Source organism: Pseudoalteromonas sp. SG43-5 (assembly GCF_014164345.1).
In the GTDB taxonomy this organism is placed as follows: domain Bacteria; phylum Pseudomonadota; class Gammaproteobacteria; order Enterobacterales; family Alteromonadaceae; genus Pseudoalteromonas; species Pseudoalteromonas distincta.
Window position 1 is genome coordinate 57,672 of record NZ_JACJFA010000016.1, and the last position, 41,673, is coordinate 99,344.

37 protein-coding genes, 2 pseudogenes and 1 riboswitch (1 of these 40 cut by a window edge) are annotated in these 41,673 nt (G+C 39.2%); of the genes and pseudogenes, 22 read left to right on the top strand and 17 right to left on the bottom strand.

Going from position 1 to position 41,673, the window contains the following annotated elements:
• Positions 1-93: riboswitch (Lysine riboswitch) on the top strand (it extends 80 nt beyond the left edge of the window).
• Between the two features lie 75 nt (positions 94-168).
• Positions 169-1,560, top strand: a complete 1,392-nt coding sequence (gene lysC / locus H5161_RS15425) for a lysine-sensitive aspartokinase 3 (protein WP_182693750.1) — start codon at positions 169-171, stop codon at positions 1,558-1,560.
• 37 nt (positions 1,561-1,597) lie between these two features.
• Here the strand turns inward: lysC and H5161_RS15430 are convergent, their stop codons facing one another.
• Positions 1,598-2,365 carry a 4'-phosphopantetheinyl transferase superfamily protein gene (locus H5161_RS15430; protein WP_182769614.1) on the bottom strand — a complete coding sequence of 256 codons (768 nt, stop codon included), beginning with the start codon at positions 2,363-2,365 and terminating at the stop codon, positions 1,598-1,600.
• Positions 2,366-2,506: 141 nt separating this feature from the next.
• On the opposite strand from H5161_RS15430, the gene H5161_RS15435 reads away from it, so the two are divergent.
• Positions 2,507-3,829, top strand: coding sequence for a sodium-dependent transporter (locus H5161_RS15435; protein WP_007375800.1), 1,323 nt, complete (start codon positions 2,507-2,509; stop codon positions 3,827-3,829).
• A gap of 87 nt (positions 3,830-3,916) precedes the next feature.
• Here the strand turns inward: H5161_RS15435 and H5161_RS15440 are convergent, their stop codons facing one another.
• Positions 3,917-4,897: a 2-hydroxyacid dehydrogenase gene (locus tag H5161_RS15440; protein ID WP_182769615.1), complete on the bottom strand. Its 981-nt coding sequence runs from the start codon at positions 4,895-4,897 to the stop codon at positions 3,917-3,919.
• Positions 4,898-4,985: 88 nt separating this feature from the next.
• A complete protein-coding gene (locus H5161_RS15445) occupies positions 4,986-5,546 on the bottom strand; it encodes a glutathione peroxidase (protein ID WP_024595202.1) in 561 nt (186 codons plus the stop codon).
• Between the two features lie 121 nt (positions 5,547-5,667).
• On the opposite strand from H5161_RS15445, the gene H5161_RS15450 reads away from it, so the two are divergent.
• Positions 5,668-6,549: an NAD(P)-dependent oxidoreductase gene (locus tag H5161_RS15450; RefSeq protein WP_182769616.1), complete on the top strand. Its 882-nt coding sequence runs from the start codon at positions 5,668-5,670 to the stop codon at positions 6,547-6,549.
• A 706-nt stretch (positions 6,550-7,255) separates the two neighbouring features.
• Here the strand turns inward: H5161_RS15450 and sbcB are convergent.
• Positions 7,256-8,701 (bottom strand): exodeoxyribonuclease I, encoded by a 1,446-nt coding sequence (gene sbcB, locus H5161_RS15455; protein ID WP_182769617.1) that lies wholly within the window; start codon positions 8,699-8,701, stop codon positions 7,256-7,258.
• A 297-nt stretch (positions 8,702-8,998) separates the two neighbouring features.
• On the opposite strand from sbcB, the gene H5161_RS15460 reads away from it, so the two are divergent.
• The 3 genes from H5161_RS15460 to H5161_RS15470 all read left to right on the top strand — a co-directional run bounded on the left by H5161_RS15460 (position 8,999) and on the right by H5161_RS15470 (position 11,938).
• Complete coding sequence (locus tag H5161_RS15460) at positions 8,999-9,811, top strand: alpha/beta fold hydrolase (protein WP_182769618.1); 813 nt, start codon at positions 8,999-9,001, stop codon at positions 9,809-9,811.
• Between the two features lie 188 nt (positions 9,812-9,999).
• Positions 10,000-10,419, top strand: coding sequence for a hypothetical protein (locus tag H5161_RS15465; protein ID WP_170070705.1), 420 nt, complete (start codon positions 10,000-10,002; stop codon positions 10,417-10,419).
• Positions 10,420-10,687: 268 nt separating this feature from the next.
• Positions 10,688-11,938: a sodium:proton antiporter gene (locus H5161_RS15470; protein ID WP_182769619.1), complete on the top strand. Its 1,251-nt coding sequence runs from the start codon at positions 10,688-10,690 to the stop codon at positions 11,936-11,938.
• 76 nt (positions 11,939-12,014) lie between these two features.
• On the opposite strand, the gene H5161_RS15475 is transcribed toward H5161_RS15470, so the two are convergent.
• Entirely contained in the window at positions 12,015-12,563 is a 549-nt protein-coding gene (locus H5161_RS15475) for a hypothetical protein (protein WP_039488156.1), read from the bottom strand.
• 378 nt (positions 12,564-12,941) lie between these two features.
• Here H5161_RS15475 and H5161_RS15480 point away from each other — a divergent pair, with 378 nt between their 5' ends.
• The 7 genes from H5161_RS15480 to H5161_RS15510 all read left to right on the top strand — a co-directional run bounded on the left by H5161_RS15480 (position 12,942) and on the right by H5161_RS15510 (position 19,234).
• On the top strand, positions 12,942-13,349 hold the full coding sequence (locus H5161_RS15480) for a hypothetical protein (protein ID WP_002963253.1): 408 nt from the start codon (positions 12,942-12,944) through the stop codon (positions 13,347-13,349).
• A gap of 513 nt (positions 13,350-13,862) precedes the next feature.
• The gene (locus tag H5161_RS15485; protein ID WP_004336087.1) at positions 13,863-14,273 is read left to right on the top strand and encodes a hypothetical protein; all 411 of its coding nucleotides are present in this window, start codon (positions 13,863-13,865) and stop codon (positions 14,271-14,273) included.
• A 543-nt stretch (positions 14,274-14,816) separates the two neighbouring features.
• Positions 14,817-16,304 (top strand): hypothetical protein, encoded by a 1,488-nt coding sequence (locus H5161_RS15490; protein ID WP_182769620.1) that lies wholly within the window; start codon positions 14,817-14,819, stop codon positions 16,302-16,304.
• Between the two features lie 234 nt (positions 16,305-16,538).
• Positions 16,539-16,877, top strand: a complete 339-nt coding sequence (locus H5161_RS15495) for a hypothetical protein (RefSeq protein ID WP_024595217.1) — start codon at positions 16,539-16,541, stop codon at positions 16,875-16,877.
• Complete coding sequence (locus tag H5161_RS15500; RefSeq protein ID WP_002961828.1) at positions 16,870-18,210, top strand: SPFH domain-containing protein; 1,341 nt, start codon at positions 16,870-16,872, stop codon at positions 18,208-18,210. Before H5161_RS15495 ends, H5161_RS15500 begins: the two co-directional genes overlap by 8 nt.
• A gap of 152 nt (positions 18,211-18,362) precedes the next feature.
• Entirely contained in the window at positions 18,363-18,629 is a 267-nt protein-coding gene (locus H5161_RS15505) for a YrhK family protein (RefSeq protein ID WP_002961829.1), read from the top strand.
• 89 nt (positions 18,630-18,718) lie between these two features.
• Positions 18,719-19,234: a M23 family metallopeptidase gene (locus tag H5161_RS15510; RefSeq protein ID WP_182769621.1), complete on the top strand. Its 516-nt coding sequence runs from the start codon at positions 18,719-18,721 to the stop codon at positions 19,232-19,234.
• 74 nt (positions 19,235-19,308) lie between these two features.
• On the opposite strand, the gene H5161_RS15515 is transcribed toward H5161_RS15510, so the two are convergent.
• The gene (locus tag H5161_RS15515) at positions 19,309-20,478 is read right to left on the bottom strand and encodes an MFS transporter (protein WP_182769622.1); all 1,170 of its coding nucleotides are present in this window, start codon (positions 20,476-20,478) and stop codon (positions 19,309-19,311) included.
• Between the two features lie 242 nt (positions 20,479-20,720).
• On the opposite strand from H5161_RS15515, the pseudogene H5161_RS20170 reads away from it, so the two are divergent.
• Positions 20,721-20,855: pseudogene (locus H5161_RS20170) on the top strand (LysR family transcriptional regulator); the annotation flags it as partial.
• 19 nt (positions 20,856-20,874) lie between these two features.
• Here the strand turns inward: H5161_RS20170 and H5161_RS15520 are convergent.
• The 3 genes from H5161_RS15520 to H5161_RS15530 form a co-directional block, all read right to left on the bottom strand.
• Positions 20,875-21,876, bottom strand: a complete 1,002-nt coding sequence (locus H5161_RS15520; RefSeq protein ID WP_002961833.1) for a LacI family DNA-binding transcriptional regulator — start codon at positions 21,874-21,876, stop codon at positions 20,875-20,877.
• A 76-nt stretch (positions 21,877-21,952) separates the two neighbouring features.
• Positions 21,953-23,479 (bottom strand): MFS transporter, encoded by a 1,527-nt coding sequence (locus H5161_RS15525; RefSeq protein ID WP_149604933.1) that lies wholly within the window; start codon positions 23,477-23,479, stop codon positions 21,953-21,955.
• Between the two features lie 32 nt (positions 23,480-23,511).
• Positions 23,512-24,840 carry a GH1 family beta-glucosidase gene (locus tag H5161_RS15530; RefSeq protein ID WP_182753985.1) on the bottom strand — a complete coding sequence of 443 codons (1,329 nt, stop codon included), beginning with the start codon at positions 24,838-24,840 and terminating at the stop codon, positions 23,512-23,514.
• 239 nt (positions 24,841-25,079) lie between these two features.
• Here H5161_RS15530 and H5161_RS15535 point away from each other — a divergent pair, with 239 nt between their 5' ends.
• Complete coding sequence (locus H5161_RS15535) at positions 25,080-27,656, top strand: exo 1,3/1,4-beta-D-glucan glucohydrolase (RefSeq protein WP_182769623.1); 2,577 nt, start codon at positions 25,080-25,082, stop codon at positions 27,654-27,656.
• A gap of 51 nt (positions 27,657-27,707) precedes the next feature.
• On the opposite strand, the gene H5161_RS15540 is transcribed toward H5161_RS15535, so the two are convergent.
• From H5161_RS15540 to H5161_RS15550, 3 genes are all read right to left on the bottom strand, one after another.
• Positions 27,708-29,195 (bottom strand): tryptophan halogenase family protein, encoded by a 1,488-nt coding sequence (locus H5161_RS15540; RefSeq protein ID WP_182769624.1) that lies wholly within the window; start codon positions 29,193-29,195, stop codon positions 27,708-27,710.
• Positions 29,188-30,738, bottom strand: coding sequence for a tryptophan halogenase family protein (locus H5161_RS15545; protein WP_182769625.1), 1,551 nt, complete (start codon positions 30,736-30,738; stop codon positions 29,188-29,190). Before H5161_RS15545 ends, H5161_RS15540 begins: the two co-directional genes overlap by 8 nt.
• Positions 30,739-30,840: 102 nt before the next feature.
• The gene (locus H5161_RS15550; protein WP_182673474.1) at positions 30,841-33,807 is read right to left on the bottom strand and encodes a TonB-dependent receptor; all 2,967 of its coding nucleotides are present in this window, start codon (positions 33,805-33,807) and stop codon (positions 30,841-30,843) included.
• A gap of 676 nt (positions 33,808-34,483) precedes the next feature.
• Here H5161_RS15550 and H5161_RS15555 point away from each other — a divergent pair.
• The 7 genes from H5161_RS15555 to H5161_RS15585 all read left to right on the top strand — a co-directional run bounded on the left by H5161_RS15555 (position 34,484) and on the right by H5161_RS15585 (position 38,911).
• Positions 34,484-35,155: a hypothetical protein gene (locus H5161_RS15555; RefSeq protein ID WP_182769626.1), complete on the top strand. Its 672-nt coding sequence runs from the start codon at positions 34,484-34,486 to the stop codon at positions 35,153-35,155.
• Positions 35,156-35,158: 3 nt separating this feature from the next.
• The gene (locus H5161_RS15560; RefSeq protein ID WP_182769627.1) at positions 35,159-35,833 is read left to right on the top strand and encodes a Crp/Fnr family transcriptional regulator; all 675 of its coding nucleotides are present in this window, start codon (positions 35,159-35,161) and stop codon (positions 35,831-35,833) included.
• 71 nt (positions 35,834-35,904) lie between these two features.
• Positions 35,905-36,312, top strand: a complete 408-nt coding sequence (locus H5161_RS15565; protein WP_182769628.1) for a hypothetical protein — start codon at positions 35,905-35,907, stop codon at positions 36,310-36,312.
• Between the two features lie 84 nt (positions 36,313-36,396).
• Positions 36,397-36,900 carry a DUF962 domain-containing protein gene (locus tag H5161_RS15570; RefSeq protein ID WP_182769629.1) on the top strand — a complete coding sequence of 168 codons (504 nt, stop codon included), beginning with the start codon at positions 36,397-36,399 and terminating at the stop codon, positions 36,898-36,900.
• Positions 36,901-36,960: 60 nt separating this feature from the next.
• Positions 36,961-37,752 (top strand): SDR family oxidoreductase, encoded by a 792-nt coding sequence (locus H5161_RS15575; RefSeq protein ID WP_182769630.1) that lies wholly within the window; start codon positions 36,961-36,963, stop codon positions 37,750-37,752.
• Positions 37,753-37,813: 61 nt separating this feature from the next.
• Positions 37,814-38,407, top strand: a complete 594-nt coding sequence (locus H5161_RS15580; RefSeq protein WP_007583339.1) for a DUF2238 domain-containing protein — start codon at positions 37,814-37,816, stop codon at positions 38,405-38,407.
• A 60-nt stretch (positions 38,408-38,467) separates the two neighbouring features.
• The gene (locus H5161_RS15585) at positions 38,468-38,911 is read left to right on the top strand and encodes a GNAT family N-acetyltransferase (RefSeq protein ID WP_182769631.1); all 444 of its coding nucleotides are present in this window, start codon (positions 38,468-38,470) and stop codon (positions 38,909-38,911) included.
• Between the two features lie 108 nt (positions 38,912-39,019).
• Here H5161_RS15585 and H5161_RS15590 read toward each other — a convergent pair whose 3' ends face one another.
• From H5161_RS15590 to H5161_RS15610, 5 genes and pseudogenes are all read right to left on the bottom strand, one after another.
• Positions 39,020-39,358: a hypothetical protein gene (locus H5161_RS15590; protein ID WP_024597909.1), complete on the bottom strand. Its 339-nt coding sequence runs from the start codon at positions 39,356-39,358 to the stop codon at positions 39,020-39,022.
• A gap of 43 nt (positions 39,359-39,401) precedes the next feature.
• Complete coding sequence (locus H5161_RS20175; protein ID WP_232007048.1) at positions 39,402-39,545, bottom strand: DUF3465 domain-containing protein; 144 nt, start codon at positions 39,543-39,545, stop codon at positions 39,402-39,404.
• A 126-nt stretch (positions 39,546-39,671) separates the two neighbouring features.
• Positions 39,672-39,815: pseudogene (locus H5161_RS15600) on the bottom strand (transposase); the annotation flags it as partial.
• 72 nt (positions 39,816-39,887) lie between these two features.
• Entirely contained in the window at positions 39,888-40,697 is an 810-nt protein-coding gene (locus tag H5161_RS15605; protein ID WP_182696445.1) for a hypothetical protein, read from the bottom strand.
• Positions 40,698-40,831: 134 nt separating this feature from the next.
• The gene (locus H5161_RS15610; RefSeq protein WP_182711615.1) at positions 40,832-41,443 is read right to left on the bottom strand and encodes a HEAT repeat domain-containing protein; all 612 of its coding nucleotides are present in this window, start codon (positions 41,441-41,443) and stop codon (positions 40,832-40,834) included.
• Positions 41,444-41,673: the final 230 nt, after the last annotated feature.

The following is a 41,673-nucleotide window of genomic DNA, read 5'->3' on the forward strand; positions in this document are numbered from 1 at the left end:
CGAGGAAAATAATGGTACGTCGTCATTGTTTTTCGGTTTATGGGGCTGAATCCCCAAAACTGTCACCAATATAGGTGGAGAGCTTCTGGCAGTGGACTTATCTTCAAGCATTCCTTTGCCAAGTTCTTCTTGTTTTATTGCGGTTTGGATACCGCGAAAGGAGACTAAATGACTACCCAATCAGTGCCACAAACAGTATCAGGCGCAAAATCAGATTACATCGTTGCCAAATTTGGCGGAACCAGTGTTGCAAATTTTGAAGCGATGAGTCGCTGTAGCGAAATTATTGTTGCAGATAAAAGCGTACGTATTGTTGCCGTGAGCGCCAGTGCCGGCGTAACTAATCACTTAGTTGCACTGTGTAAATCAAGCATTACTCCTAGTGAGCGCCAAGAACACATAAACGGCGTGCTTGCTATTCAACAAACTATTTTAGATGAATTATCGCTAGATGCCGATTTAGCGGTTGGCTTTAACGAAACCCTAAAAGCATTTCAAACATTGGCTCAAGAACCACTAACAACCGATCAGCAACACGACGAGCTACTTAGCTTTGGTGAGCGTTTATCGTCGTATTTGTTTGCTCAAGTGCTGCGTTTACAAGGTTTAAATGCCGATCGCTTTGATGTGCGCAAGGTACTTAAAACCGACAGCCAATTTGGTAAAGCAACGCCCAATGTTGCAGCCACAGCGCAAGCTGCTAAAGAGCATTTAATTCCGTTATTAGACGCTCAAGTAATTGTAACTCAGGGATTTATTGGTAGTGACGAATACGGTCACACCACAACGCTAGGACGTGGTGGTTCAGACTACAGCGCTGCATTACTAGCTGAAGCGATTAACGCTAAAAGTGTGCATATTTGGACCGACGTAGTGGGCATTTTTAGCACCGACCCGCGTTTGTGCGCAAAAGCGACGCCTATTGCACGCTTAAGTTTTGACGAAGCCGCTGAAATGGCAACCTTTGGCGCAAAAGTATTACACCCAGCAACTATTTTACCAGCGAGCCGTAGCCACATTAACGTGTTTGTAGGTTCTAGCCGCGAGCCAGAGCGTGGCGGTACGTGGATTGAGCGCGAAAAATCGCAGCAACCAGGTATACGCGCAGTAACGCAACGTAAAAACCAAATATTGCTTACGCTTAAAAGCCCAGAAATGCTACTAGCAAGCGGCTTTTTAGCACGCGTATTTACACTATTAAGTGAATACAATATATCGGTAGATTTGGTAACTACATCAGAAATCAGTGTGGCTATAACGCTTGATAACGCGCAAAACGCCTCGCGCCCAGAGCTTGATCAAGAATGCCTAGATAAGCTTGCAGAGTTTTGCCATGTTTCGGTAGAAAACAACCTAACATTGGTGGCACTTATTGGCTCTGAGATTCAATTACGCCAACACGAAATGAACTTAATGAGTGTGCTAAAAGATTTTAACATTCGATTAATTTGTCACGGTGCAAGTAAGCACAACCTGTGCTTTTTAGTAGAGCAAACTGAGTCAGATAACGTAGTACAGTCTATTCATAGTCGTTTATTAGAAAATGATTTTGCCGCGTAAATAACGGTTATTCAGGAAAATTAACTAGTAAAATCACTTAACAAAACTGATTAATAAAGTCATTTAATAAAAAGCATCGCCAGTCGGTGCTTTTTTTATGCACCACACTCACATCAAAACAAACATTGCTGTCACTGCTATCAGCTACAGTAACGCGATTACTGCAAGCACTCAGCTTTGTACTATGTAATTCGTCAAACACATTAGGGCTAAGTAACTTTGCAATAGGGCGGCTGGTGGCTTTAGCAAGTGACTCTTTTAATGTCCAAATTCTAAAAAATGTATCTGCTTGGGCTTGGGTATTAGTGGGCTTGGTGATAAGTGTAATTTCATCATTATGATAAAAATGCTTAGCGAGCTTTTCAAACGGGCGCTTTAGGCTTACTTTTTCAATATCAAAACCAAACTCACTTCTATCAAAATTTAGCGCGGCCCCAACCAAACCATGCGAGTGTGAAATACAGGTATTTATAACATCACCACTCACATGTATTTGCAGCTTTGAGCTTGCTTCGTCAAATTCGGTACTCATTTTATTAAGGGGTACATGCGTATGTTGCGGCTGCGTTACTTTAATAAGGTGTTTTAACAATAACCGCGTAGCTAAATACTCTTGCTTAGCTTGTGGGCTTTTACGGCGGTTTATAATAGTTAATTCAAACGGGCTTAAGCAATCGGGCAAATTAAAGTCTCTAAGCTCAAGTGTTTTAGCATTAAATAATAAAATACTGTTACTCGCTAAAGACAAATTTGCCAATTGAGTTGAAGTAATACTCAAGGCGTTTTTAAAATAGTGTTCAGTCATAAAAGCCCTAAAGCAAAAGAAGTCGCTGATATTGTGAGCGGTTAGTGCCACTAATAAAGGCTGGGTACAATTTTATTACTCAGCTGGCATGAAATATGGTTTAATTCACAATAATCAAAATAATAACAGATTTGTAGATGTATGGCACAAGTGCGTGATGGGTTTCAAAGCCGACTTGGTTTTGTTTTAGCCGCTGCTGGCGCAGCAGTGGGTTTGGGTAATATTTGGGGTTTTCCTACGCAAGCGGCCAACCATGGCGGCGGTGCTTTTTTACTGGTTTATTTTATTGTTATATTTTTACTTGCGCTTCCTGCGCTTTATACCGAACTTTATTTAGGTCACAAAGCACAAGCTAACCCGGTAAAAGCATTGGGCGATGCATGGCAAAACACTAGCCGTAAAGTAGGTGCAGCAGCCGGTTACATAGGCCTTGCAGGCGCAGTTGTTATGCTAAGTTTTTATTCAATAGTGGCAGGGTGGATGCTTTCGTACGCTATTGAACCCATAACAACCTTTTTAGGTTTCACAGGCGCAAGCGAATTTTTACATAGCGACTCAGTGCTGCGTAATTTTGTATTTACGCCACTTATGCTTATTTTAACTGCCAGTATTATTTTAAAAGGGGTTAAATCGGGAATCGAAACCTGGTCGCGCCGTTTAATGCCACTATTACTTGTGCTGCTTGTTGGTTTAATTGCCTACATTGCAACACTCGATGGCGCAAGCGAAGGCTTTGCTGCGTATTTAATCCCTGATTTTAGCCAAATACTCGACCCTAATTTAATTATTGCCGCAATGGGGCAGGCGTTCTTTTCGCTCTCGTTAGGTGTAGGCTGCATGATGATTTATGGCTCGTATTTACAGCCCGATGCTAATTTACCAAAGCTCACCGCAGGTGTTGCACTACTTGACACTGGCGTTGCTTTTTTAGCGGGTTTACTTATTATTCCTGCTATTTATGTGGCGCAGCACAACGGTGTAGAGGTATTTAGTGGCGGTAAACTGATTGGCGAAGGGCAACTTATTTTTGCTATTTTACCTGAGCTATTTAGCACCATGGGCGAAATTGGCTTATTAGTTGGTTTATTATTTTTTGTATTAATGTCTATCGCATCGGTTACGTCAACTATATCGACCACCGAAATTCCGGTAGCGTTTTTAGTCGAAAATCACAACGTTAGCCGCACCAAAGCAACGTGGGCAGTAAGCGCCGTTGTACTTGTGTGTGCAAGCGCCATTATACTAAATTTTGATTGGTTATTTGGTTTGGTAATTATGCTATTTACTCAATACCAATTACCGCTTATGGGTTTATTTTACTTTATTACAGTAGGGTGGATGTGGCAGCGTGGTAATAAATTACACCAAGCAACAACAGGCGTACATTACTGGTTTGCTCAGTATATTCGTTTTGTTTGCCCAATATTAATGACCTTGGTATTTGCAAACGTTGCGTTTGGCTAAGCTCTATTTAAAGTAAATTTTTAAACAAAAAAGCGAAGAGACTAACTTCGCTTTTTTGTGCCTATTATTTAGGTAAAGCTAAGGTATTTATAAAACCTCATTAGTTAGAGGCCTACCTTCATTTACTTCAAGCGCGTTAAGTAGGGTTGTGTTTGCTATTTCGGTGAGTGCCTCTTGGGTAAAAAAGCCCTGATGCCCCGTTACTAAAACATTTTTAAAGCTCACTAAGCGCGAGAATATATCGTCTTGGTTTATTTCGTCGCTGTGATTTTTAAAAAACAGCTCCGACTCTTGCTCGTAAACGTCGAGCCCTAAATACCCTAATTTTTTAGTTTTAAGTGCATTAATGCACGCTTTGCTGTTAAGCAGTGCCCCGCGAGAGGTGTTAATAAGCATAACACCGTTTTTCATTTTACTAAATGCCTCATCATCTATTAGATGATGAGTTTGTTCCGTTAATGGGCAATGCAAAGAAATCACATCGCTTTGGCTAAGCAAGGTGTCTATATCGGTAATTGTATAATTGCCAGGTTGCGCGTATGGGTCGCACACTAATACTTTAGCGCCAAAGCCATTTAAAATGTTACACAGCGCAAGGCCAATTTTACCGCAACCTACAATACCCACGGTTTTATTGTGCAAGTTAAAACCAAGCAATCCGTTTAAATCAAAATTGTCTTCGCGTACGCGGTTATACGCTTTATGGGTTTTACGGCTAAGCGTGAGCATAAGTGCAATACAATGCTCGGCTACTGCTTCTGGGCTGTAAGCCGGTACGCGTAATACTTTAATTTTATGTGCTTTTGCTGCAGGTAAATCAACATTATTAAATCCTGCACAACGCAGTAAAATAGTATTTATGTCTTGGCTTGCCAATTGTTCAATAACCGTGTCGTTTACGGTGTCGTTTACAAATACACATATGGCATCAAACCCGCTTGCTAAAATAGCCGTTTGTTCGCTCAGGGATTGCTCAAAATACGTTATTTTTATATCACGATGATCGCGTGTACTTTGTTCAAAAAAAGGCAGTTCGTACTTTTGAGTACTAAAAAAAGCAATGTTCATGGTAATAGCCTCGACACTTAATAAGTATCAATACAATAAACTACTTTATAAACCTGTGCTTTAGTAACACGCATTTTATTGATTTAAATTAAGCCTTAGCTGGCGTAAACAAAGGTATTTTTGATGCTACCTTTTTACCACCTCTTGCAGCGCTTAACTTTGCAGCTTGCAGTAAGTTGCTTTCTATTACTTGTTTAAGTGTTTCGGGCTTAGTACGCGGTGCATAGCGTGCAACAAGTTGCCCTTGTGAGTTAATTAAAAACTTAGTGAAATTCCACTTAATTGCACGATTTTGCGAAATACCCCGCGTATGCGACTTTAAATAATTAAACAACGGATGTGTTTCTGGCCCGTTTACCATTACCTTACCAAATACCTCAAACGAGATATTAAATTGATCTTGGTAAAAGTCTTTAATGGCTAAATTATCAAGCGGCTCATTTTGGCCAAACTGGTTACACGGAAACGCAAGCACAGTAAAACCATTGCTTTTGTATTGCTGGTAGAGCTTTTCGAGTGCGTTTAATTGCACCGAAAAATTACACTTACTCGCTGTATTAACAATAAGGACGGTTTTGCCCTGTAACTGGCTAAGAGGAAAATTTTCGCTGTTATAAAGTGGTGCATTAAATTGATAAATACTGTCCATAGGTTACCTACTTACCTTTCCCGTTAAGGAAATTTTATAAAGACTTTCATTCGCTTTTTTATCGACCGGTTGACATAATCGAGGTCTAGTTTCTAAGTTATCAGTTAAATAGGTCATTTTTATGTCAATGAAAGTCGCATTTATAGGTTTAGGCGTAATGGGTTACCCAATGGCGGGGCATTTAGCAAAAGCAGGGCACAGCGTATGCGTTTATAACCGCACTCAAGCTAAAGCTCAAACGTGGACTGCAGAACATTCAGGAAGCTTTGCATCAACCCCGCGCGAAGCTGCCAGCAATGCCGACATTGTATTTATGTGTGTTGGTAACGATGACGACTTACGCTCAGTAGTGTATGGCGAAGATGGCGTGTTAGCCGGCATGTTGCCGCACACTATTTTGGTTGATCACACCACAACCTCTGCCGAAGTAGCACGCGAAGTGGCTGCAAAAGCGGCTCTGCAAAATATCGACTTTATAGATGCGCCTGTATCGGGCGGACAAGCTGGCGCCGAAAACGGCGTATTAACGGTTATGGCGGGTGGTAGTGAAGCTGTATTTGCTAAAGTGCAGCCAGTTATGGCGGCGTTTAGTCGTTTTAGCCAATTACTAGGCGGCGTTGGCTCGGGACAACTTTGTAAAATGGTTAATCAAATTTGTATTGCTGGTGTAGTGCAAGGTTTAGCCGAAGGCTTACATTTTGCCAAGCAAGCTGGGCTTGATGGTGAAAAAGTTATAGAAACCATTTCTAAAGGTGCAGCCGGTTCATGGCAAATGGAAAACCGCTACAAAACAATGTGGGCGGGTGAATATGAGTTTGGTTTTGCCGTAGATTGGATGCGTAAAGATTTAGGCATTGCACTCGATGAAGCTAAAAACAACGGCGCTACTTTACCAATGACCGCAACGGTCGATCAATATTACGCCGACGTACAAGCACTTGGCGGCGGCAGATACGACACCTCAAGCTTACTAGCACGCATTGAAGCGCTACATAAAAAGTAACGCTGTAGACGCGAAGCTTGTTTGCGTGACGGGCAAAGCCCGTAAAGTAATTTATTCACAAAGAGGTTATGAGGCGCTGCGCTTTTAGAGGCAGTGATAGATAAAAAGATTGTTGTTGGTCTTTATATTTTCTCATTTACTCCTCATTCGCTTCTCTTTGTGAAATAGATTTTTATTTAAGTAATTAAAAGCTGCGCTTTTCACGTGAGCGATCTCTACGTTTACCCCAAAGTATAGTTTATTGTTGTTTCGTAGACGCGAAGCTTGCTTGCGTGACGGGCAAAGCCCGTAAAGTAATTTATTCACAAAGAGGTTTAGAGGCGCTGCGCTTTTAGAGGAAGTAATAGATCTAAAAAATTATTGTTTTTATGTCTTCTCATTTACTCCTCATTCGCTTCTTTTGTGAATAGAGTTTTATTTAAGTAATTAAAAGCTATGCTTTTCACGTGAGCGAGCTCTACGTATACCCCAAAGTATAGTTTATTGTTGTTTCGTAGACGCGAAGCTTGCTTGCGTGACGGGCAAAGCCCGTAAAGTAATTTATTTACAAAGAGGTTTAGAGGCGCTGCGCTTTTAGAGGAAGTAATCGATCTAAAAAATTATTGTTTTTATGTCTTCTCATTTACTCCTCATTCGCTTCTCTTTGTGAAATAGATTTTGCTTTGTTTGAAGTGGTACAGATATTTATAAACAAACTTAAAGCAAATTACATGCTTTGAGCGTAGTTATACAACGCCTTTAAAATTGTAAGGTTTTTTTCGCTGTCGTCATGTTCATGCGCTAGGTTTTCAAGGGTGATCATAAAATCTTGCGCATTAATCGATGGTTGATCTTCCCCGTGCATTAACTTGTTTTGGCAATACTGGCGCCATTGGTCAAGCTCTTGCTGGTTTAGCGTTTCAGGCCAGTTACGTGCGCGGTATCTAAATAACAACGTATTAAACTTTTTATCTTCAAAGTCTAAATTCAACCCAGCTAATTCATCTGGTTTTGCATCACGAATAATCGCAAATTTAGCTTTGTCAGCATGGCTTGTAAAACCATCGTAAAGTAAGTAGTCAACGTTAGTAGTTGCGCTGTAATCACCTTGCTCGTTAAACACTTCGGTTACTTTATCGCGAAGGTCGGTATTGGCTTTTAAAATAGCTAAGTTAGCTAAGCATTGCTCACGGTCAATCCCAAGGCGAGCGGCGTTTTCAGGCAATAACGTTTTAGCTGGGGCTAAAATAGGGCACTTGTTTAAATGCACTAGTTTTAAGCCAACAGGTAAATCGTCCTCGGCTAAATCTACACGTTTGGTGTATAAACGTTTGCGTAACTCTTCTACGTTTAAATCAATGAGTACTTGCGGGTTTTGAGTTAAATCAAAACAAATAACCGCGTTTTTATTTACTGGATGAAAGCTCATTGGTGCAACCCAGCTTGTACAGCCTTGCGTTGCAGGTATGCGCGACGTGGTATGCACCAGCGGCGTCATGTTAAATACATCAACCAATTCAGCAAGGGCTTTTTTATTACGCAGCCCAAAAAAGAAGTTATATAGCTTTGGCTGTTTTTCTTTTATTAGCTTAGCCAGTGCAATAGTGGCGGTTACATCGCTTAGTGCATCATGCGCTGCGGCGTGTTCAATGCCATTAGCTACCGTTAAATGTTCAAGCTTAAAGCTCGGGCTGCCGTCTTCTTTTAACGGCCATTCAATGCCCTCAGGGCGCAGCGCATAACATGCACGTACTAAATCAATAATATCCCAGCGGCTGTTATTATTTTTATATTCGCGCTCGTACGGGTCGTAAAAGTTACGGTAAAAGCTATAACGGCTTACTTCATCATCAAAGCGAATACTGTTATAACCAGCCACACAGGTGTTTGGCGCACTAAATTCAGCGTGAATTTTGGCTATAAACTCAGCCTCAACCAAACCTTTTTGCATCGCCACTTGTGGCGTAATACCCGTGATTAAACATGCCTCAGGGTTAGGCAAGTAATCCGCTTGCGGCTTACAATATTCAATAAGTGGCTCGCCAATAATATTTAAATCAAGATCGGTACGAATACCCGCAAACTGGCTCGGCTTATCCTTTTGAGGGCTCGCCCCCCAAGTCTCGTAGTCGTGCCAATAGATTGTTGCTTGATTTTGCTCTTGATATGCCATGCTGAAAACCCTGAGTAGTTAACTTAAAAGCGCCTAAATACACGCCAAGTTACTAAAATAATGAATTATTTAGATTATGGCATATGGGCGAGGGAGTTTATAGGTTTGGGTGATAAATGAGGTTACGTATATTCCTAGTCGAAAGTAATTTTTTTACAATTTTAATCTGAGGTAAGATATGAAGTAAGAATATTCAAAAAGATACTTAAGGAAGATTGCATCTTTTGAGGTTTAGAGCATGGTGAAAGTTGCGTGATCAAATATTTGTTTCAAGTAATGGTGAAGTTTAATTAAATTATGACTTATAAAACAACAATACAAATCCTTTTCTTACTTTTATTATCTAATAATGCATTAGCTAAATTGACTGTCGTCAAAGTAAATGGCTTTGACGTTGAATACGAGCTAGGTGGTAAAGGTAAACATACTATTTTACTCGAAGCGGGTGGTTCTGCTGGTTTAAGTGATTGGGACCCGATTTTTGAATCACTTACCAAGCACGCTAAAGTTATACGGTATTCTCGTATTGGTAATGGCGGCTCTGCACAAATAAAGAAAAACTATAGCTCAGAAGAATATGCAGCTGAGGCTGTGTTATTACTTAAAACACTGAAAATAGAAGAGCCTGTTGTGTATGTTGCGCACTCTTATGGTGCTTATATTGCGCGTGTATTTGCTGCAACATACCCTAATAAGATTAAAGCGTTGATGTTGATTGAGCCTGCATCAGAGCACGATGTAGATATTATGCGCGCGATTGATTTGCCACGCGCTGAAAAAGAAATTGCAGCAATAAAGCTTGATGACATGAAAAATGGCATGTCGAATCAGTATTTAGATTTTTGGGCAAAACGCCCGCTGCCTGATTATCCACAAATTGCTGATATACCCGTGACTGTTATCGCCTCAGTTAAAAAATATAAAAAGCCATCGGTATTATTTTTTACCGACAAAGCGCGTGAAATGTGGGGCGACTTACATTCAAAGTGGGCTAATGCCTTTCCTCAAGGTGAAATAGTTATAACAAATAAAAGTTATCACTACCCGCAAAAAGATGAGCCAGAAATGGTTGTAGCCCAAATAGTTAAGTTGCTTGAACGCACTAAATAAGGTGTGGGTTTGGTTGCTGATTGTATAAATACCAATTGCCGTAAATTAGTAATTTGGCATTAGACTAAAGTCTATAGGTTAGATTTATTCACTTATTAGGTTTGTTTTAATCGTTTGTCGGTTTTGTGTTAATTCTCTAAAGTTCAGTTGTCGGCAACAAGCACGGCTTAACCAACAGGACTACGACCATGAAACTTACTCTTATCAAAACTATCGCTCTTAGCTCACTACTTACATGTTCAGCTGCTGCAATGGCTGATCAAAGTGATTACAAATTAATGGTTATTGAAACTGCAACAGCGCCACAGCCACTTGAGCAATCATTTAATAGCTGCGCACTGAATGTTAAGTCAAAAAATTACGCTGAAGCTGAAGCAATTTGTACTAAAGCAATCGCACTTTTAAAAGACGCAGATGGCCCTAAATTTAAAGTACGCCAACTTACATCGTTTGCATTAAGCAACCGTGGTGTTGCACGTTTAAAAGCGAATAACGACACTGCTGGCCTTGCTGATTTATACGAAGCAAATGAAATGTCTAAAAGTGCAATGGTATCGCATAACTTAACTCGCGCTAAAGAAGACTTATCTTTGATAAGCGCTTTATAAAATACTTAAAAAAGTATGATATAAAATAGCGAGAGTAAAAAAGCCCATGTTAGGTTAATTCCTAACATGGGCTTTTTTGTTTTATTTAACGCGTGAGTTAATACTTTAAATACGTTAACAGAGTAGGGTGTGTATTTATAATTAATATTTTGGGTATGCTTGTTTAGGCTACACGAATATAATGCGAGATAACCGTATAAAAATAATAACCCTTCTGCTTTGCTTTTTTTGAGCAAGGCATCATTAAATAAATATTGAGATTTAAACCATGGCACCAGGAACCAGCCTAAGCGTACTTGAAATAAGTGCGATATTTTTATCAATTACCGCGTTACTCACCTATGTAAACCATCGCTTTATTGGCCTGCCAACAACCATTGGCGTTATGGTTATTTCGATGCTTTTATCTATCGGCGCTATATTTTTGGGCTTTTTAGGGTTTGATGATCTTATAGATTACGAAGTGAGCTTGCTCGATCAGTTAGATTTTACTGAAGTTTTGCTTGATGGCATGCTCTCAATGCTGCTTTTTGCTGGGGCGCTGCACGTAAATGTTAGCGACTTAAGGCGCTATAAATTGCCAATAGGTATTTTGGCCTGTGTTGGTACGTTGCTATCAACGGTTATTATTGCTGGTGCGCTTTATTTAGTACTTCCTTTGCTTGGTTTTGATTTAGCATTTATATGGTGTTTATTATTTGGCGCATTAATTTCGCCAACTGATCCTATTGCGGTAATGGGAATTTTACAATCTGCGGGGGCGCCTAAAAGTATTGAAACCGTGATTGCGGGTGAATCGTTGTTTAACGATGGTATTGGCGTGGTTATTTTTGTGCTTTTATTGGGTGTTTTATCAAGTGGTGATATTCCTACAACTTATTATGTAGCAAACACGCTGGCGGTAGAAGCCGGTGGCGGTATTGTTTTTGGTTTGGTATTAGGTGGTATTTTATATTACTTACTTAAAAGTATTGATAGTTACCAAGAAGAAGTACTCCTTACTTTAGCGGGCGTTATTGGTGGCTATGCACTTGCAAGCCATTGGCATTTGTCGGGCCCACTTGCAATGGTAATGATGGGGTTAATGGTGGGTAATCATGGTCGTAGTATGGCTATGAGCGACAAAACACGCCATTACGTTGATTTATTTTGGGAGCTGATTGACGAAATTTTAAATGCCATTTTATTTGTACTCATAGGGCTTGAGGTCGTCATGATTGCATTTTCGAGTAATTTGTTTATTGCTGGTGGCTTAACAATTTTAATAGCGTTAATGGCACGTTTAATTGTTGTGGGTATAACAACCACTACATTTAATAAGCAATTAGAGTTGCCATCTGGTGCGTGGAAAGTTTTAACCTGGGGTGGCTTGCGTGGTGGTATTTCGGTTGCACTGGTATTGCAACTACCTGATGGGAACGAGCGCGATATTTTGTTGGCTCTGACTTATGCGGTTGTGGTGTTTTCTATTTTAATTCAGGGTTTGAGCATTGGTAAAGTAGCCAAAACTATCCGTTAAATATAATTCTTTTAAAAAGCGTGTGAAATAGCTGTATTTCACACGCTTTTTATTTTTTTATAAAACAAAAGGGGAGTTAAAACGTAAAGCTGAGCTGCACACCGCTGTAAATATGTTCTTGTGCTTCCCAGTAGTCGCCATCTATTTGGCGTGCTCGGGTAAATACTTCTATTTTAAATGGCTTAAAGTGATAACCCGCACCTATACCTGCGTAGCCGTCTATGTCGTTGTTCGATTTTTCTATTTGGTAGGTGTTATCGCCTCTATCGTTTTTAAAGGCGAGTTCGAACAGATCTAAGCCAAGCTCGGCGTATATAAAAAAGTCATTAAAATAACCAAGCTTCATGCCATTGTCCCACGTTATAAATTCTTCTTGCTCGCCTTGTTTATTATCGATTACTGCCGCGCCAATTGCGCTTGTAAAAACAACACCAAAGTTACTGTAATTTTGCTTAACCATCATTTCTACACCTGCAGATGTAATGCTGCTATCGCCATTAAATTCTGATTTTATAAACATACCGGTGTTAGGCATGTCATTACCGAGCAAAAGCCTTGCGTTAGCATTTTGGCTAAATGATAAAAGCGTGCTTAATAAAACAAAAAGAGGAAGTATGTGTTTCAAAAAAGTTAACCCATTAATGATGAAAAGTTACCAGAGCTGTAATTATAAATACATAACTTAGTATTGCATGTAATTAAATGTATAAATTTGTTTGATAGTTACTCAGCTATGCCAAAGTAAGGTGTTTAAAATAAAACCAACTAAAAAAAAGCATAAATAATTATATACATTTTAAAACGTAAAGTAGCGATTTTAGGCACGATTGTTGGTTCGTAAGTTATTTAAATATATAGAAAAAGTTTAAACGTATTAGACTAAGGTCTATAGGTTAATTTTCTTCACTTATTAGGTTTGTTTTAATCGTTTGTCGGGGTTGTGTTAATTCTCTAAAGTTCAGTTGTCGGCAACGAGTACGACTTAACTTACAGGAAATTAATCATGAAATTTACACTTATCAAAACTATCGCTCTTAGCTCACTATTAACATGTTCAGCTGCTGCAATGGCTGATCAAAGTGATTACAAATTAATGGTTATTGAAACTGCAACAGCGCCACAGCCACTTGAGCAATCATTTAATAGCTGCGCACTAAATGTTAAGTCAAAAAATTACGCTGAGGCTGAAGCAATTTGTACTAAAGCAATCGCACTTTTAAAAGACGCAGATGGCCCTAAATTTAAAGTACGCCAACTTACGTCATTCGCATTAAGCAACCGTGGTGTTGCACGCTTAAAAGCGCATAACGATACAGCTGCACTTGCTGATTTATACGAAGCATCAAAATTGTCTAACAGCTCAATGGTATCGCACAACTTAACTCGCGCTAAAGAAGAATTATCGTTATAAAAAACCTTTATAACGTGTTTTATAAAGTGCTTACTAAAGCATAATATAAAATAGCGAGAGTAAAAAAGCCGATGTTGGGTTAAACCCCAATATCGGCTTTTTCGTGCTTATTAACTTTGTATTGTGTTATACCAATCCGCAATAATACTTAATCATTTTGCGGGGCTAAACGTGTCGCTACCTGCGTTAAAAAATTCTCATTTAGAACAACCAAATAGCGAATTTTTTGCCTAGCTATCAACACGTTTTTTCATCCTCAAAATAGATCACTTAATTAAGCGAATTGGTATTATTAAAAAATAATAAAACTGTATTCTTTTATTTATGATTTAGTGATTTTTATAGTTTTAACTGATTGTAATTTATGAGTATTTTTATAGGCGTTAGACTAAAGTCTATAGTTTAGATTTATTCACTTATTAGGTTTGTTTTTATCGTTTGTGGTAATTGAGCTAACACTCTAAAGTTAAGTTGTCGGCAACAAGTACGACTTAATTAATTAGGAATATAATCATGAAATTTACACTTTTAAAAACCATCGCTCTTGGCTCATTATTAACTTGCTCAGCTGCTGCAATGGCTAATCAAGGTGATTATAAATTAATGGTTATTGAAGACTCTGTAACTGCAGCACCCGCATTTGAAAAATCATTTAATAGCTGTGCTTTAAATGTTGAAGCAAGAAACTACGAAGAAGCAGAAGCTATTTGTACACAAGCTATTGCATTGCTTAAGCAAAGCCATGGTCCGCGTTTAAAAGTACGTGAACTTACATCGTTTGCATTAAGTAACCGTGGTGTAGCACGTATTAAGGCTCAAAAAGACACTGCTGGTATTTCTGATTTATATGAAGCAGTTCAAATTTCTAAAAACTCACTTGTAACACATAACTTAACTCGCGCTAAAAAAGAGTTATCTCTTTAGATTAACTTTATAGCTTGAATTAGCTATAAGGTTCGCGAGTAGCAAAACCCCACGTAAGATAACACTTAACGTGGGGTTTTTGTATTTGTATTAAAAACACATTTGCTTACAAAAAACTCTCTATCACCAACCCCCTTTAAGCTCGGTACATAAAGCTTATATTAGTGAATAAAAGTAAATAGTATTTTTATTTTATTAACAAATGTAAGAGCTAAATATAACATGCTGTGTCACTATATAGGTACAGGGCATGTTAACTTGTTGCCATCCCCCCATAAAAATTCAATAAATTTCTGTTGTTTAAATTTATACCAACCTGCATAAATCTTTGAGTAATTTAACAAATTAAATTGCACTATAACGTCGTTAAAATTTTATTTAGAACAACTAGATACAAAAATTTTCGCCTCGTTCTAGCATAATTTTCTTAACGTTAACTAGATCCCATATATAAGCAGATTGGCATTACTTATTTTGTATTAAAGTAACTTATAACAATATGATTTTTAATAATAATTAAAGTGCAAAAAAGGAAGTCTTTGTATGTTTTTTAAAAAAAGTCAGTTAGCTATTTCATTAGCGTTTACGCTAGGCCTTGTTGGATGTGGTGGCGGTGATAAAGCGGCCGTTGTAGAGCCAGTTGTAGCTAAGCCAGCTCCTATAAAAGTAGATCCCGTAGAAGTTAACACTATCTCTCTTACAGGAAAGGTTATTGATGGTTATGTATCTGGTGCAATAGTATGGCTGGATATTGATGGCGATGGTACTTTTGACGAGCAATCAGAACCTTCTGTAGTCTCTGAAGAATCGGGTAATTATAGTTTTAATTTTACAGAAGAGCAGGCGCTGTGTGTGCCGTATTCAACTATGTACGTTAATGTACCGGTTGGCGCAATTGACGAGGACTTAGGCGAGGTAACACAAGCGTATCAAATGTCATTTCCACCCTCAATTGAGGCTTTGACTGATGAAGATATTCGAAATATATCACCTTTAACAACCGTTATTTGGGAGCAGTTGAGCCTTCAATTCCAAAAAAGTGGTAACAATAATTTAAGTTGTGATGCACTTAAAGAAAATACTGAGCTACTTGCAAACCTTCAAAGCGAAATAACAAATGTTATGCAAAACTTGGTTGCGCATTATAATTTGTCGACAGAGCAAATTTACTCAGATTTTATCGCTACTAACGACAGCGACGCTTACGACAGAGCACAAGCAATTGTTAAGGGACTAAAAGCGGCCTATAAATTCAAGCAAGAGCTAGATGCTCAGTATCCTGATGCAGAAGAAGTAAGAGCAGTGATTTATCAAGACACAGCAAAAGATGCAGAGTATGGGTTTGAAAATGCATGGTACCGCGACAAAGTTATTTTTGCAGGCGCTGAACTTATTTATGAGCAAGTAAAGCTTCAAAATACAGACGAACTCGACAAAATTGACGTTATTTTGTCTCGATTGGATTCAATAGATACGCCTTGGGGCGAAGAATCGTTAAATGGAAAATTAACAGTTAGAGACGATGTTTACATTAACGCCGATCGTACTTACCGATGCTCTAGCATTGAGAACGTTAGTTTTGAGCAAAGCAATGTGCTTTATGGCGTTACTAATACTAGCCCATCGGTTAACTTCCCAACAGCAGATGAATGCGTTAGTGCTAATTTAGATACACCGTTCGAGCGAGGTTTTAGCATTAGCTATACTGAGTCAGGATCGTTTTACCAAACTGACTTTGCCTTTAGAGAAGAAAATGCCGACTTTCAAACATTATCTGATTGGGTAAATGTTAAAGACAAAGCTACTGACTTAGAAACTCAAGATTTAGTGACCGTACTCGCTGCTATGCCCTATAAGTTTGATGACGAAACATCTATTGATGCTAGCTTTTGGCGTAAATACAAAACCACAGACAACGTACGTATTATTAAAACAATTGAAGGGAAATGGTTTAGAGATACCCGCCGAGAAGATGGAACAATGCTGCATGAATGCAGTGAAAATGGTGTTGATTGGGTGCAATGCGAATAATGTAAAAGCACTTTAATTAATATTAGCTTAGTGCCAGTCAGTTAATAACTGACTGGCATTTTTTGTTTGAAAAAGCTTACTTTTATGTGCGGTTATAATTGTATACCTGATGAACTTTATTTTTAATCTGTTTTTTACTCGGGTTTACTGTAAAATTACTGGGTTAACATTTGTTAAGTGATGCTTACAATTGTTATTGCTCGTTAAGTATTTAAACTAATTTAAGTAGAGCTTATGATTTTTTATATTATAGGGTTAAGTTTACTTGTTATTATTTTATGCGTTGCACTTTATGTAATTTACAGCAACGTACATAAAAGTCGGGTAAGAAAATCCAAGGAATACAACGTACTGTTTGATAAAGACACGATAGTTGATGAACTAATCACTCAACTAACAGAAAAAAATCAAACACAAGAAAACCAAGATAAAACAGCTAAAGGTAAAGAAGAAATCCTTGCAACATTTGTTGAGTTACATCGCTCTGGTAGCTTTTGCGCACATTTGAGTGAACAGGAAATTATTTACTTTGTTAAAAAGAAATTAAACATGGAGAGTAATAAAAATGGATAGCGAAAAAGCAGTCCCAGCAGTAAAAAGTGACTCATTTATGAGTCGATTTGGTCGTCGTAATGTAATTATAGTGTCATCAATTGTTGTTGTATTGGTAGTGATAGCAACCCTTACATCGCAAGTTGTTTCGTGGAATGAAGCAGATGAGCGTTTAGTACATCAATCGGCTTTTACAGGTAACTTAACCGTAATAAATCAAGCCGGCCCTTACTTAAAAGCGTTTGGTAGTACATCTGCTTATAAAAAAGTAATTTCGATTAACTTTACGGGCGATGCCGGTGCAACAGCAAGCGCAATTGTACCGCTAATACCAATTCGATTTTTAGATACCACAACAGGTGGCGCACGAGGTGTCTCTCGTTTTAGATTGCCAGGCAATGTACCTGCAGCAGAGTCGGGTGCTCTACGTGGTTTACTTAAAATACACGAAGAGTTTGGTTCACAAGAAACATTAATATCTAATTTATTAATGCGTGCAACCACTGAAAATGTAAAAGCGTCGGCGCGTATGATGTCGGTAGAGCAACATTACTCTGGTGGTAATGGTCAATTAAGCCAAGATTTTGCAGATCAATTAACCAACGGTATTTTTGTTACTGAGCAAATTATTAGTACAGGTGAGCGCGATAAATCTGACGACTTAGGTAATTTAAGTAAACAGCAACGTGTCACTATTAATATTAAAATGGATGATGAGGGTAATACACTGCGTAACGCACCTATTTTAGGCGCTTACGGTATTACAGTAGTTGATGCCAGCATTATTGATATTGACTACGAAAGCAAAGTAAATGCTCGCCTTGAAGCCCAAAAGCAGGCTGCTGCTGATGAAGCGCTAGCGCGTCAAAACCTTAAAAAAGCAGAGCAACAAGCGCGTACTGAAGTGGCCTTAGGTGAGCAAGCAATTGCTAAGCAACGTGCTGAATCTGAAAAACTAAAAATAAAAGAGCAAATTGATGCTGAGCGAATTAAGGCAAATGCCATTATTTCTGCACAGCAACGAGTGGCTGTAAAAGCGGAGCTTGCAAAAGAACAAGAAGAGATTCTAAAGCAACAACGTTTAGAAGCATTAGGTATGGACGTTTTAGCTGAGGCTCGTTTAAGAGCTAAGTCTGCTGCACTTGATCCAAAGTATGTATTTGATGAAACGCTAAAAGCAGAAGTTAAAATTCAAACCGCTTTATTTACAAGCTTAGGTAATAGCCGTTTAGTGCCTGAAATTGTAATAGGCGCAGGCCAAGGCGAGCAAAGTAATGGCTCTGAATTTATGCGTTTATTAGCCGCCGATGCTGCATTAAGTCTTAAAAAGCGTTTAGAAAAAGAGAAAAAATAAACGATTAGTTAAGTATTGCACAAACAATAAAAACGTTGGCTGATTCGCATTGGCCAGCGTTTTTTATTGCGTAAATTTTGTTATTGTATGGTGCGGCTTAGCTTGTGAAAACAAGCTTTTTAAATTATTAAATAAAAGAGTGAGCAGTACTTATGGACCCCAGTAATCAGTTTATTTTAGATTTAGGACAAGAGCATATTACCATTCAGCGGCGATATGAAGCGCTGGGAGCGTTTAACGATTTTTTGATTGCTGTGTGGTTTTTAATTGGCAGTTTTTTCTTTTTAAATGACTCACTAATAGAAAGTGGCACATGGTTGTTTATAGCGGGCAGTGCTCAATTACTTATAAAACCTGTTTTGAAATTGATCAGCTTAGTACATGTTAGTCGGGTATTTCATTCAAATAAAACTTCATAAATAAAACCATAAATACGACTCATGATGAGTTCAGTTATTATGGCTAATAATTTACCAGTATAAGTTATTTAAATATCAAGGATAGAAAAGTGAAAGTACTTAAGTGGATTTCAATTGGAATAGCTACTTTACTAATTATAGGCTTACTAATTCCCGAAAAAATAATGATTCCGGTACAAGGTGCCACAAGTAAAGATTGGAACCATAACACGTTTTGGTACGAGCCTTGGGGTAGGTCGGGTGTGCACAAAGGAATTGATATTTTTGGCATAAAGAACACTCCTGTAGTTGCCTCAACAAATGGTGTTGTTATATTTGTAGGTGAGTTAAGCCGAGGTGGTAAAGTGGTTGCGGTGCTTGGGCCTAAATGGCGCGTGCATTATTTTGCACATTTAAATGACTACTCGGTAAGTACAGGTGATGTAGTAAGCATAAACAGTCAAATTGGCTTACTGGGCGATACCGGAAATGCCGCAGGAAAACAGCCTCATGTGCATTATTCTATTTTATCGTTAGTGCCTATGCCGTGGCTTTTTACAACGCAAAACCAAGGGTGGAAAAAGATGTTTTTTTTGAGCCCACATAAAAGACTCACTGCTAAATAATAGTTTTAGCTGTTAAAACAAGGTGTTTAACAGCTAAAATCCGTTAATAAGCAAGCGTGTATTTAAGTTAAAAATTAGCCTGCAACTGGGGTTTTACCCGCGCGAATATTTTTAATGCTTTTAATAAACATATAAATACAGGTCGTGATTAAACAGCCTGCTAAATAAAACACAATACCATTGGGTGCATCAGATAAATTTGCAGCAAGCATAGGGCCAAATACCGAACCAATACTGTAACTCAAAAGCATTACCTCAGTTGCCGATACTATTTTTGCCATTGGCAATGAGTCGCACGCAAGTGTTATAGCAATAGGGTAAAGTGCAAAGCTGCATGCGCCTAGTATTAAGTAGCTTACTATTAATCCTGCTAAAGTGTTTGCTTGTAGTATACCCACAGCACCGGCTGCGCCTACTAAACAAAACATACCCATCAATAAGCTTTTTTCAAGCCGAGTAGATAAGTAACTCACAAGCGGCTGCACGACCATGCCGCCTAAAATAATAACCGCCATAAGTGTCCCTGTGTACTGAGCTTGATCAGCTTGTGCTGAAATATAAACCGGCATTAAGCCGTAAATAGGGCCCAGTAATAAGCCCGATGCTAAGCATCCGAGCATAGCTGGGTGGCTTAATGTTTTTATTTCTTTTAGTGGTAGTTTTTCAAGGTGCTGTTTTTCGGGCTGACCTTTAGTTATTAATAAAGGCGCCAAAATAGCTAAAAATAATAACGAGGCTACAAATAAATAAGGCGTTGAACCTTCGGTGCCAAGCGGCCCTATAGCAAGTTGACCAACCGCGCTGCCCCCATAAAGTGAGGTCATGTATAAACCCAAACGTTTAGCACGCGACTTTGCTGTGTTGGTCATTAACAACCAAGACTCAACAACGACAAACACACCGGCAACAGCAACACCTGCTACAAATCGTGCAATTAACCAGTTAACGGTATTTGGTAGCGCAAGTTGTGCAAGCACACTTACTATTAACAAGCTTAAAAATAATATAAAGGCGAAGCGATGACCCATTTTTATCACAATGCGCTCTATTGTGGTGGCGCCAATAAGTAAGCCAAAGTAAAAAATGCTCGCAAGCCAAGGCGCTAGATTTTCATCAAGTTTAAATGCAGGTAACGACAGCGGAATAAGGCTCATTAAAAAGCCTGATGCAATAGCAAAAAATGACAGCCCGATAACGGGTGCTAAAGGGTTGTTAGAGGTGCTTGTGGCGGCTGATTCGGCCATGTGTGTTTATCGACTCATCAAGGTAAATAACCACTGTTTTAGAGTTTGAGAGGTTACTTTAATAATAAAATTTGCGCGAATTTAGAGCCAAATTAAAAATAAGTAAAGTGATATTTTATTAAACAACATAAATAAATTTAAAACGATCTTTTTGGTAAATTATCGGATCTATTATGCTTTTTATTGTAGTTTTTTCATGTGGATATTGTTTTATATTTGTGAGCATTTATGTCTGAATAGGTTTTTTTGTAATCCAAGCAGACAGGCACATATCGCATGCTGCACGTCACTTTTTAAAGTTTGCGCAGCAGCACGTAGAGCAATATTTAAATACGCAGTGGGTGCGAAATGAATTACATAACTTAGATTTAAACTAGATTTAAATTAGGTTTAAAGTTAATTAATGTCGGGTGTTGAGTCTCTTAAAATAAGCTTTGGCTGAAACACGTGCTTTACTGTTATGCCGCTTTTTTTATAAATGTCTTTAAGTACTAAGTTAGCCGCAGCTCGGCCCATTTCGGGAACTGGGTTATCTATAGTAGTCAGTGTTGGGTAGAGGTAATTGGTGAAAATTACGTTATCGAACCCAATAATGGCTAAATCTTTTGGTAGGTTAAAACCGTGTTCGCGGGCGTATTTCATAGCACCCGATGCCATTTCGTCATTGGCACATACAAGGGCGGTTATTTGCGCTTTATTTTGAATAAAATGCCTTAAGCCGTCGCTGCCGCCGGTTTCTTTAAAGTCGCCTATGTAAAATAAGTTTTCGTCAAAGGTTAGGTTGTACTCTGCTAGGGCTTTTTTGTGGCCTTTTAAACGGTTTGACGCGTCTTCTTTAAACTGCGGGCCTGCTATGTACGCAATGTTTTTATGGCCTTTGTTGATCATGGCTTTAGTGGCTAAGTAGCCGCCCATTACGTTGTCGAGGCTAATGCAGTTTTCTTCAATTTCTTTAACGTAGCGGCTCATTAAGTAAATAGGGGTTTTGCCTTTACTTAACTCAATTAGATACTCGTTTGATACTGCTTCTACGTGGGCAATAATAGCGTCGCAATTACGGCCTATTAAAAACTCAAAGCCGCTTTTTTCTTTTTTCTCGTCGCTGTGCCCAGGGGTAATAATAACGTGTTTACCCGCAATACGAAGGTGCTCTTCAATGGCTGACATCATTTGACCAAAAAACGGACCATCCAACTCAGAAACTAAAATACCGACGCTGTTTGTAGTGCTAGACGCCAAAGAGCGAGCAATAGAACTTGGCTGATAGCCTAGCTCTTTCATTGCTTCTAATACCTTTTTTTTAGTTTTTTTGCTTACGTAGTCGTTGTCGTTAAGCACCCTTGAAACAGTTGATAAAGACACACCTGCCATTTCTGATACTTGATAAATTGTCGCCATTGATGTCCTAGCTTATATGTATTTTTACTCGCACTTTATAAAAAATATAAAGTGCGAAGGGTCATTAAAAGTTAATTTACACATTACTGCGTCTAATTGCTAAGTCTTCTGTTATTTTTTGCGTCATCGCTGAGGTAAGCGGATAAATAAGCATCAATGCGGCGCCTAAAAAAGCAAATGCGGCAGGTATCCAGCTCATAAGTAGTTGCATACCAGGTAGGGCTTGTGTAATTGTTAGCTCATCCATACCGTTATAGCCGTAGCCTGCAAGTACCACTAATACTAATGCACCTGCAAAACCACCACCGGTTTTTTGCACAAATGTACCCGCTGAATAAATTAAGCCTGTAGCACGGCGTTTGTTTTTCCACTCTGAATAATCGGCTGAATCACCAAGCATACTAAAAAATAATGTTGGCATCATCGCGGCAAAAAATTCAGCAGCGCAACCAAAGGTAAATACAGCAATAAGGTTATCACTAGGTACCCAGTAAAATGCAGTAGTGAGTATGCCGCTTAGCATTAATGATGCTATAAATAGGTTTCGTTTACCCATAATTTCGGCCAGTTTACCTGTGGCAAGTGCGCCAAATATAGATACAACCAACAAAGCAATAAAGTATTGCCCAGCCATGAGTTCATTAGCTACGTGGTACTTAAAGTAGTACGCAATTACACCGTATTTTATGCCATTAAACATCATGGTTAAAAAACCAATGCCGAGTAATACCAGCCAAGGTTTGTTGGTCAGAAGATCAACCATGTCGCGTTGTGAGCCCGTTAAGCTTTGTTTATCTTTATTGAGTAATTTTTTAATAACGAATGTCATTGCAGCCATAACAAGGGCAAAAAATACGCCGCTGTATAAATCGCGGTAATAAAAAAACAGGGTGGTAGCAAGCAAAGGTAGGATTATAAATGGCAGGCTTTTGGTTAAATCAAACAACTCTGATTTTAAATTCCCTTCATTTGAGGCGTGCGGTGTTACACGCTCTTTGGTGGTCGCAAACGTTATAATCATTAAAATAATAAGTAAGCTGGCAAATAGGTACATAGTAAGCTGATAGCCTTTGGCGTTGTCGCCGCCACCAAAAAATGCCACTAGCTCAGGTAAAAAACCCATAACCAATAAGCCACCAGTAAACGCACCTGCAAACCTAAAACCAGAGAGCTTTGTGCGCTCTGTATCGTCTGGTGTCATTACGCCCATAAGTGCCGAGTAGGGCACGTTACTTACGGTGTAAGCAAGCGTTAAACCTATGTAAGTTACGTAAGCATAAATAAGTTTATTGGTGGTGCTAAAGTCGGGTGTAGTAAAACACAACACCATAAACAAGCCCAAAAACGGTGCCGAATAGAGTATCCATGGGCGAAATTTACCAAAGCGCGACTGCGTTCTGTCGGCAATCATACCCATAATAATATCGGTTACGCCATCAGATAGCCTTACCACTAAAAACAACATGGCAGCGGCAGCCGCCGATATGCCAAATGTATCGGTGTAAAACACCGCTAAATAAGCAAGCGCGCCGCGCCACACTAAGTTAGCGCCGGCATCGCCCATGGCGTAACCGACTTTTTCGTATAAAGGGAGTTTGTTCACTGTGTGTGTTCTTATTGTTATAAGCCGAAAAATTATCGGCTAGTTATTAGGTTACTGTACGCTTTACCGCTGGCTTTAACAGTTCGTTTTTGTGTGTTGTAGTCTACGTGTACTATTCCAAAACGTTTTAAATATCCTTCAGCCCATTCAAAGTTATCCATTAGGCTCCAAGCAAAGTAGCCATCTACTTTTACACCTTGCTCAGCTGCGTTATGTAGGGCATTTAAATGCTCGTGGTAATATTCAATACGGTCGTTATCTTTGATTTCACCGTCTTTAAATTCGTCAGCCATGGCTGCACCGTTTTCGGTAATATAAATAGGCGGTAGGGTGTATTTTTCGTTTAACGATACAAGTAACTCTGTAAGTGCTTTAGGATAAATTTCCCAGCCTATATCGGTCATTGGCGCTTTATGTGGCAGCTCATGGTAAAAGTCGGTTTCGCTTGCTTGATAATGCATGCGGGTATAAAAGTTAACCCCTAGGTAATCTAGCGGTTGAGCAATTATTTCCATGTCGCCATCTAAAATATCTGGGAGGTGGGCCTTAGGTAATTGCTTAATAATATCAGGGTATTTACCTTGCATTACAGGCTGCATGTACCATTGGTTTATGTAGTCATCAGCAAATGCAGTCGCTTTTAAATCGTCTTCACTTTGGGTAACTGAGTAACAAGGCGTAAAGTTAAGTACAATACCGTTTAGTGTATTTGGGCTATTTTTAGCAAGTACTTGCATAGCCAAACCGTGACCCAGTAATAGGTGGTGCGCGGCTTTACGACCAAATTCGCGACCTACTATGCCAGGTGCATGTACGCCTATTTCGTAACCTAAGTAAGAGCTGCAAAAAGGCTCGTTTAAGGTGGCGTAAGAGTGCACACGTTCCCCAAAAGCTTTGGTAATTAAATCTGTATAATGTGCAAATTCGTAAGCGGTGTTACGGTTTAGCCAGCCACCTTCATCTTCAATATGTTGTGGTAAATCCCAGTGGTATAGCGTTACAAAAGCTTTAATGTTACGACGTTTTAATTCATCTAAAATGTCGGTATAAAACTTAACGCCTGTCGGGTTTAAGTGACCGCTTTTAGTCATTACGCGCGGCCACGAAATAGAAAGTCTGTAAGCGTCTACACCTAATGATTCAATTAAGTTTATATCGTCTTTCCAGCGAGTGTAGTGCTCGCAGGCTACATCGCCATTTGAATTATCGACTATTTTGCCTTCTTTACTGCAAAAGGTATCCCAAATACATGGCAAGCGATCAGCTGCGCCGCCTTCAATTTGAAATGAGGCCGTAGCTACACCATAAGTAAAATTTTTGGCTAAAAGTGGTGAGCCACTAGGTAAAGATAATTGTTTCATTAAGAGAAAACCTCTGCTTCTTTTTTGGTAAAGTTTGCTTTGTATAGAGCGTATATTAAATTCATTATTGGAAGCGCTTCCATATTTAATTTGATTAATCACTAAGTATGGTATTTAATAACTTTAAGGAAGCGCTTCCATATTTAGGTTAGTGGCTATTGTTAAACAGGTCAATAGTTAAATTTAAATAACAAATAGGCACTCAAAAAATCACACTGACACAACACAGGGCTATAAAAATGAAAAAAAGCTTAAACACTAACAGGTTACACATGCTCCCTATTTTAATAGGAGGATTGTGCGTTTTAAGTGGGTGTAACAAACAAGAGATTAACGCAAATAATAGCCAAAGTGCCGTAGTCAAAAAGGCTGAACATGAGCAAGGTGATTTATCACTTTGGCCAACGCTTAAAAGCAAGGTAGTGAAAACGCCTGAAATTGAAAATACGATTGAACAATATTTAAAAACAATGACGCTTGAGCAAAAAGTAGCGCAGATGATCCAACCTGAAATCCGCGATATAACCGCTGAAGACATGCGCAAATATGGCTTTGGTTCTTATTTAAATGGCGGTGGCTCGTTCCCTAATGCTGATAAGCATGCAACGCCAGCCGATTGGATAACACTTGCTGAAAGTATGTATCAAGCATCGGTTGATGACTCAATTGATGGCAGTAAAATTCCAACTATGTGGGGCACTGATGCGGTACATGGTCATAATAATGTGATTGGCGCGACATTATTTCCGCACAATATTGGTTTAGGTGCAGCAAATAATCCTGCATTAATTGAGCAAATTGCAGCAGCTACGGCAATAGAAGTAATGGCAACAGGCATAGATTGGGTATTTGCACCGACTGTTGCTGTAGTGCGCGACGACCGATGGGGCAGAACGTACGAAGGCTACTCAGAAGACCTTGCAATTGTACGTGAATATTCAGCCGCAATTGTAAACGGATTACAAGGCAGAGCTGGTGATGATTTTTTAAGTGACAAACGCGTAATTAGTACTGTTAAGCACTTTTTAGGCGATGGCGGCACGGTAGATGGCGACGATCAAGGTGACAACATTGATAGCGAAGAGACGTTATATAACATTCATGCGCAAGGTTATATAGGAGGCTTAACCGCAGGTAGCCAATCGGTTATGGTATCGTTTAATAGCTGGAATGGTAAAAAAAATCACGGCAATCAATACTTACTTACCGATGTACTAAAAACAAAAATGGGTTTTGATGGCTTTGTTGTAGGCGATTGGAACGGGCACGGACAAGTTGCCGGCTGTACAAATGAAAGCTGCCCGCAAGCTGTTAATGCCGGGCTTGATATTTTTATGGTGCCAACGGGTGCTTGGAAACCACTTTATGAAAATACAATTAAACAAGTAAAAGCGGGCACAATAACAATGGCGCGAATAGATGACGCCGTGGCACGTATTTTACGCGTTAAATTACGCGCGGGTTTATTTGATAAACCAAGCCCCGCAAATCGAAAATATTCAGGTAAGTTAGAACTAATAGGTGCGCCTGCACATCGCGATATTGCCCGCCAAGCGGTACAAGAGTCGTTAGTACTGCTTAAAAACAACAACCATTTATTACCGCTTAACCCGTCAAGCAACATACTTATAGCAGGCGATGCGGCTGATAACATTGGCAAGCAATCGGGTGGTTGGAGTATTACGTGGCAGGGAACTAATAATCAAAATGCAGATTTTCCTGGAGCAACGTCTATTTATGCCGGATTAAAAACGCAAATTGAGGCTGCTGGCGGTAACGCTATCTTGAGCCCAACGGGTGAATTTAATACCAAACCCGATGTAGCCATTGTTGTATTTGGTGAAGAACCATACGCAGAGGGGCATGGCGATAAAGACAACCTTGAGTTTGAGCGTAACAATAAACGCTCTCTTAAAATATTAAAAACACTAAAGCAGCAAAATATACCGGTTGTTTCTGTGTTTATATCGGGCAGACCAATGTGGGTTAACAGCGAACTAAACGCGTCAGATGCATTTGTAGCAGCATGGCTTCCTGGCACTGAAGGACAAGGTATTGCAGATGTTTTATTAGCGGATGCAAGTGGGCAGGTACAATACGACTTTAAAGGTAAATTGTCGTTCTCATGGCCTAAATCGCCACTGCAAACCGCAGTAAATAAGGGCGATGCTGATTACTCACCATTATTACCCTATGGCTTTGGTTTAACCTATAAAGATGAAAGTACGCTTGCCAATAATCTAAATGAAGACTCAGGTGTTGATATTAGTAACCTTGCACCGCTGTCTATATTTAATGGCAGTTTTAAAACGCCGTGGCGTTTGTTTTTAAATTCAAACAGCGAGCAGCACCAAGTAGCAAGTAACAGTGTAAAGCTTGGCGGCATTACTTATCGCACTGAAGACAAAGCGATTCAAGAAGATGCGATGCAATTTAACTTTGATGGCACAGCATCCAGCTACATCGAAATTAATAGTAACTTTACTGAAGACAAAGTGGCCTACATTGAAGCAAATTCGGCCCTTAGCTTTAGCTATAAAGTAAACCAAATACCTAGCTCACATACATACCTTGCAATGAAGTGCGAACAAGGTTGTGGTGGCGAATTTGATATTACTAATGAGCTTGAAAATGCAGATTTAAATACATGGCAAACCATGAGTATAGATTTAACCTGTTTTGCTAAAAAGGGCGTTGATTTTGCCAGAGTAACCAGCCCTTTTATTATTAAAACAGCAGGAGAGCTTAGCGTTTCAGTTGCAGATATTAGCTTTGAGCCACAAAGCGCTAAAAGCGCCGTGGTTAAGTGTGAATAATAAAACCTAAAGTTGTTGTGTGTAACCAAAACCCTTAGTAATAAGGGTTTTTTATGCTGGGCAATATTGTTTTAAAAACTCATGATGTGGCGGTAATTGGCTAACGCGCTGTTCTATTTGCTGTTTAATACCGTGTAAAAAACGGGTGAGTTCTTCATCGCTCATCATGCTGGCTATTAAGTGATGCTGATTAGGCTCAATACCTTGACCAAGCATAACTTGCACCCACGAATCGACTCTAAAAATGTCGCCATCGTCTAAAAATACACGGCCGGTTTGTTTAAACAAATCAATTTTATGCTGAAGTGTTTTTGGCACCTCCATCGCGCTACAGTGTTGCCAAAACTCGCTGTCATCGCGATTAGTTACTTTGTAGTGCAGCACAATAAAGTCGCGAATATTTTCTATTTCACTTTTAAGCTGTTTGTTGTATTCGTCAATGGCGTGATTGGTAATGCCATTAAACGGAAATAAACGCATAAAGCGAATAATACCCGACATAATTAAGTGAATGCTGGTGGACTCAAGTGGCTCTACAAAACCGCTAGCAAGGCCAAGCGCTAGGCAGTTTTTGTTCCAGCCTTTTAAGCGACGCCCTGTTTTAAATTTAATAATACGCGGCTCTGTAAGCGTCTCACCTTCAATGTTATTTAATAGTAGCGCTTTGGCTTGTTCGTCATCCATATATTGGCTGCAATATACTAATCCGTTACCTACACGGTTTTGCAGCGGTATACGCCACTGCCAGCCGCTTTTGTGTGCAATAGATCGGGTAAGTGGCAATACGGTATCGCTGGTGGATTTTGTTTGCACGGCAATGGCGCTGTTACACGGTAATAAGTGCGACCAGTCTTCGTAGCCAGTATGCAATGCTTGCTCTATTAATAAGCCTCTAAAGCCGGTGCAATCAATAAAAAAGTCGCCATTAATATACTCGCCACTATTTAAAGTTAATGACTCTATATGGCCTGTTTTAGTGTTTTTTACTACTTTTTGTATTTTACCTTCAATACGTTTTACACCTAACGGCTCTGAAAATTCACGTAAAAACTGCGCGTAACGCGTGGCATCCATATGGTAGGCATAGTTAATGGGGTTTTGCTGATTAAACGCAAATTTACCGGCTTTAGCCGCTTGCAGCTCGTAGCAGTAATCGCCAAATGGGTTGTTTATTCCAAGTGCTTTACCTTGCAGCCAAAAGTGATGAAATTCACCCGCCCAACATTCTTTGCCTGTTGCGCCAAATGAGTGAAAATAGTGCGTGTTTTCATCGCCCCAGTTTTCAAAGCTAATACCTAATTTAAAACTGGCTTGAGTGGTTTTCATAAATGCTTGCTCGTTTATACCCAGCAATTTATGAAATGTACGAATAGGCGGAATTGTTGCTTCGCCAACGCCCACAGTGCCAATATCGTCAGATTCAACAAGGGTTACGTTTATATTGTTGCCAACTAATTTAGCAAGTGCTGCTGCAGCCATCCAACCTGCAGTGCCGCCCCCAGCAATTACTACGTTTTTAACAGCGTTTGTTTTAGTCATTATGTGGCTGCCCATTATTTGATAAAAGATGATTTAAAAGCGCGCGATTACTTGGCAGTCCGTTTAAACACTGCGCTATTTTTTCGCGGTTTTGCTGATAATAGTAATCCCCAGCACGTGGGTCGTTAAATGCATTTTGTGCAGATACTGTTTGTGTATTAAAGCCCATGCCATATAAAACGTATTGGTAACTGCTTGATGAAAACACTTCTTCGTTTTCAATAAAATCAAAGCGGCTAGGGGGCTGAAATTGCCAAAGTTTAAGTAAGTTTTGCAGGCGCTCGGGCGCGGTATTTAAATTACTACTATCTTGCCAATAAGGAGTGTCGTCGCGCTCGCTTAGCACATAATGAAGCTTTAAAAATTCAATAACGCGCTGCCAACGCGTGCTAAAACGATCATTAAAACGCGTTTCAAGCTGGCTCATGTGTGTGCGGTTTTGCGGGAGTTGCTCGCTTATCATGGTAATTGAAAGCTCAACCATGGCAAGTGCTGACGCTTCAAGTGGCTCTAAAAAGCCAGCTGACATACCCACGGCAACACAGTTTTTAATCCAAAATTTTTGCCTGTAGCCAGGGCTGAATTTTAATACGCGGTAGTTAAGTTGCTCAGCTTGTTGCTCACTGGTACTTTTAGCTATGTAGCTTTTTAATGTATTTGTGGCGCTTTCATCACTTTGATATTTACTACTAAATACATAACCTGTGCCACGGCGCGTTGGTAGTGCTATATCCCAAATCCAACCGTTACTTTGCGCAGTAGAAAGCGTTGCAGAGGCGATTGGTTGATTGATGTGTGCATTAGGTACTTGCGCTGCAACAGCGCTGTTATTAAATAAAATATGATCTTGCGCTATAAACTCACTATTAAAATGCTCACCAATTAAACGAGCACGAGAGCCTGAGCAATCTATAAATAAATCACCTGTTATATCGCCATTATTATTTGTTTTTAATGAGGCAATATAGTCATGCTCGTCGTTAATAACCTCGGTTACATCGTCAGTAATATGTGTAACGTTTAGGTTTTTAACGCAGTGATTTTTTAAAAAATCAGCAAATTTACCCGCATCTAAATGATAGCCATAGTTGGTGACTGCTGCGTATTCGGGTGTTTGTAATTGCTTTGGCGCAAGGGCTGCTTGGCATACAAAGCTTTGCATATTAACAACGTCGGCAAATTTTTGATTAGGCGCAATGCGTTGCCAGCTGGCGTGTAAATTGGTTTGCTCATAGCCTTGTGGATTCATAAAAGGGTGGTAGTAGTTTTCTCCCTCACTGAGGTTTCGCCAATTTATAAATTTAGAACCTTGCTTAAATGACGCGTCGCACTGGGTTATAAAATCAATTTCTTTAATGCCAATGCGCTGTAGCGTGTTACGCATTGACGGCCACGTACCTTCGCCCACGCCCAATATAGGCACATTTGCCGACTCGACTAACGTTACACTAAGGTGCGGGTGTTCGGCGGCTAACAAACCTGCGCTTAACCAACCGGCAGTGCCACCACCTAAAACGACTATTTTTGTTATTGATTTGGTCATGACTTAACACCCTAAAATTGATAACAATTAAACTAGCATTAATACTGTTTTAAATACAAAAAAGCCGCTAGTAAAAACTAACGGCTCTACTTTGTATTACCTTTAGAAGTTGTAACGCATACCAATATTGTAACGTGCGCCTAGCTGTTGTAGGTTCCACAATTGAACTGACGTACGGCCATGTTCTCGGCTGTTTTGTTCAGTAATGTTAAGGCCTTCAACAAAAAACGAAAGTTGCTCGCTGTAGTTGTACGCAACATTAAAGTCGATTTGATAATATTCTTCAGTAAAGCCTGGCTCATTTACGTATCGAGCTGCGCTATTTAAAAACTTATCACGCCAGTTGTAAGCAATACGTGCTTGAAAATCATCGTTTTCGTACATTGCAATAAAGTTAGCTGTATCGCTTAAACCCACTAGTGCAAATTGTGTTGTAGTAGGGTCAGCGTTTACATCAAAGTCTATGTCGCCATTAACTGTGGTGTAGTTTGCTTGCACACCAAAACCGCTTTCACCAAAAAAGTGCTGAAAGGCAATTTCGAAACCATCAATGGTGGCATTTTTATTGTTGGTAGGTACTTGCGCTGTAAATTCTAGTAATGGGTCATCGCTGTTAGCAATTACATCGTAAGCGGCTTCAAACTCTTCGTAGGTCATAGAGTCAAAATCAACGCCATTTTCTGTTGCGGCAACCATTTGAAATAAGTTTGAATCGGTTAGAGCAAGTCCGCGAGATTCTAGCTCAGCAATGGCAGCTTGTGCGCGAGGACCCGCTGTTGCATCGCGTAATCCGTAGTAGTTTTGCGTCATTGGTGTTAAACCAATAAAGTTTTCGATGTCTTTAGTGTAATAACCTACCGACACATAACTTGTTTCTGCAAAGTACCACTCAGCAGATACATCAATATTATCTGATTCTAGCGGCACTAAACCAGGATTACCCGTTGACGCTGTAGCCGGTGAAGAACCCGCTAAAAGAGTAGGGGCACCTGGTACACCAACAGTCGCTGCTGAACTTAAGTTATCGTAAGTTGGGCGAGCAATTGTCGTGCTATAAGAAAAACGCGCTTTTACGTTTTCAATTACTTCTATGTCAAAGTCAAAGCTTGGTAAAAAGTGATCGTAGCTAGATTTAAGGGTGAAATCTTCTTTAGCTGAGCCAAAACGAACGTTAAAGTCGTTATTACCTTCCCACGCTACTGCGTTAGGTAAGTCGATATTAGCCGTTGAGGTAATGTCGGTAGACTCTTGGCGCGCGCCAATAACAATGTTGTATGGCATATCGCCAATGTAACCGTTGTAAGTAAATTGCACAAACGCTGCGGTTATATCTTCTTCAATGGTGCGGTTAGTTGCAAATGCGCCATCGGCTGCAAAGTTAAATCCGTATTCTTCACCTGCCCAGTAACCAATTTGCGATGCGCTGCCGGTATAACCTTGGTTGTACGAACCCGATGTATCGTAGTCGTCAAACTCAGCTAAAAAGTTTGTTGGGTTTAGGTAGCCATCAGGTAGTTCGCCTGGGTTTTCTATACCCCAGTTACCCATAGTATTACGTGTAAGTGATTGCAGTGAATGGCTTTCCATAGAGCGAGACTCTATACCAAAGTCAATTGCACCGTTTTCAATTTCGTATTTACCATGGATTCTAAATTCCGTGATTTCAGACTCTTGGCGAGCAAAGTTGGAATCTAAAATAGACGTACCCACATCAGAGGCATCTAACGTGTTATTACAATTTAGGTTGTCTCGGCGACAATCATCAAAATCGATACTCATTGATGGCAGTTCGCGGCTAAAATCAACTTCTTGTGCGTTAACTACGTTTGCGCCTAAGCCTGCGTTTACCCAGCTGCCGTATGGTGCATCTGGTTTGCTAGTGGCTTTTGAATTGTGCGCATCAAACATAAAGCTCAACTCAGAGTTAAAGTAGTACTCAACGTTTAAACCAATAGAATCGTTTTGGTTAACTTGGTTTAGCTCTTGAAACGCTAAGCCTAAATCGCGTGTTTGCTGATCGCGACGTTCTTCTCGGTAATAAATAGGAGTTTTTACCGTGTTGTCGTCAAATGTTAGCGCGCTTTTGTAGTTATCCATCCAAATTGATTGCTCAGCACGGGCTTCGAATAAATCTTGCTTAGAATATGTGTAATCAAGCGTGGCTGTTAAATCATCAATTGGGCTGTATTGCAGCGTTAATTGCGCGTTTGTACGAGTACGCTCTCTGTCGGCAATGGTGTAGCGCAAATCTGATGGCATTGAATAAAGCTGGCCAACGGCGGGTGCATTAGTTAAAACAATATCGTCTGCAGCTTGTGGGATTGTGCCGTCAAAAGCTGATGTATTCCATTGATTTACAAACGCACCTGTTGATGAGCTATCGCGCTGTTGCATGCTTGCAGTTAACGAGGCACCAAATTTAGCTTCACTGTCGGTCCAGCTAATTAAGCCCGAAAGCTCTGGTGTTATGTCATCACCAACGCGGTTTGTTGAGTCGTGTAATGCTTTTACGCCAATGCTTGAAACAAAGCCTGGGTTGTCGAGCGGGCGAGCGGTATTAATATTAATTGTTGCGCCAATACCACCTGATGCAATGCTTGCTTTACCCGTTTTATATACTTCAACCGATTTAACGCTATCAGACGCTAAGTTTGCAAAATCAAATGCACGAGAGCTAGGTGTACCACCGCCTGCAGGCAAAGATGCCGCCGGCATTGTACGCCCGTTTAGGGTTACCATATTGTAGTCGGGGCCAAAACCACGAACCGTTACTTTAGAGCCTTCACCATTTGAGCGATCAATCGACACACCCGTAATACGCTGTAGCGACTCGGCTAAGTTGGTATCGGGGAATTTACCAATATCTTCAGCTGATATAGCATCTACAACACCAGCGGCGTCGCGTTTTAAACGAGTCGACTCTTTAATACTGCTTTTAAAACCAGTAACTTGGATTACTTCAACATCTGTATTTGCTTCTTGTGCATATACAGGCAAAGAGATTGATGCACCTAAAATCAGAGATAGGCTGGTCGCTATCTTTGTTTTTCTTACAATATGGTTGGACATTCGGTTTCCCTCGCGCTTTTATCATTATTATTAACAGCTTGTATGGGGCTGTTATTGTGTAGTTATAAATATTGTCAAATGTGTGGAAGCGCTTCCAGAAAGATCTGTTTAACTAGATTTTGTGGAAGCGCTTCCAGAAATGCTAGTTTATATTTTGAATAGGGTCAACTGTTGTTTTAATAAAATGAGACTAAATTGTTTTTAAAATGTATGTTTTTTGGATTTAATTTTATTTAAATTATAAATTACAATTGGTTATAAAAAACCGTTTGAAATAGTGCGGTAACAACATTTTATTATAAGAAAACCAATTATTGATTAATTTAGTTATTTACACACTTTTATAAGGTGTTTAAATCAGCTTTTAATACTAGCTAAAATTAATAAATTTGCCGTTGGTCACTCAACAAAAAATAGGTACATTTGCTAACTTAGCAAAAATGCCGATGTAGTGATTATGTACAACGCAATTGATGAAAACGCATCAAGCGGCGGTTCTATCTCAGTTTATTAATCGGTCATTAAAAACCAGTAGTTGTTTAAAAAATCGTTAATTAAATCACTAAAAAGTAACGTAGTTTTTGCAGAAGATGGTTTAAAAATAAACTTATAAAGTATTGCGCATAAGGTGTTGCGAGTCGCTAGTTTTATCGCTATTTTAAAGGCTCTCTCATAGATGGATTTTATTATGCGCATTAAATTTTTAGCGAGCTTTTATTCTTTCTTCTTGTTTGCATTGTTTGGTTGTGACGATCAAAGTATGGCAATTCAAGGTAGTCCTCAGCTAAATAATAATGTAAGTAACTCACCCTCTAATCTCAAAGTAAACACGCCTCCAGCAGCTCAAACAAACGAACCCGCTTTAGTAGTCGGTATGCTAGCAACACATTGTAAAAGTAATGAAGCAGCCTACATTAACGCAAAAATGCATAAAGTTGTGCGTAACCCAGATGAAAATACAGCCTATAAGTTAGAGCCTACCGATAAAGTGCTTTCTATTTGCGTTGCAAAAGATGACTCATCGCTTAGTTATCGATTTGGTAGAGTAAATGACATAGGGCTTGAAAAAGAAGCAACACCAGATGCACCATTTGGTAGTTACTACAGGCAAGTAGGGCGTATTGGCGAGAGTATTTTATTTTTTAGTAATGGCGAGTATCATTATTATATTATTAACTCAGGCGGTATGGGCAGCGGTGTAACCGTTAATGTTTATAAAAACGATGCATTAATAACTGAGCTGTTTTCGGGTAATGATCCTTACGATGATTTTGTTATAGCAACCGATTTAAATTTCCCTAAAAAATTGGTTAGCGAAAAACAGCCATTTAATAAGCAAATGCAGTAAATAATGACTCCACACCAGCAAAATGTAATAGAGCAAGGGCATTGGTTTAAAAACCGTAGCGCTTATTTAAAAAGCTTTTTACTAACGCAGGGCAAAACGCTCTCGCTAAAGGCTCAGCAGTCATTATTTTTGCGAGGTGATAAGCACGATGGAATTTATGCAGTGCTTAGCGGCGTGGTGCGTATTAGTGGCGTAAGTAACGAAGGCAAAGAAGCCGTATTGAGCTTTATTGATTCATCACTGTGGTTTGGCGAAGTTACCTTGTTTGATGGTGGCCTGCGCACTCATGATGTATATGCACAAACTGATGTTGTTCTTTTTTACGTGCCCCAACGCGAGCTTGAACAGCTATTAAACAAGCAGCCACAATATTGGCAAGAGTTTGGTTTATTGCTGGCACAAAAGTTACGCCTAATGTTTACCTCAATGGAAGATCACGCATTACTAAGCGCTGAGCAAAAAGTATGCAATCGACTTTTAATGCTTAGCGAACATACAGAGCACTTAACACCGCTTGTTTTATCTCAGCAGCAACTTGCTGATATGACCTACCTAACACGCCAAACTATTAATCAAATACTGCAACAGCTTGTTAGCTTACAAGCCATTAGTTTAGGGTATCAACGCATAACTGTTTTAGATAAACAAAAGTTACAGGCGCTTGCTACACAAGCTTAAATAGAGACTTTTTTATTTAGTTGGAACCAAAATTGCTACAGATAATGTAACGCAACAATGGATTTGAGCTAATGACTACAATAACCTTTAAAAATCAATATAGTAATTATAACTCTCCTACAGTAAATAAAGCGGCAGGTTCAAGCGAAGTTGCGGCAACTAATACCCTCCCTAATGAAAAACTAAATGGTGTTAAAGGCATAAGCTCAACGCCTAAAGATCAAACGTTTTTAGAAAGTGCCCAAGAAGCACTGGTTTATCAGCGCTTAGGCGTAAACAAAAACAAGATAGACGAGCTAAAAGCGACAATAGAAGAGCTCACTAAAGAGCTACAAGGTCAGGGCGCAGACCCTAGCGCAATTGCTGATAAAATAGAGGAACTTCAAAAAATGCTTGAGCAAGAGTATCAAAAAGGTCGCGAGCGAACGAATATGAAAGGTGAGCATGAGCCGGGTAAAATAATTTCTGCATTTGTTTAATTTACACAATGTCGGATACCTGACATTGTTGCTGTGCTTACTTTTGCTAAAGTAAGTTTTAAATATAAAAATAAAGGCAAAACAATGAAAACACTTCAACAGCAACTTGGTAAATATGGTTTATATCATCGTTCTAAACGTAATGTACTAACGCACTTTATTGGTATTCCGCTCATTGTATTTGCAGCGTTGTGTTTACTAGCGCGTATTCAAATCCCCCTTGGTAGTGTAGTAATTGATGGCGCACAACTTTTTGTATTAGCGTCGGTTGTTTATTATTTTATGCTGAGCTTTTCGCTTGGCTTTATTATGACCGTGATATTCACTTTACTCCTTGTTGGTGCTCAGCCTATTGCGGCAATGGCGTTTTGGCCTTGGTTGAGTATTGGCGTAGGTGTGTTTGTATTTGGCTGGGTATTACAGTTTATTGGGCACTATTACGAAGGTAAAAAACCGGCGTTTGTGGATGACCTAATTGGTTTAATTATTGGCCCTTTGTACGTAACTGTTGAACTACTATTTTTAATGGGTTTTTACAAAACATTAGAAGATGAAGTAAACGCAATAGCAGGTCCTACAAAGGCGTAAAATACTTTACTAAGTACCTTTATAAAACCTAATAAATAACAATAAAAGGGCAGATAACGCATGCAATATAATAATAAAACCGTGTGGATCACCGGCGCATCATCAGGTATTGGTAAAGAGCTTGCTATACAATTTGCCGAGCTTGGAGCGCGTGTTATTTTATCGGCGCGCAATGTAGATAAACTAAACGATTTAAAAGCAACGCTTAAAGGCGAAGGGCACTTAGTTGTGCCGCTGGACTTAGCCCAGCCAGAACACGTACTGAGCACAATAACAGCAAAAATGAACGAGCTTCCTGCAATTGATATTTTAATTAATAACGGCGGCGTATCGCAGCGTAGCTTATTTTTAGAAAACGACTTTAACGTGTATCGCCAATTAATGGAGGTTAATTACTTTGGCTTAATTGCACTTACTAAAGCTATATTGCCTACTATGGTGGCAAGGCGCAGTGGCTCAATTGTGTCTATTAGTAGTGTGGCGGGTAAAGTTGGGTCAAAATTTAGAACAGGTTATTCGGGTTCTAAATATGCGGTGGTTGGTTTTATGGATTGCCTACGAGCAGAAGTAGCACAACATAACATTCATTGTTTAACAATTTGCCCAGGCTCTATTAAAACAGCAATTGCGCATAACTCATTAAACGAGCAAGGCATAGCGCAAAATAAACCAGAAGTGTCGATAGAAAATGGGATGGATGTAAGCGTAGCGGCTTCAAAAATGATTCGTGCCATTAGCGATAAAAAAGACGAAGTGATTATTGGCAAAGGTTTGAGTGGTTGGGCGCCTACAATTAAGCGCTTTTTTCCTACTTTGTTTAATCGCATTACTGCAAAAACAAACTATAGGTAGCGTCGTTTATTTCAAAGGCGTAAAATGCCGTAAATTTGATCAATTTAGAAAAGGATTCTAAATGAAGTATTTATGGCTGAGCCTGTTTTTTATTGTATTAATTTGGTCTGGTATTAATCCAAAAGATCAATTTACATGGCTGCTTGAAGTTATCCCCGCAATTATTGGTTTAGTGCTGCTAGCAAGTACCTATAGCCACTTTAAACTTACCCCTATTTTATATACATTTATTTTAGCGCATTGCATAGTGCTGATGATTGGCGGGCATTACACCTACGCCGAAGTCCCTTTTTTCGATAATCTATTTGGTAGCGAGCGTAATAACTACGACAAAGTAGGGCACTTTTTTCAAGGGTTTGTACCTGCACTACTAGCACGCGAAATTTTACTGCGCAAAAAAGTAGTAAATGGTCGAGGCTGGTTAATCACTTTTGTTATTTCGGTATGTTTAGCATTTAGCGCGTTTTACGAATTAATAGAATGGTGGGTTGCAGTGTTAAGCGGCGAAAACGCAGAAGCGTTTTTAGGCACGCAAGGTTACGTGTGGGATACCCAATCAGATATGGGACTGGCGTTATTTGGGGCTATTTGCTCGCTATTAGTACTTTCAAAAGTACACGACAAACAGCTAAAAAACGTTAAAGATTATTTATAGGCTATAGGAACGTTCTATAGAAATGTTTATAAAAACATTGATAAAAAAGACTACTAACGTATGACAGCAAAAATTAGTAACTACTCAATCAGCACAGATAAAAGCAAACTTAACTTTAATGTTATTTATAACTTTATTGCTAACAGCTATTGGGCCAAAGGCATACCTAAAAGCGTGATGCAATCGGCTATTGATAACTCAATGTGCTTTGGTGTTTACAGCGCTCAAAACGAACAAGTTGGCTTTGCCCGAGTAGTGACCGATAAAGCAACCTTTGCCTATTTAGCCGATGTATTTATTGCCCCGCACTTGCAAGGTAATGGGCTGAGTAAGTTACTTATTAAAACAATAGTAGAGCACCCTGAGCTACAAGGGCTCAGGCGCTTTTTATTAGCAACTTCTGATGCACATGGTCTTTATGCACAATACGGGTTTAAACCGATAGACAACCCCGCACTACTAATGCAAATAAATCCTGAGAATGTGTATGGTGATAGTAAGTAGAGAGTACTTTCTAAAGTGGGGTTATTATTTTTATGATTCACTATATAGCTAATTAGTAAGCTGTTTTTTGATGTTATAAACTTTTTGGCGGTAGATATTAATACTCTTTTAAATACGATATTTTTTCTTCATTGATAGAGCATAAGAAAGTACAAATAGAGCCACCCACCAAGCAGCAAATACCCACAATCCAGGCTTAAGTTCACACCATTCTTTAATGTTAATAACACCATATATAAACAAACCTAGAGAGATGAGTGGTAAAATAAATAAGGAGTAAAAAAGATATTTAATAAAGTTTGATAGAAGTTTTTGATACAGTTTATGCTCATTATCAGAGCGAAACTCGATCATTAAAAAAATACATTGTGAAGATATAAGCAAAAGTATTACTTGTAATAAACACCAGCCTAAAGCCGCCAAAATTGCGATCCATTGCATTGTCATTTTCGTTTTCCTTACCTTTTTACTTTAACAGATTGCTATAAAGCTATTGGTATATTTTACCTTTGTGTTTTAACCAACCACCAACATGATATCCGTTGGGATCTTTATGAGTCCAGTGTACTACGGCCACTTTTTTATTCCACTCATACTCTCTATAAAATTGAACATTATCACTTTTCGAAATCAATTTAATTTTTGGGGGTAGGTCAATGTTATGTGCGATTAAAATAGTAATGCTGAACTTAATTTAAGAATAAACTTTTGATGACGCCAGCCTTTATTATCGACGTTTAATATAGGAATCTTTTCGTCAACGACTGAGCATTAACGGATGAATATCAAGCGTCTTAGCAACCTCCTTTATCAAGACATCGTCTCGTAAGCTTAGTTCGACTGCTTTGATTTTGAAATTAACTGGGTAAAACCGTGTCTTTCTAGCTTGAGTATATCTAGGCATTTTAGTCTCCTCATAGTGATGAGGAGGTGTCCACTAAAACGGGTGAGGAGCACAGTCCTTTTGAGTGACTTGTTATACGTTTTTGCTGCGCTCTTTCAGTAACCGTCCCTTTGCAACTGATTCATTTTTTAAAAAGTTAACCATGAAATGATAATCAGGGTGTGTTTTTAAACTACGACTAACAAAATAAACGTTAGTTGTATTAATAGAGAATGTTTCTCTAATATCCGCCCCTGGATTGTTGCCTGCTAACAAGCTAAATTTGAGTCCAGGAATATTAAACACTATATGTTGGTAGCCATCATGGTTTTTAACTGTTGGAAAACCCATTGTTGGTTTATCTACTATTTGATTATCAACATATACAGCTAGGTATGTATTTGCAGGAAATTCAGTATTTCCTAATAGGTAATCTGAAAAAGCAACCATGCTTTCTTCACGAATTGAATTCTTTGTATCAGGAATACCGTACCCGCTCCAATCTGTTACGGACAATCTCCAAGCAATGCTTACAGCAAAGTACATGAAATTAAGTGCTATTTTATCGTTGGAAGGAAAATACCATCTTTCATCTTGTACATGAGACAACGCTTTAAATTTTTTTATCTTTGTAGCTAGTTTAAAACCGTTAGGTCGAGCCATAAAAGAAATTACTTTTTCTTCCCCATTTTTGGAGAATTTCAATTCACAACTTTCACAAAGTAAATGTTTTTTAGCTTGCTTGTCTGTATAGGCTGCTGATTTATCTGAGCCATTAATCAAAACAATGTTTTGTCCGTGTTCAGGGAAACCTTTACTAATTGATCGGTAAATAGCTTTAGGCATAAAGTGACTATCTTTAAGCTTCGCTGATTTTCTACACAATGCACAGAGTCCGTTCACCAAACCTCCTTAAACGTATAACGCCTACGTAACCAGCCAGAAATGTGGCGGGCAGTTTGTGTGAAAATGGGCGCAGCCCATACACAAATTGAGCGACGCATTTCTGGTCTGGTTTACGTACTTGTTATACGTAGCTACAACGGAGACCAATTTTTATATTTTTGTTTTCTAGCTAACTCAACGGCATTAGTTATTTCGTCACGTTTTGAAGTTGCGCAGAAAACCAAGTATTCCTCAATCTTTTTACCTGACCAACCAGGAGCAGCAGCTAATACCCAAAAGTGCATTCCATCATTTTTGTTTTGAGCGGTAACATAATTAATTATTTTTTCTATATGTAGATCTACTGGAACGATCTTGAGCATTGCCATTGCTCGAATAGCTCCGTCAACTAGCATATCGTTACCTGAATCTATGGCATCAAATACCGCTGTAACATCCTGTTCATTTTTCATTGATAATCTTTGGATTGCATCACCGATAGCAACATAGACCATTGTTGCTTCGAATTTTCGGTGTCCCAGTGCTTGAAGGAAATCTAGGGCAGGTTTATAGCCGCATTCACCAATGGCCATAACCATTTGGTACTGAGTTTCCCAAGTACGCAAATCTTTAAGTTCTTCTTCCAAAGCACTTAATAGAAAAGGGCCTGCATCGATATTTTTAAGTTTGCGTAATTTCTTAGCCGCAGAGCGTCGTTTAGGTGACTTTTTATCTTTAAGCTGAGAAATAATTTCATCTAGCACAAAACTCTCCAGTACGTATAACGCCCACAATAACAGGCTAAAAGTGGTTGGCTAAAATTTAGGAACGAAGTGACTAAAGCCAACCAGTTTTAGTCCTTGTTGATTTGCCTTGTATGGATAATAAACCCATAAATTAATTAATACTTTAACCAAGTTCGGGTAATGTGAGGCCCAAGCTTTGGCTGCAACCAAAGCCTTTTATACAGTAGTTCGATTGATTGAAGGCTCCT

Bases quoted from the DNA above. Each gene is read 5' to 3' on its own strand.
- H5161_RS15440 (WP_182769615.1), bottom strand. From the start codon at position 4,897: ATGAACATTGCTTTTTTTAGTACTCAAAAGTACGAACTGCCTTTTTTT.
- lysC (WP_182693750.1), top strand. From the start codon at position 169: ATGACTACCCAATCAGTGCCACAAACAGTATCAGGCGCAAAATCAGAT.
- H5161_RS15585 (WP_182769631.1), top strand. From the start codon at position 38,468: ATGACAGCAAAAATTAGTAACTACTCAATCAGCACAGATAAAAGCAAA.
- H5161_RS15570 (WP_182769629.1), top strand. From the start codon at position 36,397: ATGAAAACACTTCAACAGCAACTTGGTAAATATGGTTTATATCATCGT.
- H5161_RS15435 (WP_007375800.1), top strand. From the start codon at position 2,507: ATGGCACAAGTGCGTGATGGGTTTCAAAGCCGACTTGGTTTTGTTTTA.
- H5161_RS15450 (WP_182769616.1), top strand. From the start codon at position 5,668: ATGTCAATGAAAGTCGCATTTATAGGTTTAGGCGTAATGGGTTACCCA.
- H5161_RS15580 (WP_007583339.1), top strand. From the start codon at position 37,814: ATGAAGTATTTATGGCTGAGCCTGTTTTTTATTGTATTAATTTGGTCT.
- H5161_RS15430 (WP_182769614.1), bottom strand. From the start codon at position 2,365: ATGACTGAACACTATTTTAAAAACGCCTTGAGTATTACTTCAACTCAA.
- H5161_RS15560 (WP_182769627.1), top strand. From the start codon at position 35,159: ATGACTCCACACCAGCAAAATGTAATAGAGCAAGGGCATTGGTTTAAA.
- H5161_RS15465 (WP_170070705.1), top strand. From the start codon at position 10,000: ATGAAACTTACTCTTATCAAAACTATCGCTCTTAGCTCACTACTTACA.
- H5161_RS15480 (WP_002963253.1), top strand. From the start codon at position 12,942: ATGAAATTTACACTTATCAAAACTATCGCTCTTAGCTCACTATTAACA.
- H5161_RS15520 (WP_002961833.1), bottom strand. From the start codon at position 21,876: ATGGCGACAATTTATCAAGTATCAGAAATGGCAGGTGTGTCTTTATCA.
- H5161_RS15535 (WP_182769623.1), top strand. From the start codon at position 25,080: ATGAAAAAAAGCTTAAACACTAACAGGTTACACATGCTCCCTATTTTA.
- H5161_RS15550 (WP_182673474.1), bottom strand. From the start codon at position 33,807: ATGTCCAACCATATTGTAAGAAAAACAAAGATAGCGACCAGCCTATCT.
- H5161_RS15470 (WP_182769619.1), top strand. From the start codon at position 10,688: ATGGCACCAGGAACCAGCCTAAGCGTACTTGAAATAAGTGCGATATTT.
- H5161_RS15545 (WP_182769625.1), bottom strand. From the start codon at position 30,738: ATGACCAAATCAATAACAAAAATAGTCGTTTTAGGTGGTGGCACTGCC.
- H5161_RS15575 (WP_182769630.1), top strand. From the start codon at position 36,961: ATGCAATATAATAATAAAACCGTGTGGATCACCGGCGCATCATCAGGT.
- H5161_RS15565 (WP_182769628.1), top strand. From the start codon at position 35,905: ATGACTACAATAACCTTTAAAAATCAATATAGTAATTATAACTCTCCT.
- H5161_RS15460 (WP_182769618.1), top strand. From the start codon at position 8,999: ATGACTTATAAAACAACAATACAAATCCTTTTCTTACTTTTATTATCT.
- H5161_RS15555 (WP_182769626.1), top strand. From the start codon at position 34,484: ATGGATTTTATTATGCGCATTAAATTTTTAGCGAGCTTTTATTCTTTC.
- H5161_RS15445 (WP_024595202.1), bottom strand. From the start codon at position 5,546: ATGGACAGTATTTATCAATTTAATGCACCACTTTATAACAGCGAAAAT.
- H5161_RS15505 (WP_002961829.1), top strand. From the start codon at position 18,363: ATGGACCCCAGTAATCAGTTTATTTTAGATTTAGGACAAGAGCATATT.
- H5161_RS15495 (WP_024595217.1), top strand. From the start codon at position 16,539: ATGATTTTTTATATTATAGGGTTAAGTTTACTTGTTATTATTTTATGC.
- H5161_RS15540 (WP_182769624.1), bottom strand. From the start codon at position 29,195: ATGACTAAAACAAACGCTGTTAAAAACGTAGTAATTGCTGGGGGCGGC.
- H5161_RS15490 (WP_182769620.1), top strand. From the start codon at position 14,817: ATGTTTTTTAAAAAAAGTCAGTTAGCTATTTCATTAGCGTTTACGCTA.
- H5161_RS15485 (WP_004336087.1), top strand. From the start codon at position 13,863: ATGAAATTTACACTTTTAAAAACCATCGCTCTTGGCTCATTATTAACT.
- H5161_RS15500 (WP_002961828.1), top strand. From the start codon at position 16,870: ATGGATAGCGAAAAAGCAGTCCCAGCAGTAAAAAGTGACTCATTTATG.
- H5161_RS15515 (WP_182769622.1), bottom strand. From the start codon at position 20,478: ATGGCCGAATCAGCCGCCACAAGCACCTCTAACAACCCTTTAGCACCC.
- H5161_RS15590 (WP_024597909.1), bottom strand. From the start codon at position 39,358: ATGACAATGCAATGGATCGCAATTTTGGCGGCTTTAGGCTGGTGTTTA.
- H5161_RS15530 (WP_182753985.1), bottom strand. From the start codon at position 24,840: ATGAAACAATTATCTTTACCTAGTGGCTCACCACTTTTAGCCAAAAAT.
- sbcB (WP_182769617.1), bottom strand. From the start codon at position 8,701: ATGGCATATCAAGAGCAAAATCAAGCAACAATCTATTGGCACGACTAC.